General features: G+C 64.2%; 40 protein-coding genes. 14 read left to right on the top strand and 26 right to left on the bottom strand.

Going from position 1 to position 41,457, the window contains the following annotated elements; all coding sequences use genetic code 11:
* Nucleotides 1–243 precede the first annotated feature (243 nt).
* Together F6X59_RS21945 and F6X59_RS21950 are read left to right on the top strand one after the other, a co-directional pair.
* Nucleotides 244–642: a YbaY family lipoprotein gene (locus F6X59_RS21945; RefSeq protein ID WP_152958098.1), complete on the top strand. Its 399-nt coding sequence runs from the start codon at nucleotides 244–246 to the stop codon at nucleotides 640–642.
* Nucleotides 643–674: 32 nt separating this feature from the next.
* On the top strand, nucleotides 675–1,361 hold the full coding sequence (locus tag F6X59_RS21950) for a DUF4197 domain-containing protein (protein WP_152958099.1): 687 nt from the start codon (nucleotides 675–677) through the stop codon (nucleotides 1,359–1,361).
* Between the two features lie 35 nt (nucleotides 1,362–1,396).
* Here the strand turns inward: F6X59_RS21950 and F6X59_RS21955 are convergent, their stop codons facing one another.
* A complete protein-coding gene (locus F6X59_RS21955; protein ID WP_152958100.1) occupies nucleotides 1,397–4,462 on the bottom strand; it encodes an efflux RND transporter permease subunit in 3,066 nt (1,021 codons plus the stop codon).
* Between the two features lie 6 nt (nucleotides 4,463–4,468).
* Entirely contained in the window at nucleotides 4,469–5,569 is a 1,101-nt protein-coding gene (locus tag F6X59_RS21960) for an efflux RND transporter periplasmic adaptor subunit (RefSeq protein ID WP_152958101.1), read from the bottom strand.
* A 168-nt stretch (nucleotides 5,570–5,737) separates the two neighbouring features.
* On the opposite strand from F6X59_RS21960, the gene F6X59_RS21965 reads away from it, so the two are divergent.
* A complete protein-coding gene (locus tag F6X59_RS21965) occupies nucleotides 5,738–6,379 on the top strand; it encodes a TetR/AcrR family transcriptional regulator (protein WP_152958102.1) in 642 nt (213 codons plus the stop codon).
* A 118-nt stretch (nucleotides 6,380–6,497) separates the two neighbouring features.
* Here F6X59_RS21965 and F6X59_RS21970 read toward each other — a convergent pair whose 3' ends face one another.
* A complete protein-coding gene (locus tag F6X59_RS21970; RefSeq protein ID WP_152958135.1) occupies nucleotides 6,498–7,274 on the bottom strand; it encodes a class I SAM-dependent methyltransferase in 777 nt (258 codons plus the stop codon).
* A 103-nt stretch (nucleotides 7,275–7,377) separates the two neighbouring features.
* On the opposite strand from F6X59_RS21970, the gene F6X59_RS21975 reads away from it, so the two are divergent.
* On the top strand, nucleotides 7,378–7,998 hold the full coding sequence (locus F6X59_RS21975) for an energy transducer TonB (protein WP_152958103.1): 621 nt from the start codon (nucleotides 7,378–7,380) through the stop codon (nucleotides 7,996–7,998).
* Between the two features lie 2 nt (nucleotides 7,999–8,000).
* Here the strand turns inward: F6X59_RS21975 and F6X59_RS21980 are convergent, their stop codons facing one another.
* The 7 genes from F6X59_RS21980 to ppc all read right to left on the bottom strand — a co-directional run bounded on the left by F6X59_RS21980 (nucleotide 8,001) and on the right by ppc (nucleotide 15,146).
* On the bottom strand, nucleotides 8,001–8,690 hold the full coding sequence (locus F6X59_RS21980) for an extensin family protein (RefSeq protein WP_152958104.1): 690 nt from the start codon (nucleotides 8,688–8,690) through the stop codon (nucleotides 8,001–8,003).
* 6 nt (nucleotides 8,691–8,696) lie between these two features.
* Complete coding sequence (locus tag F6X59_RS21985) at nucleotides 8,697–9,527, bottom strand: oxaloacetate decarboxylase (RefSeq protein ID WP_152958105.1); 831 nt, start codon at nucleotides 9,525–9,527, stop codon at nucleotides 8,697–8,699.
* 28 nt (nucleotides 9,528–9,555) lie between these two features.
* Nucleotides 9,556–10,425: a DUF72 domain-containing protein gene (locus F6X59_RS21990; RefSeq protein ID WP_152958106.1), complete on the bottom strand. Its 870-nt coding sequence runs from the start codon at nucleotides 10,423–10,425 to the stop codon at nucleotides 9,556–9,558.
* Nucleotides 10,426–10,428: 3 nt separating this feature from the next.
* The gene (locus F6X59_RS21995) at nucleotides 10,429–10,716 is read right to left on the bottom strand and encodes a hypothetical protein (RefSeq protein WP_152958107.1); all 288 of its coding nucleotides are present in this window, start codon (nucleotides 10,714–10,716) and stop codon (nucleotides 10,429–10,431) included.
* Between the two features lie 131 nt (nucleotides 10,717–10,847).
* The gene (gene tsaB, locus F6X59_RS22000; RefSeq protein ID WP_152958108.1) at nucleotides 10,848–11,522 is read right to left on the bottom strand and encodes a tRNA (adenosine(37)-N6)-threonylcarbamoyltransferase complex dimerization subunit type 1 TsaB; all 675 of its coding nucleotides are present in this window, start codon (nucleotides 11,520–11,522) and stop codon (nucleotides 10,848–10,850) included.
* An 88-nt stretch (nucleotides 11,523–11,610) separates the two neighbouring features.
* The gene (adk, locus tag F6X59_RS22005) at nucleotides 11,611–12,261 is read right to left on the bottom strand and encodes an adenylate kinase (RefSeq protein ID WP_152958109.1); all 651 of its coding nucleotides are present in this window, start codon (nucleotides 12,259–12,261) and stop codon (nucleotides 11,611–11,613) included.
* Between the two features lie 257 nt (nucleotides 12,262–12,518).
* Nucleotides 12,519–15,146 carry a phosphoenolpyruvate carboxylase gene (ppc, locus tag F6X59_RS22010; RefSeq protein WP_152958110.1) on the bottom strand — a complete coding sequence of 876 codons (2,628 nt, stop codon included), beginning with the start codon at nucleotides 15,144–15,146 and terminating at the stop codon, nucleotides 12,519–12,521.
* Between the two features lie 169 nt (nucleotides 15,147–15,315).
* Between ppc and F6X59_RS22015 the strand changes: the two genes are divergently transcribed.
* From F6X59_RS22015 to F6X59_RS22025, 3 genes are all read left to right on the top strand, one after another.
* Nucleotides 15,316–15,660, top strand: coding sequence for a pilin assembly protein (locus F6X59_RS22015; RefSeq protein WP_152958111.1), 345 nt, complete (start codon nucleotides 15,316–15,318; stop codon nucleotides 15,658–15,660).
* A 272-nt stretch (nucleotides 15,661–15,932) separates the two neighbouring features.
* The gene (locus tag F6X59_RS22020) at nucleotides 15,933–16,346 is read left to right on the top strand and encodes a DUF4398 domain-containing protein (protein ID WP_152958112.1); all 414 of its coding nucleotides are present in this window, start codon (nucleotides 15,933–15,935) and stop codon (nucleotides 16,344–16,346) included.
* A gap of 50 nt (nucleotides 16,347–16,396) precedes the next feature.
* The gene (locus F6X59_RS22025) at nucleotides 16,397–17,188 is read left to right on the top strand and encodes an OmpA family protein (RefSeq protein WP_152958113.1); all 792 of its coding nucleotides are present in this window, start codon (nucleotides 16,397–16,399) and stop codon (nucleotides 17,186–17,188) included.
* A gap of 180 nt (nucleotides 17,189–17,368) precedes the next feature.
* Here F6X59_RS22025 and F6X59_RS22030 read toward each other — a convergent pair whose 3' ends face one another.
* The 15 genes from F6X59_RS22030 to F6X59_RS22100 all read right to left on the bottom strand — a co-directional run bounded on the left by F6X59_RS22030 (nucleotide 17,369) and on the right by F6X59_RS22100 (nucleotide 33,269).
* The gene (locus tag F6X59_RS22030; protein WP_152958114.1) at nucleotides 17,369–17,695 is read right to left on the bottom strand and encodes a hypothetical protein; all 327 of its coding nucleotides are present in this window, start codon (nucleotides 17,693–17,695) and stop codon (nucleotides 17,369–17,371) included.
* Entirely contained in the window at nucleotides 17,692–18,615 is a 924-nt protein-coding gene (locus F6X59_RS22035) for an alpha/beta hydrolase (RefSeq protein ID WP_152958115.1), read from the bottom strand. The genes F6X59_RS22030 and F6X59_RS22035 overlap by 4 nt, the downstream gene beginning before the upstream one ends.
* Nucleotides 18,587–19,864 (bottom strand): flavohemoglobin expression-modulating QEGLA motif protein, encoded by a 1,278-nt coding sequence (locus F6X59_RS22040; protein ID WP_346653933.1) that lies wholly within the window; start codon nucleotides 19,862–19,864, stop codon nucleotides 18,587–18,589. The genes F6X59_RS22035 and F6X59_RS22040 overlap by 29 nt, the downstream gene beginning before the upstream one ends.
* A gap of 25 nt (nucleotides 19,865–19,889) precedes the next feature.
* Nucleotides 19,890–20,438 carry a hypothetical protein gene (locus F6X59_RS22045; RefSeq protein WP_152958116.1) on the bottom strand — a complete coding sequence of 183 codons (549 nt, stop codon included), beginning with the start codon at nucleotides 20,436–20,438 and terminating at the stop codon, nucleotides 19,890–19,892.
* Between the two features lie 29 nt (nucleotides 20,439–20,467).
* Nucleotides 20,468–21,172: a TetR/AcrR family transcriptional regulator gene (locus F6X59_RS22050; protein ID WP_152958117.1), complete on the bottom strand. Its 705-nt coding sequence runs from the start codon at nucleotides 21,170–21,172 to the stop codon at nucleotides 20,468–20,470.
* Nucleotides 21,173–21,278: 106 nt separating this feature from the next.
* The gene (gene lysS, locus F6X59_RS22055; protein WP_152958118.1) at nucleotides 21,279–22,781 is read right to left on the bottom strand and encodes a lysine--tRNA ligase; all 1,503 of its coding nucleotides are present in this window, start codon (nucleotides 22,779–22,781) and stop codon (nucleotides 21,279–21,281) included.
* Between the two features lie 93 nt (nucleotides 22,782–22,874).
* Nucleotides 22,875–23,970 (bottom strand): peptide chain release factor 2 gene (gene prfB / locus F6X59_RS22060; protein WP_152958119.1). Its coding sequence is split into 2 segments (ribosomal slippage): nucleotides 22,875–23,897 and nucleotides 23,899–23,970, totalling 1,095 coding nucleotides; the frame shifts between segments, so codons are not numbered across the junction.
* Between the two features lie 92 nt (nucleotides 23,971–24,062).
* A complete protein-coding gene (gene wspR, locus F6X59_RS22065; RefSeq protein WP_152958120.1) occupies nucleotides 24,063–25,067 on the bottom strand; it encodes a Wsp signal transduction system regulator diguanylate cyclase WspR in 1,005 nt (334 codons plus the stop codon).
* A gap of 51 nt (nucleotides 25,068–25,118) precedes the next feature.
* Nucleotides 25,119–26,132 (bottom strand): chemotaxis response regulator protein-glutamate methylesterase, encoded by a 1,014-nt coding sequence (locus F6X59_RS22070; RefSeq protein ID WP_152958121.1) that lies wholly within the window; start codon nucleotides 26,130–26,132, stop codon nucleotides 25,119–25,121.
* Nucleotides 26,129–28,411 carry a hybrid sensor histidine kinase/response regulator gene (locus tag F6X59_RS22075; RefSeq protein ID WP_152958122.1) on the bottom strand — a complete coding sequence of 761 codons (2,283 nt, stop codon included), beginning with the start codon at nucleotides 28,409–28,411 and terminating at the stop codon, nucleotides 26,129–26,131. The genes F6X59_RS22070 and F6X59_RS22075 overlap by 4 nt, the downstream gene beginning before the upstream one ends.
* Nucleotides 28,408–29,073 (bottom strand): chemotaxis protein CheW, encoded by a 666-nt coding sequence (locus F6X59_RS22080; protein WP_152958123.1) that lies wholly within the window; start codon nucleotides 29,071–29,073, stop codon nucleotides 28,408–28,410. Before F6X59_RS22080 ends, F6X59_RS22075 begins: the two co-directional genes overlap by 4 nt.
* On the bottom strand, nucleotides 29,070–30,323 hold the full coding sequence (locus tag F6X59_RS22085; RefSeq protein WP_152958124.1) for a protein-glutamate O-methyltransferase CheR: 1,254 nt from the start codon (nucleotides 30,321–30,323) through the stop codon (nucleotides 29,070–29,072). The genes F6X59_RS22080 and F6X59_RS22085 overlap by 4 nt, the downstream gene beginning before the upstream one ends.
* The gene (locus F6X59_RS22090; protein WP_152958125.1) at nucleotides 30,320–30,826 is read right to left on the bottom strand and encodes a chemotaxis protein CheW; all 507 of its coding nucleotides are present in this window, start codon (nucleotides 30,824–30,826) and stop codon (nucleotides 30,320–30,322) included. The genes F6X59_RS22085 and F6X59_RS22090 overlap by 4 nt, the downstream gene beginning before the upstream one ends.
* Nucleotides 30,827–30,831: 5 nt before the next feature.
* Nucleotides 30,832–32,454 (bottom strand): methyl-accepting chemotaxis protein, encoded by a 1,623-nt coding sequence (locus F6X59_RS22095; RefSeq protein ID WP_346653937.1) that lies wholly within the window; start codon nucleotides 32,452–32,454, stop codon nucleotides 30,832–30,834.
* 128 nt (nucleotides 32,455–32,582) lie between these two features.
* Nucleotides 32,583–33,269: a tellurite resistance TerB family protein gene (locus F6X59_RS22100; protein WP_152958126.1), complete on the bottom strand. Its 687-nt coding sequence runs from the start codon at nucleotides 33,267–33,269 to the stop codon at nucleotides 32,583–32,585.
* A 216-nt stretch (nucleotides 33,270–33,485) separates the two neighbouring features.
* Here F6X59_RS22100 and ydcS point away from each other — a divergent pair, with 216 nt between their 5' ends.
* The 5 genes from ydcS (at nucleotide 33,486) to F6X59_RS22125 (ending at nucleotide 38,907) form a co-directional block, all read left to right on the top strand.
* Nucleotides 33,486–34,637: a putative ABC transporter substrate-binding protein YdcS gene (ydcS, locus tag F6X59_RS22105; RefSeq protein ID WP_152958127.1), complete on the top strand. Its 1,152-nt coding sequence runs from the start codon at nucleotides 33,486–33,488 to the stop codon at nucleotides 34,635–34,637.
* 87 nt (nucleotides 34,638–34,724) lie between these two features.
* Nucleotides 34,725–35,765: an ABC transporter ATP-binding protein gene (locus F6X59_RS22110; RefSeq protein ID WP_152958128.1), complete on the top strand. Its 1,041-nt coding sequence runs from the start codon at nucleotides 34,725–34,727 to the stop codon at nucleotides 35,763–35,765.
* Between the two features lies 1 nt (nucleotide 35,766).
* Complete coding sequence (locus tag F6X59_RS22115) at nucleotides 35,767–36,669, top strand: ABC transporter permease (RefSeq protein ID WP_152958129.1); 903 nt, start codon at nucleotides 35,767–35,769, stop codon at nucleotides 36,667–36,669.
* Nucleotides 36,659–37,465, top strand: a complete 807-nt coding sequence (locus F6X59_RS22120) for an ABC transporter permease (RefSeq protein ID WP_152958130.1) — start codon at nucleotides 36,659–36,661, stop codon at nucleotides 37,463–37,465. The genes F6X59_RS22115 and F6X59_RS22120 overlap by 11 nt, the downstream gene beginning before the upstream one ends.
* A 17-nt stretch (nucleotides 37,466–37,482) precedes the next feature.
* On the top strand, nucleotides 37,483–38,907 hold the full coding sequence (locus tag F6X59_RS22125) for a gamma-aminobutyraldehyde dehydrogenase (RefSeq protein ID WP_152958131.1): 1,425 nt from the start codon (nucleotides 37,483–37,485) through the stop codon (nucleotides 38,905–38,907).
* 450 nt (nucleotides 38,908–39,357) lie between these two features.
* Here F6X59_RS22125 and F6X59_RS22130 read toward each other — a convergent pair whose 3' ends face one another.
* A complete protein-coding gene (locus tag F6X59_RS22130) occupies nucleotides 39,358–40,464 on the bottom strand; it encodes an NADH:flavin oxidoreductase/NADH oxidase (RefSeq protein WP_152958132.1) in 1,107 nt (368 codons plus the stop codon).
* A gap of 452 nt (nucleotides 40,465–40,916) precedes the next feature.
* Between F6X59_RS22130 and F6X59_RS22135 the strand changes: the two genes are divergently transcribed.
* Both F6X59_RS22135 and F6X59_RS22140 read left to right on the top strand, forming a co-directional pair.
* Entirely contained in the window at nucleotides 40,917–41,198 is a 282-nt protein-coding gene (locus F6X59_RS22135; RefSeq protein WP_152958133.1) for a hypothetical protein, read from the top strand.
* An 81-nt stretch (nucleotides 41,199–41,279) separates the two neighbouring features.
* A partial coding sequence (locus F6X59_RS22140; RefSeq protein WP_152958134.1) for a DUF3077 domain-containing protein occupies nucleotides 41,280–41,457 on the top strand: 178 nt, incomplete at its 3' end.

A 41,457-nucleotide genomic window follows, 5' to 3' on the forward strand; every position in this document is an offset into this window, starting at 1 on the left:
CAACCTGCCGGAAGCCGTCACCCAAGGCATCCACGGCGGCAACCTGCCGGAAGCCGTCACCCAAGGCATCCACGGCGGCAACTTGCCGGAACCCATCACCGAGGGTATCCACGGAGGCAATCTCACTCCGGCATCCACTGAGGGGATTCACGGCGACAACAGCAAGGGTTGACCACTGCGCCGGGAAATCCGCTAAAGTCCTGGGGTTGGCCACAAGCCAGCTCCAAGGACACCGGAGATTCCATGAAAAAACTCTTTATGCTGTGTTGCGCATCCCTGCTCGCAGCCTGTTCCAGCCACACCCCGTCCACCCAGGCCAGCCTGGATGGCGAAGTCTTCTACCTGCAGCGCATCGCCCTGCCGCCTGCCGCCACCTTGAGCGTCGAGTTGCAGGATGTCTCGCTGATGGACGCCCCCGCCGTGACCCTGGCGCGCCAGGCCGGCCCGGTCAAAGGCAACGTGCCACTGCCGTTCCACCTCATTTACGACCCGGCCCAGGTCAAGCCCGGCCACCGCTACGCGGTCAGCGCGCGGATCGAGCTGGACGGCAAGCTGCTGTTCATCAACACCGAACACCACGGCGTCGCACTCGACGGCAGCGACCCGCAGCCGGTACGGGTCAAAGTCGACCCGGTGCGCTGAGCCCGCCCCATTTCATCGATAAGGAAATACCCATGATTCGCGCCTCCCTGCGCTTCACTACCCTGTGCGCCGGCCTGCTGCTGTCGGCCAGCGCCCTGGCGCTGTCGCTTGGCGACCTGAGCCAGTCCGACGCCACCGGCGGCCTGAAGGATGCCCTCACCCAGGGCGCGCAGATTGCCGTCAAGCAGTTGAGCACGCCAGGCGGCTTCAGCAACAACCCTGACGTGCGCATCGAGCTGCCGGGCAACCTCGGTAAAGCTGCCAAGGCCATGAAGATGTTCGGCAAGGGCGACCAGGTCGATGCCCTGGAAGCCAGCATGAACAAGGCCGCCGAAGCTGCCGTGCCACAGGCCCAGGCGATTCTGGTGGATGCCGTGAAGAAGATGACCGTGACCGATGCCAAGGGCATCCTCAGCGGCGGTGACGACTCGGCCACCCAGTACCTTAACAAGAGCAGCCGCGAGCAGATCCGCGCCAAGTTCCTGCCGATCGTCAAGCAGGCCACCGACAAGGTCGGCGTCGCCCAGCAGTACAATGCCTTTGCCGGTCAGGCCAAGGGCCTGGGGCTGATCAAGGATGACGCCAACATCGAGAACTACGTGACCGAGAAGGCGCTGGATGGCCTGTTCGAGATGATTGCCAAACAGGAACAGAGCATTCGCCAGAACCCGGCGCAGGCCGCTACCAGCCTGGCCAAGAAAGTCTTCGGCGCCCTTTGACGCCCTGGGGGGGCGCCTTGCGCCCCCTTCGATTTTCAGCCCTTCCTGACCCTGAACCACGCCGCATACAACGCCGGCAAGAACAGCAAGGTCAACGCCGTGGCCACGATCAACCCACCCATGATCGCCACCGCCATCGGCCCGTAGAACACACTCCGCGACAACGGAATCATCGCCAGCACCGCCGCCAGCGCGGTCAGCACGATCGGCCGGAAGCGCCGCACCGTGGCCTCGATGATCGCCTGCCAACGGTCCATTCCGCCAGCGATATCCTGCTCGATCTGGTCCACCAGGATCACCGAGTTGCGCATGATCATCCCCGCCAGGGCGATGGTGCCGAGCATGGCGACGAAGCCGAACGGCTGGCGGAACACCAGCAGGAACAAGGTCACGCCAATCAGCCCCAACGGCGCGGTGAGGAACACCATCACCGTGCGCGAGAAGCTGCGCAGCTGGATCATCAGCAAGCTCAGCACCACCACGATGAACAGCGGCATGCCGGCGTTCACCGATTTCTGCCCGCGCTCGGAGTCTTCCACTGTGCCGCCCACTTCCAGCAGGTAGCCATCCGGCAGCTTGGCCTTGATCTCCTGCAAGGTCGGCAGGATCTGCTTCACCAGCGTCGCCGGCTGCTCCTTGTCATAGATGTCGGCACGCACGGTCACCGTCGGCAGGCGGTTGCGGTGCCAGATGATGCCTTCCTCGAAGCCATACTCCAGCGTCGCCACCTGCGACAGCGCCACGCTCTGGCCGTTGTTGGTGGGCAGCGCCAGGCTGCCGAGGTTAGCCAGTTCGCCACGCTCCTGCTGGGTGCCGCGCAAGAGAATCTCGATCAGCTCGTTGTCCTCGCGGTACTGGCTGACCGTGGTGCCGGTCAGCGAACTCTGCAGGAAGCTCGACAGTTGCGCGGTACTCACGCCCAGGGCACGGGCGCGGTCTTGATCGATTTCCAGGAACACCGCCTTGCTCGGTTCTTCCCAGTCCAGGTGCACATTGACCACATGCGGGTTCTCGCGCACCTTGTCCGCCACTTCCCGGGCCAGGGCACGGGCCTTCTCGATATGCTCGCCAGTGACCCGGAACTGCACCGGGTAGCCCACGGGCGGGCCGTTCTCCAGGCGCGTGATGCGGGCGCGCAGGTCGGGGAACTGCTGGTCGACGGTGCTGATCAGCCAGCCGCGCAGGCGCTCGCGGTCTTCCATCGACTTGGCCAGCACCACGAACTGGGCAAAGCTGGCAGCGGGCAGCTGCTGGTCCAGCGGCAGGTAGAAGCGCGGCGAACCGGTGCCCACATAGGCCACGTAGTTGTCGATGCCGTCCTGCTGCTTGAGCAGCGCTTCCAGTTGCTTGACCCGCTCGGCGGTATTGGCCAGCGAGGCACCTTCGGCAAGCTTCAGGTCAACCATCAGCTCCGGGCGCCCCGAGGCCGGGAAGAACTGCTGGGGCACAAAGCGGAACAGCAGGATGCTGCCGACAAAGGCGGCAATGGTCAGCAGGATCACCGTCTTGCGCCGCCGCACGCACCACTCCACCACACGCCGTACGCGCTGGTAGAACGGCGTGCCGTACGGGTCCGGCGCGTGCCCGTCCTTGCCATGGCGAGCGGCATGCAGCTTGGCCAGGTCTGGCAGCAGCCGCTCGCCCAGGTAAGGCACGAAGACCACCGCAGCGACCCACGAGGTCAACAGCGCGATGGTCACCACCTGGAAGATCGAGCGGGTGTATTCGCCAGTGCTCGACGCCGCCGTGGCAATCGGCAGAAAGCCCGCAGCCGTGATCAACGTACCGGTGAGCATCGGGAACGCCGTGCTGGTCCAGGCGTAACTGGCGGCCTTGAGGCGGTCATAACCCTGCTCCATCTTGATCGCCATCATCTCCACGGCAATGATCGCGTCGTCCACCAGCAGGCCCAGCGCCAGCACCAACGCGCCGAGCGAGATCTTGTGCAGGCCGATGCCGAAGTAATGCATTGTGGCGAAGGTCATGGCCAGCACCAACGGGATGGCCAAAGCCACCACCAGGCCGGTGCGCAGGCCGAGGGAGAAGAAACTCACCAACAGCACGATCACCAGCGCCTCGACCAGCACCTGGACGAACTCGCCGACCCCGGCCTTGACCGCCGCCGGCTGGTCGGAGACCTTGCGCAACTCCATGCCGGCGGGCAGGTTGCGCGCCAGGCGCTCGAACTCATCTTCCAGTGCCTTGCCCAGCACCAGGATGTCGCCGCCGTCCTTCATCGACACCGCCAGGCCGATGGCGTCCTCGCCCATGAAGCGCATGCGCGGGGCGGGCGGGTCGTTGAAGCCTCGGTGCACATCGGCCACATCGCCAATGCGGAAGGTGCGGTCGCCCACCCGGATGGGGAACTGGCGGATCTCATCAACGCTGTCGAAGCGCCCGCTCACCCGCAGTTGCAGGCGCTCACTAGGGGTTTCGAAGAAACCGGCGGTGCTGACCGCGTTCTGCTCACGCAACGCCTGCTGCACCGCCTCCAGCGGCACCCCGAGGGTAGCCAGCTTGAGGTTGGACAGCTCGATCCAGATTTTCTCGTCCTGCAGGCCGATCAGCTCGACCTTGCCCACGTCCTTGACCCGCTGCAGCTGGATCTGGATACGGTCGGCGTAGTCCTTGAGCACCGCATAGTCGAACCCGGCGCCGGACAGCGCGTAGATATTGCCGAAGGTGGTGCCGAACTCGTCGTTGAAGAACGGCCCCTGGATCTCTGGCGGCAAGGTGTGGCGGATGTCCGCGACCTTCTTGCGAATCTGGTACCAGAGCTCGGGAATGTCCCTGGAGTGCAACGAGTCGCGGGCCATGAAAGTGACCTGCGACTCACCCGGACGCGAGAACGAGACGATCCTCTCGTACTCACCGGTCTCCATCAGCTTCTTCTCGATGCGCTCGGTAACCTGACGTGACACTTCCTCGGCCGTGGCCCCTGGCCACAGGGTACGAATGACCATGGCCTTGAAGGTGAACGGAGGGTCTTCACTCTGCCCCAACTTGGTGTAGGACATGGCGCCAATGGCAGCCAGCAGAATCATCAGGAACAGCACAATCTGGCGGTTACGCAGCGCCCACGCGGAAAGGTTGAAACCCATCGGGACTTACTCCTTGGCCGCCAGGTTCACCACGCGGTTGGTGCGATCTACCGGCCGCACTTCCTGCCCCTCGCGCAGCACATGGCCACCGGCAGCGACCACCCAGTCGCCCGGTGCCAGGCCTTCGAGCACCGGCACGGTTTCACTGCCATACGCGCCCAGACGCACCACGGCACGCTCCAGGCGGCTGTCCTTGTTGACCCGCCAGACATAGGCCTGACCGTTTTCCGCAGTGACGGCCGACAGTGGCACTGCCAGCGGAATCACTCCGTCATGGGCAATGAACACCCGCGCACTCTGACCGAGTTCGGCAGGCACCTTGGCCGAGGTGAAGGCAATTCTTGCGGCGAATGTCCGTGAGCGCGGGTCGGCGGCAGGTGCCAACTCGCGAATGCGCCCTTGGAAGCGTTGGTTGGGGTGCGACCACAATTCGATGCTGACAGCCTCGCCCACGGCAAAACGGGCGAACTGCTGTTCCGGCAGGCCGATGGCCACTTCACGCTCACCGTCGGCAGCGAGTGTGAACACGGTCTGCCCGGCCGCGACCACCTGGCCGACTTCAACCTGGCGCTTGGCGATGACACCCGCCTGCGGCGCACGCAACACGGCGTAATCAGCCTGGTTGCCGGCCACGTCGAATTCGGCCTTGGCCTGTTTCAGGCGGGCGAGGCCTGCACGGTAGAGGTTCTCCGCGTTGTCATACTGGGAGTGGCTGACCATCTGCCGGTCGAGCAGCTTCTGGTAGCGGTCGCGCTCGGCGCGCACCAGCGACAGGTTGGCCTCGGCCGCTGCCAGCTGGGCGCGGTTGGCCTCCAGCTGCAGGCGCACGTCCTGTGGGTCAAGCTCGGCCAGCGGCTGCTCGGCCTTGACCCGCTGCCCCTCCTCCACCAGGCGCTTGCTGACCTTGCCGCCGATGCGGAAGGCCAGCTCCGGCTCGAAGCGCGCGCGCACTTCACCGGGGTAACTGTCGGCAGCGGCTTCGGCCGGCTGCGGCTGCACCACCAGGGCCGGGCGCGGCGCGGCAGGCGGGGCTGCTTCCTGGCCGCAGGCTGCCAGCAACAGCGCGGCAGCAGCGGGCAGAGCGAGGGACAAGGCATGGCGCAACATGATGAATCCTTTCGCGAAGTGCACATTGAATATTTATACTGGCGAGTATATTAAATCAGGGAACCGAGGCCGGGAAGCCAGCGTCGGAAAGAAAATCAACATTAACGAAGGTCGCGACCTGCAGCCGGATGCCGTTGCACCCGGTAAGATGGGCGCCCCTTCAACCAGATGCGGATTCCAATGTCCAACGACGCACCCAACGGCCCGGGCCGGCCCAAGGACCTGGCAAAGCGCGAGGCCATCCTCGAAGCCGCCAAGGCCCTGTTCCTTAGCCTCGGTTATGCCAACACCAGCATGGATGCGGTCGCTGCGGCGGCAGGTGTTTCAAAACTCACGGTCTACAGCCATTTCACCGACAAGCAGACGCTGTTCGGCTCTGCCGTCATGGCGACCTGCCAGAACCAGTTGCCGGACTTGATGTTCGAGTACCCGGAGGGAGCGGCGGTGGAGGAGGTGTTGCTGACTATCGGCCATAGCTTCCAGGCGCTGATCAGCAGTGACGAGGCGGTCAAGCTGAGCCGCCTGATCATGGCCCAGAGCAGCCAGGACCCGGGGTTTGGCGCGTACTTCTACGAAGCCGGGCCGAAGCGGCTACTGGTGGGGATGGAAGCACTGTTGCGCAGGATCGATGGGTGCGGGCTACTGCGGATTGCCAATCCGCTGCAGGCGGCCGAGCACTTCTTCAGCCTGGTCAAGGGCGCGCCTGATTATCGCCTGTTGCTGGGGTGTGCCGGGCCGCTGGAGGGAGATGAGGCCGAGGCCCATGTGCGTGAGGTGGTGGCGTTGTTTATTCGGGCATTCAAGGCCTGAGTCAGCCTCAACCGGCCTCTTCGCAGGCACGCCCGCTGCCCCAGGTTCCGCACGGCTTGCAGGACCTGGGATACCCCTGAAGGAGCGGTTTTAACCGCAAAGAAGCCGACGCAGGCGATCAAGCCTTCAGGGCTTTCTTCGGATAGATGTCATAGCGGCTCGACTTGCCTTCCAGGCTGTGGCTCGGCTTCGGCCCATCAATGATCGGTGCCTTGCGCGGCCGCTTCACCACCACCCGGTGACTGGCCAATGCCAGTGCCGCCTCCAGCAATGCAGGCGCATCCAGGTCATCGCCCACCAGCGGCCGGAACACGCGCATCTCCTTCTTCACCAGCGCGCTCTTGTCACGGTGCGGGAACATCGGGTCGAGGTAGATCACCTGCGGCGGCTCGCCTTCCCAACTGCGCATGCGCTCGATGGCATTGCCAGTCAGCAGGCGCATGCGCCCGACAATCGGCCCTACTTCTTCATCCAACCGACCGCGAGCCAAGCCATCCTCCAGCAACGCGGCAATCAGCGGCTGGCGCTCGATCAGGGTCATCTGGCAGCCCAGGCTGGCCAGCACGAACGCGTCCTTGCCAAGCCCCGCCGTGGCATCCAGCACCTGCGGCCGCACGCCTTGGGCGATGCCCACGGCCTTGGCAATCATCTGCCCGTTGCCGCCTCCAAACTGGCGCCGGTGCGCGGCCTGGCCTTCGACGAAGTCCACCCGCACCGGCCCCGGCGCCTGCGGGCCCAGCTGCTGGATCTGCAAGCCGTCGGCGCCCACCTGCACGGCAAACCCGGCAGCGTCGTCCTGCAGCGGCAGCACCAGGCGCTCGGCCCATGCGGCAGCTTGCGCCTCGAATTCAGCCGACAGCGCCTCGACCCGGATACCTGTGCCCTGCTCTTCCATCATTCACACCTAGAAATTGACCCCTGCCCCTCATGTATCGGCCGCCATGGCCGATACAGGCAATATCCCGCTATTCTGCCAGAGCACAGCGCGCACGACTGCCATGACAGACACTCTTCCCATCGGTTTGACCTACTTGTCGCCTGTCGGCAACTATGGTCGGCAGAATACCCAGGCACTCGGGGGCGTCAGCCACCTGTGGCAGGATTTCTTTGCCCGCGCGATGGAAGAGCAGCAAGCGCAAGAGCCCGACAGCGTCAGCCAGGCCATGGTGCAGTATGACCAGGCCAGCGGCGAGCCGATCGGTGGGGCCAAGGCCCTGGCGCTGATCGAAACCCAGCGCGCCTGCCCGGTACACGACACCATCGTCGCACCGCCCGAGCCCCTGTTCCTGCCCAAGGCGGAACTTGAGGCCAACCTGCTGGAACCGGCGCCGGAGCCGTTCAGCGTCGCCGAGATGATTCAGCAACAGCGCCAGCTCGACATCAGCAACAACTGGCTGCGCCCGGTGGTGATGAGCCAGGGTCACCCGCTCCCCGAACCAGGCCCGGCCCCCTCCCCGCGCCCGCTGCACCTGCCGATCGCCGAATTCGAGATGAACCTGCTCGACCCCGCGCCAGAGCCGTTTGATGAGGCGACCATGGCCAGGCAGCAGAACGATCTGGAGTTCGACATGCACTGGGCGCGCCCGGTAGTGCTGAACAACGTTCGCGTCAACGCCTGAGATCAGCGACAGACCTGCCAACGCCCCATGTCCAGATGAAAGTGATTGTGGTGGGCCGCGTTGTAGTTCGGCCCCAGCACCGTGCTGAAACTGTCGCACGCCACTTGCCGCACCTGCCTTAGAAATTCACCCTTCTGCCCGCCCGCCTGCCAGTCCCGCGCCAGCACGATGCGCTGACCGTCCTGCAGGCGAAAGCCGCTGATATCCAGCGCGTTCGCCGTAGCGTGCTGGCTCAGGCGCCCCTGCTTGCGGTTGTAGACATTGCGGCAGGCAAAGCTGCCCAGGTGATCCACCTGAGCAACGGGCTGGCCAAACACCCGCTGTGCAACCGCTTGCAGCCCATGCTGTTCGAACAGCGCATAAGCCACTGCCAAAGGGCAGCTGGCGAGGAAACTGCTGCTTAGCCGGGCTTGCCCCTGCTCGATGCGCCATACGTTCCGCAGAGGGCAGCTGGCCGATGATGGGCTGTCGGCTTGCGCGCGGTAGCGCAGGCCGGAAGTCTCCAGCACCTGGCGGCACAAGCTTGGGTCATTGCGCAGTCGCGACAGCTTGTAACTCGTCAGCCAGTTCGGCGGTTGGCGCACATCCAGCGCCGCCCACGGGTTCCAGGCGTCCGGAAGGCGCCAGCCCAATTGCCAGGCCAGGCCTGCCATCATCAACAGCAGGCCGCACAGCATCATCACCGCGCGCATGGCGCCTCAGCGGCGGAACAGGTCGTTGAGCTGGGCGAATGGCAAGGCCTGTTCACCGTAGCTGAATGTGCCTTGATCTCGAATCTCCAGGGCCGCACGCTGGAACGCACCCAGCGCTGCCCGGGCCAACGATGAACCGACACTGATCCGACGCACACCCAGGTCCTGTAACTGGTTGACGCTCAATGGCACACCCGCCAGGCCCATCAGCACATTGACCGGCTTCGGCGCCACGGCCTGCACCACCGCTCGTACCTCATCCACACTGCGCAACCCCGGCGCGTAGAGCACGTCGGCACCGGCCTCGGCAAAGGCCTGCAGGCGCAGGATGGTGTCGTCCAGGTCCATGCGCCCGTGCAGCAGGTTTTCCGCACGGGCACACAGGGTGAACGGGAATGGCAGGCTGCGGGCGGCCTGCACCGCAGCTCGTACCCTCGCCACGGCCAGTTCGAAGTCGTAGATCGGCGCCTCGGCGCGGCCGCTGGCATCTTCGATCGAGCCGCCGACCAGCCCTGCTTCGGCGGCACGCAGGATGGTCTGGGCGCAGTCCTCCGGCAGGTCACCGAAGCCGTTTTCCAGGTCGGCAGCCACCGGCAAGGGCGTGGCATCGACGATCGTTCCGGCGTTGTCCAAGGTTTCATCCAGGCTCAAGGCGCCTTCGGCATCAGGTCGGCCGAGGCTGAAGGCCAGGCCTGCGCTGGTAGTGGCCAAGGCTTCGAAGCCGAGGCTGGCCAGCAGCTTGGCGGAACCAGCGTCCCAAGGGTTGGGTATGACGAATGCGCCATCACGTTCGTGCAGTGCCTTGAAGGCTTCGGCTCGCAGGGTCTGTACATCCATGATCACAACCTCCGGGGTCAGGGAATGGTCAGAGTAGCCCCAGTTGTTCGACCTCGGGGGCACGCGGCAATTCCGGCAATGCTGCCAGGCCTGGCAGACGCGCCATCAACCGCTGGTGAAAACGCTGGGCCAGCGCGGCAGCCAGGCGGTTGTCAGACGTGTGCAGGAACACATAAGGGTTGCGCCCCTCCTCGATCCAGGCGGCGACCTTGTCCACCCAGGGCGTGAGGAAGGTCTCGTTGGCCTCAAGCTGCGGATGGCCGATAAAGCGCACCTGCGGGTGCTGGCTGAAGGCGGCGGGGCGCGGTGGCACCTTGGGCTTTTTCGACTGCGCATGCAGCACGGCGGGGTCGCGTGAAGTGCAGCTGAACAGGGCGCGGGGGTCGAGGCAAATGCGCTCCACGCCGCGCTCGTGCAGCAGACGGTTGAGCAGCCGCTCTTCCTCGCCCTTGGCGAAGAACGCCTGGTTGCGCACTTCCACGGCCACCGGCACACCGATTTCGTCGAGAAAGTGGCACAGTTCGCCCAGCCGTGCGGGGCTGAACTGGGCCGGCAACTGCAGCCAGTATGGCGATACGCGCTGGCCCAGCGGGGCCATCAGGCGGGTGAAGTCGAAGGCCGCTTCCAGCTGATCGCGCAGGTCACCTTCGTGGCTGATATCCCTGGGAAACTTGGCGGTGAAACGGAAGTGTGCGGGCATGACCTGCGCCCAGCGGGCGATGGTGCCGGGGGCGGGGCGCGCATAGAACGTGGTGTTGCCCTCGACGGCGTTGAATACCTGGCTGTAGTAGCCAAGCATTTCATGGGTGCTGGCGTCGGCGGGATACAGGTAGTCGCGCCAGGCGTTCTCGCTCCAGGACGGGCAACCTACGAAATATGGGAGGGGTAATGGATCCATCCATCAAATGTACAGGTCGAGCCCCAGTACTTCCATGTCCCAGTCGGTAAAACCGGCCGTGCTGAGGTAGCTGGCCAACGCAGTGGCGGTGCGCCGGTCACGGGCGCGAGGGAATACCATGTCCTGCTGGCGAGCCGGCAGGCCCGCCGGGCGACGACGCGCAGAAGCCTCTTGGGTGACTTCGCTCTCCTCCACCAGCTCGGCATCGTCCACGTTCTCGTCGCGCACCGCTGCTTTGCGCGGGGTGCGCTTGATCGGGTAGGACTGCGATGAGAAACCGTCGATACGCATGGCATGAGCACTCAGGACCAATGATGGCAATTTAGCAGCATCAGGGTTCCGTCGCTAATGCTCGAGTGATAACTGGACCACAGTTTGCGCCGAAGGTTTTATCGTTAACCGCGATAACCGACGAACAGCACTCAGCGCGCCTTGGGTGTGGCTACATTATCGCGCAAGTAAACCGGTTGCGCCTGTTCGGCGGCGATTGCCTCGCCACGGGCCCAGGCGAAGCTGGCCAGGCTGAGGATGTCCAGAGCATTTGGCAAAGCGGCCGGGTTGCTGGCGCTGGCCTGCACCGCCAAACGCTCGGCATAGCCCCAGCCGGTACCGGCACCGAACCAGTCACCGCTGCTGCCTTCAGGCAGGGCCACGCGCTCAGGCGGCAGCACGGCTTCCAGGCCCTGCAGGCGCATTTCACCGGCTTCGGCCTTGTAGCAACCCCAATACACTTCGTCCATGCGCGCATCGATGGCAGCGGCCACCTGCTGCACACCCTGCTCGCGCAGCGCGCCCTGGGCCAGCGCAGCCAGGTTGGACACTGGCAGCACCGGGCGCTCCAGCGCAAACGCCAGGCCCTGCACCACGCCAATGGCGATACGCACCCCGGTGAACGCGCCCGGGCCACGGCCGAAGGCGATGGCATCCAGTGCATTGAGCGCCACGCCGGAATCTGCCAGCAGCTGCTTGATCATCGGCAGCAGCTTCTGCGCATGCATGCGCGGGATCACCTCGTAATGGCTGGTTACCTTGCCGTCATGCAGCAGTGCGACGGAACAGGCTTCGGTGGCGGTATCCAGGGCCAGCAGGGTGGTCATCGAACGGGTATCCAGGTGCTAGGGGAAAAGAGCGGCAGTATAAACGACAACGGCCCGCAAGCGGGCCGTTGTGACACATGGCGTTGGATCAGCGCAGGGCGTCCAGCACCTTGGCGGTGATCGACTCGACCGAGCCGACGCCTTCGATGTGGCTGTACTTCGGCTTGCCATCATTCGCTTTAGACAGCTTCTGGTAGAAGTCCACCAGCGGCTTGGTCTGGCTGTGGTAGACCGACAGGCGGTGACGCACGGTTTCTTCCTTGTCGTCGTCGCGCTGGATCAGGTCTTCGCCGGTAACGTCGTCCTTGCCTGCCACTTTCGGCGGGTTGTACTGAATGTGGTAGGTACGGCCCGAGGCCAGGTGCACACGGCGGCCAGCCATACGGCCGACGATTTCTTCGTCGTCGACGGCGATTTCGACCACGGCGTCGATGTCTACGCCAGCGGCAACCATGGCTTCAGCCTGCGGAATGGTGCGCGGGAAGCCGTCGAACAGGCAGCCATTGGCGCAATCCGGCTGGGCGATACGCTCCTTGACCAGGCCGATGATCAGCTCGTCGGAAACCAGCTGGCCGGCATCCATGACTTCCTTCAGTTGCAGGCCCAGTGGGGTACCGGCCTTGACGGCGGCACGCAGCATGTCACCGGTGGAGATCTGTGGAATACCGAACTTCTCGGTGATGAACTTTGCCTGAGTACCTTTACCGGCCCCGGGAGCTCCCAGCAGAATTACGCGCATCTCGTGCTCCTCAAATTTTTTTATGAAATTCAATGGATTCGGCAATCGAGGCCAAGTCCGGAAAATCGGGTATGACCATAAATCGGTCAGAAGGCTGCTCAAGATACACAGCGCCCGGCAGCCAGACAAGCGTCCCAAAGTTGCAGCATTGCGTCATTTGTAACTGAAACCGAAGGGGGTTGCGCCCGGCGCAACCACCCTCCTCGCCCTGTTCTGGCCGACACCCTGTTAATTGGCATGGGCCGCAACAGCTGGCGTCAACCGGTGTTGCGCAGGCCCGCGGCAATCCCTGCCACGGTCACCAGCAAGGCCTGCTCCAACGGGCTGTCCAGAGCGGCTTCGCGGCTGCGCGAACGGGCCAGCAACTCGGCCTGCAGGCGGTGCAGCGGGTCCAGGTAGGTGTTGCGCAGGCTGATGAATTCCAGGGTCTCGGGGCTATGCGCCAGTAGCACCGGTTGCCCGGTCAGGCCCAGCACCACCTGGCACGACTGCGACAATAGGTCGCGCAGGTGCGCACCTAAAGGAAGCAAGCCTGGTTGCACTAGACGTTGGTCGTAGGCCTCGGCGATTTGCGCATCGGCCTTGGCCAGGACCATTTCCAGCATGTCGATGCGAGTGCGGAAGAACGGCCACTGCTCGCGCATCTGCGCCAGCAGTTCGCCCTGGCCCCGCGCCAAGGCATTGCTCAGGGCGGTTTCCCAGCCCAGCCAGGCCGGCAGCATCAGGCGTGTCTGGGTCCAGCCGAAGATCCACGGGATCGCCCGCAAGCTTTCGATGCCACCGGCACGGCGCTTGGCCGGGCGGCTGCCCAGCGGCAGGCGGCCCAGTTCCTGCTCAGGAGTGGACTGGCGGAAGTATTCGACGAAGTCGGGGTTTTCCCGCACCACGCCGCGGTAGGCCTTCACACCGTCGGCCGCCAGCTGGTCCATCAGTGCGCGCCAGGCGGGCTCTGGTGGTGGTGGTGGAAGCAAGGTGGCTTCGAGCACGGCGGCCAGGTATAGGTTGAGATTCTGCTCGGCGATGCCCGGCAAGCCGAACTTGAAGCGGATCATTTCGCCCTGTTCGGTAGTGCGGAACCGCCCTGCCACCGAGCCCGGGGGCTGCGACAGGATCGCCGCATGGGCCGGGCCGCCGCCACGGCCGACCGTACCACCACGGCCATGGAACAGCAGCAGCTCGACCTGATGCTCGCGGCAGATGCGCACCAGGTTTTCCTGGGCACGGTACTGAGCCCAGGCAGCCGCCGTGGTGCCCGCGTCCTTGGCCGAGTCGGAATAACCGATCATCACTTCCTGCGGCCCGCGCAGGCTGGCGCGATAGCCCGGCAGACCGAGCAGGCGCTGCATCACCGGCCCGGCGTTGTCCAGGTCGGCCAGGGTTTCGAACAACGGCACCACGCGCATCGGCCGGGTCAGGCCGGCTTCCTTGAGCAGCAGTTGCACAGCCAATACATCAGAGGCCGCGCCCGCCATCGAAATCACGTACGAGCCCAGCGATGCGCCCGGTGCAGCGGCGATCTCACGGCAGGTGGCCAGCACTTCTGCGGTCTCCGCCTGGGGTTTGAAGTGCGCCGGCAGCAACGGCCGGCGATTCTTCAATTCGGCCTGGAGGAATGCGATGCGCTGTTCTTCGTCCCAGTCGGCATAGCTGCCCAGGCCCAGGTAATCGGTAATCTCCGCCAGCGCATCACGGTGCCGGGCTGCGTCCTGGCGCACATCCAGGCGACCGAGGAACAGGCCGAAGGTCACCGCCCGGCGCAGGCTGTCGAGCAATGGGCCGTCGGCGATCACGCCCATGCCGCACTCATGCAACGACTGATAGCACAGCTCCAGCGGGGCGATCAGGTCGCGGTTGTCCACCAGCACCTCGGCGCTGGCCGGCGGGTTGCTGGTCAACGCGAGCTGGGCCCAGGCGCGGGTCGCGCGCAGGCGGTCGCGCAGTTGCTTGAGCAATGCCCGGTACGGCTCGGCACTGTCGCCCACACGTTCACGCAAGGCACTACTGGCTTGCTGCATGGACAGCTCGGCCGCCAGCGCATCGACATCGCGCAGGAACAGGTCGGCGGCCATCCAGCGGGCCAGCAGCAGCACCTCACGGGTCACGGCGGCGGTGACATTGGGGTTGCCGTCACGATCACCGCCCATCCACGAGGCGAAGCGAATGGGCGCAGCTTCCAGCGGCAGGTGCAGGCCGGTGGCGTCGAACAGCGCCTTGTCGACCTTGCGCAAGTGGTTGGGAATGGCCTGCCACAGCGAATGCTCGATCACCGCGAAGCCCCATTTGGCCTCGTCCACCGGGGTTGGCCGGGTGCGGCGGATTTCTTCGGTGTGCCAGGCCTCGGCGATCAGCCGGCGCAGGCGCTCACGCACCTGCTCGCGCTCGGCGGGGGTCAGGTCACGGTGGTCCTGCACGGCCAGCTGGCCGGCGATGGCATCGTATTTCTGGATCAACGTGCGCCGCGCCACTTCGGTCGGGTGCGCGGTCAGCACCAGCTGGATATCGAGCTTGGCCAGTTGCCGGGCCAAGGCGTCATCCTTGTGCCCGGCCTGCTTCAGGCGAGCCAGCAGTTCGGGCAAGACCCGCGCCTCGAACGGCTCTGGCTGGCCGGCATCGCGACGGCGAATCAGCTGATACTGCTCGGCCATGTTGGCCAGGTTGAGGAACTGGTTGAAAGCTCGCGCCACCGGCAGCAGGTCTTCTTCGGCAAGGTCGGCCAGGGTCGAGCTCAACTGCTCGCCAGCGCCGCGGCGGTCGGCCTTGGCGCTGTGGCGAATGTCCTCTATCTTCTGCAGGAACGCATCACCGTGCTGCTGGCGAATGGTCTCGCCGAGCAACTCCCCCAACACATGGACATCTTCACGCAGGCGCACATCGATATCAGTCATTGGCCCTCTCTTCGGCGCGGCTCGCCACGCTCTGCTCAGGAAACAGCACTGGCCCAAGAGTGCCCACTGCCGGGGCGCGATGGCAAGCCGCGATCGCGCAAAGCAAACTAAAGTTAAGGCAGCGCAGTCCGATGCACTGCAGCCTTTACTGGCGTTGACAGAGGTCATCATGAAAATCCGCGAACTCGCCCAGCACTGGGAACAGAATGCCGCCGGCACCCTGAGCCCCACCGGCCATGCCTTGCACCTGGACCTGGAGTCCGAGGCACGCCTGGCCGCCCTGATCGACATGTACCCCAAACGCACCGCCGAGGAACTGCTCGGCGAACTGGTCGCCGCCGCGCTGGAGGAGATAGAAGCCAGCTTCCCCTACGTGCAGGGCCAGAAGGTCATCGCCACTGACGAGGAGGGTGACCCGCTGTACGAAGACATCGGCCCGACCCCGCGCTTTCTGGCGCTGTCACGGCGCCACCTGCACGACCTCAGCAACACCGACGGCGACAGCGGCAACTAAATTCCTCCTGACTTTCCGGGCCTGCAACGGGCCCGGATGCCCGTTCCAGACAGCGAAGTTCCAGGTACAACCGCTGACCGACCAGTCAGAAAAAGTTAGGCAGCCCAGGCAACTTTTTCTGAACCTTTCAAAAAACGGTCAAGTCCCAGCCAATAGCCATCACGCTAAAACCCTGCACACCTGCCGTGGTGCATCGTTCAGCGCAAGCGCAGGCAATGTCAGGGATTGAGCGATGGACTGCTATGGACATCGTCGTAATCAGGAGTGATCCAATGGAACTGACCACCATCAACACCCGCAACCCGAAAGCTACGTCCGGCCACGTTCGCGGGTTGAAGCTGGCCGCGCTGGCCCTGGGCAGTAGCCTGGTCCTGGCCGGCTGTGCAGGCAACCCGCCTACCGAGCAGTACGCCGTCACCCAGTCCGCCGTGAACTCCGCCGTCAGTGCCGGTGGTACCGAGTTCGCTGCCGTGGAAATGAAAGCGGCCCAGGACAAGTTCAAGCAGGCCGAAATCGCCATGCACGACAAGCAGTATGACGAGGCCAAGCGCCTGGCCGAGCAGGCCGAATGGGACGCCCGCGTCGCCGAGCGCAAGGCCCAGGCAGCCAAGGCCCAGAAGGCCGTGCAGGATGCCCGCCAGGGCGTTCAGGACGTGCGTCAGGAAGGCCTGCGCAGCGCTGAATGAGCGCCGCCATGCCAACCCTAGCCTTCGCAACTGATCAAAGGATGAACACTATGCGCAACTACGTCATGATTCCCGCCCTGCTGGCCGTGAGCATCGGCCTCGCCGCCTGCTCCCACGACCCGAACCCCAACCTGGAGTCGGCCCGCAGCAACTTCTCGGCGTTGCAGAGCGACCCGCAGTCGAGCAAGGTGGCCGCGCTCGAGACCAAGGATGCCCAGGACTGGCTGAACAAGTCCGACAAGGCCTTCATGGACCGTGAAGACAGCAAGAAGGTCGACCAGCTCGCCTACCTGACCAACCAGCGTATCGAGGTGGCCAAGGAAACCATCGCCCTGCGCACCGCCGAAAACGAGTTGAAGAACGCCTCGGCCCAGCGTGCCCAGGCCAAGCTCGATGCCCGCGACGCGCAGATCGCCAAGCTGCAGGACAGCCTCAACGCCAAGCAGACCGACCGCGGTACCCTGGTGACCTTTGGTGACGTGCTGTTCGACTTCAACAAGGCCACCCTCAAGAGCAACGCCTACCCGAACATCACCAAGCTGGCCCAGTTCCTTCAGGAGAACCCGGAGCGCAAGGTGATTGTCGAGGGCTACACCGACAGCGTTGGCTCGGCCAACTATAACCAGGGCCTGTCCGAACGCCGCGCCGCCAGCGTGCGCGCGGCGCTGGTACGTGCAGGCGTGGACCCGGCGCGTGTCGTCGCCCAGGGTTATGGCAAGGAATACCCGGTGGCGGACAACGGCAGCAACTCGGGCCGTGCGCAGAACCGTCGGGTGGAGGTGACCATCTCCAACGACAACCAGCCGGTGGCACCGCGTTCGGTGAGCCAGATTCAGCAGTAAGGCTGGTCAGCTGAAATGAGAAAGCCCCGCGATCGATGCGGGGCTTTTCTTTTGCCTGTTCCGGCCTCTTCGCGGGCAAGCCCGCTCCCACAAGGTCAGCACAACACTTAAGGGTTGCGCAGTACCTGTGGGAGTGGCTTTAGCCGCGAAAGGGCCGGGACAGCCGCTAGAAATTCTGGATCACTGCACCTGCTGCGGCGTCTCCTGCCCCAAGCAGCGCACCGCGCGCTTGCGGTTGTCCACCAGCACACCCGTCAGGCCCTTCTGCTCGGTATCGAATAGCACCAGCACGCCATCCACGCACTGGGCCACCTGTGGCGCCGCATCCAGGGAGACCTTGTAGTCCTCGCCAGGAATCGTCTTGAGCATGGTGAAGTCCTGCAGCAGCAGCGCATCCTCAGGTTTGGCGAAATGCAGGTAGCCGTAGTACCAGAGGGCCCCCACCGTCACGATGATGCTGCCGACACCGGTCAGGATCAGCGGGATGGCGTTGCGTTCTTCACTCATTGCTTGTTCTTCTCGTCAGGGTAGTTGGGCACTTCGGCAAGCCGCCGCAGGCCGTTGAAATGGCTCGGGTCATCAAGGAAGCGCAGCATCACCTGGCGCCACACCGGGTCGGCGAAGGTCTGCACGTGGCCGCCTCGGGTCAGTTGCAGCACCCGCGGGGCCGGTGCCTGCTGGTACAGGCGGATGCCGTTGGCCATCGGCACCAAGGTGTCGTCGATGCTGTGGAAGAACAGCTTCGGCGGGCTGCTCAGCTGCCCGATCGAACGGATTGCACTGTCGCCGTCTGGCACCAGCCAGGACAGCGGCACCTGCAGCGGCCAGGTCATCCACGAGGTGCTCAAGGCATAGCGCCCTACCCCACGGTAACTGGCTGGCACACCGTCGAACACCAAGGCACTGAAGCGCTGGCGCTGCTCGGGGTGCTGCGCCAGGTAGTGGATCGCCATCGCCCCGCCGAGGCTCTGGCCGAGCAACACCAGGGGCTTGCCCTTGACCTCGGGCGCCTGGTCCAGCCACGCCATCGCCGCGTCGATGTCCTGATAGACCTCAGGCAAGCTAGGCGTGCCCTCGGACAGGCCATAGCCACGGTAATCGACCATCAGCACCTGGTAACCCTGCTCCGGCAGCCAATAGCTGCCGCCCAGGTGGCCCGGCAGGTTGCCGCCATTGCCGTGCAGATGCAGCACCGTCCCCTTGACTGCTACCCCCGCCTTGGCCGGCAGCCACCAACCGTGCAGGCGCAAGCCATCGGCGGTGGTGAGGCTGATATCGCGGTATTCCAGCTTGGCCCGCTCCGGGGTGAACGGCTCGCCGGGTTCCGGGTAGAACAGCAGGCTGCTGCAACCGCCCAGCCCGAGCAGGAGCATGCTCAGGACCAGCAGGCGGCAGCGCTCAGAGAATGTTCGCGTAGTCGGCTTCAATGCGATCCAGGCTCAAGTGGTTGAGGAAGTTGGAGAAGCACATCCAGGCCGACAGCGCGTTGAGGTCGCGGAACTGCTCCGGCAGGTACTTGGGCGGCTCCACCAGCCCTTCCTCGACCAGCTGACGCAGGGTGCGCATGTCTTCCAGAGTGGTCTTGCCGCAGAACAGCAGCGGAATCTGTTCGAGCTTGCCCTTCTTCACGGCCAACTGAATGTAGTTGTAAACCATGATGAAGCCCTTGAGGTAGGACAAGTCCTTGGTGAATGGCAGGCCATTGGGCACCGAGCCGCGGAACACCCGGCTGGCGTTGCTGTAGCTCTGCGCCATCTCGAAGCCCTGCTCGCGGAAGAAGTCGAACACTTGCAGGAAGTCGGCGCCCTCCTCGACCATGTGGATGGCGCGGGTGCGGTTGGTCAGCTTGCGCAGGCGGCTGGGATAGGAAGCGAAGGCGATCACCTCCATGAGGATGGCCAGGCCTTCCTGGGTCACCGTCGACGAGGGCGGGCCCTTGGCCAGGAAGGTGCAGATCGGCTGGTTCAGGCCGTTGAGGGTGGTGCCCACATGCACCAGGCCTTCATGCACCTCCAGCGCACGCACGTCCCGGTTGTTGAACATGGCATCGGCGCGCACCTTGATGTAGTCGGCACCGGCTGCGGCATCGGCGACGATACCGTCCGACTCGAACACGCGGATGGTTTCCTCGGCCTCGCCAAACACCTTGTTCAGGCGGCGCTGGAGGATGTCCACGGCCTCCTTGGCGGTCAGGTTCTTCGGCTCGTCCTTGAGGTCGCCGCGCCCGTCGATGTTGTTCAGGTAGTCCGAGAGCATCAGCCCCAGGTCGGCCAGGGTCGGGTCACCGGCGTGGAAGGCGTCGGAGGCCGCGCCGTACAGTTCCTGGGAGATCAGCCCGAAGTCTTCGGTACCGCGGGCTTCGAGCATGCGCACAACCATGCGGTATTCGCGGCACATGCGCTTCATGATCTGCCCGACCGGGTTGAACTGGCCGAGCTGGCGAATGATGTCACGCTCGATGGCCTGGAACTCGGCCTTCACCGCGCTGGAGTCGAACGCCAACGGGCGGGCCAGGTAGTAATCGCGGTCAACGGCGGGCGGCTCCTTGCCCTTGGCCTTGAGAAAGCCCTGGCGGATGTTGTCGTCCCATTTCACCGCGTCGAGGACCCGGATCGGGGTCTGTGCCGCGACGATGCGGTCGGACAGGGCGCGGATGGTTTGCTGGTACTCGTCCACGGAGGACTCCTTGGTCTGGTCCTGACTACTTGCCGCTGCGCTGGAAGCGCGCCACTTCGACGAACAGGTCGGAGTTGGCCGGGTCATCCAGGTAGGCCAGCACACGTGGCGACGGGCTGTCGATCAGCACGCCCTGTTCGCTTTCTTCCGGAATCTGCGTGCTGCGCCCGCTCAGTTCCTTTTTCTCGACTGCCTGCTGCACTTGCTCGACATCAAGGTTGTAGACCACCAGTTCCTTGCCATCGACGATGTCGAAACCGCCAATCAGGAAGTTGCCGCCCAGGCGCTTGGGCACGCCAGCCGACAGGTACCAGCGGTTGCCATGGCGCGACACGGTGAAGGTGTATTCCTCCGGCGCCTTGCCTTTGGCCGTGGCCACCGCCTTGTAGGCATCGCCGCCGCTGCGGCTGATGGTCAGCTTCAGCGGTTCGCCCCAGGCATCCTTGCTGCTCCACTTGCCGAGCAAGGCCTTGGGCGCCGCCTGGTTGCTCGGCAGCGGCTCATGAAAGGTCACCAGACAACCGCCCAGCAGGAGGAATGACAACGTCAACAACACCACACGCCAGGCTTTCATCAGGTTCTCCTTGAAAGTTCGGTCACAGCTCAGGCCGATGCCAACACCAGGTGCAGGTAACGGGTAAGCATAGCGAGCATCTGCCCATCGGCTTGCGCATCGGCATCCTTGAGCAGGCCCTGATATTCCATCTGCTCGATAATCGCCGTCAACATTTGGGCGTCCTGTTCCGGTTGCTGCGAGCCGACCACCTGCAGCAGCTGGCGGGCGCCGTGCAGCAGAATCTGCTCGTGCGCACGCACCAGCTCGGCCAGGCGCGGGCACAGCAAGGCCTCCTGGCGGAAGGCCTGCTCGGCCATCATGAAGTCGCGGCGGTTGAGCAACTGGCGCTGCACATAGTCGGCGGTCATGCGGGCGATTTCGTCCGCCAGCCGCGCCCGCGACTGCACACTGCCATCACCCTGGGCGAGCAGCTGGCGCAGCACCACCTCGGTGTTGGCCCAGAGCTTGGCCATGTAGTCGGCGCTGCGCTCGACGTACTGAGCGAACGTGTCGGTGAGCAGGTCTTCGATGTCCTTGAAGTAGTAAGTGGTGGCCGACAGCGGCACACCCGCCTCGGCGGCCACCGCACGGTGGCGCACGCCACGCACGCCATCGCGCACGACGATGCGCATGGCAGCGTCGAGGATCAGCTGGCGGCGCTGTTCGCTGCCTTGACGGGCGGTCTTGCGACCCTGGTACTGCACGCTCTCGGCGACGGCGGTGGCGATGCCGGCGGCGCCTTGTTGGGCCATTGCGGGTGTCACGGTGGTTACCTCATGGACAGGGGTTGGCCGGTACAGCCAATACAAGTGTACAGGCAAGAAAAAGCCGCCCCGAAAGGCGGCTTGTTCAGTTCACTCAGGCCTGTGGGCGCATGTGCGGGAACAGGATCACGTCGCGAATCGACGGCGAGTTGGTCAGCAGCATCACCAGGCGGTCGATACCGATACCTTCACCGGCAGTCGGCGGCATGCCGTACTCCAGGGCGCGAACGAAGTCGGCGTCGTAGTGCATGGCTTCGTCGTCACCGGCGTCCTTCTCGGCCACCTGGGCCAGGAAGCGCTCGGCCTGGTCTTCGGCATCGTTGAGCTCGGAGTAGGCGTTGGCGATCTCGCGGCCACCGATGAACAGCTCGAAGCGGTCGGTCACGGCCGGGTTGTCGTCGTTGCGACGGGCCAGCGGCGACACCTCGAAGGGGTACTCGGTGATGAAGTGCGGCTGCTCCAGCTTGTGCTCGACCAGCTCTTCGAAAATCATCACCTGCAGCTTGCCCAGGCCTTCGTGGCCCAGCACCTTGGCACCGGCCTTCTTGGCGATGTCGCGGGCACGGTCGACGTCCTGCAGGTCGGCAGCGGTCAGCTCGGGGTTGTACTTGAGGATCGAGTCGAATACCGACAGGCGGGCGAACGGCTCGCCGAAGTGGAACACCTTGTCGCCGTACGGTACGTCGGTGGTGCCCAGTACCAGCAGCGCCAGCTCGCGGAACAGTTCCTCGGTGAGGTCCATGTTGTCGCGGTAGTCGGCGTAGGCCTGGTAGAACTCGAGCATGGTGAATTCAGGGTTGTGACGAGTCGAAACGCCTTCGTTGCGGAAGTTGCGGTTGATCTCGAACACCTTTTCAAAGCCGCCGACCACCAGGCGCTTGAGGTACAGCTCCGGCGCGATCCGCAGGAACATGGCCATGTCCAGGGCGTTGTGGTGGGTTTCGAACGGCTTGGCCGCTGCACCGCCGGGAATGGTCTGCAGCATCGGCGTTTCGACTTCAAGGAAGTCACGCTCGATGAGGAACTTGCGGATGTGCGAGATCACCTGCGAACGCACACGGAAGGTGTGGCGGGTTTCTTCGTTGACCATCAGGTCGACGTAGCGCTGGCGGTAGCGCTGCTCGGTGTCGGTCAGGCCGTGGTGCTTGTCCGGCAACGGGCGCAGCGACTTGGTCAGCAGGCGCACGTTGGTCATCTCGACGTACAGGTCGCCCTTGCCGGAACGGGCCAGGGTGCCTTCGGCGCTGATGATGTCGCCCAGGTCCCAGGTCTTGACCGCGGCCAGGGTTTCTTCCGACAGGGTCTTGCGGTTGACGTAGACCTGGATACGGCCGGTCATGTCCTGGATGACCATGAACGAGCCACGGTTGAGCATGATGCGGCCGGCAACCTTGACCGGGATCGCGGCTGCTTCCAGCTCTTCCTTGGTCTTGTCCGCGTACTGTTTCTGCAGGTCGTTGCAGTAGCTGTCGCGACGGAAGTCGTTGGGGAAGGCATTGCCCTTGGCACGCTCTGCGGCAAGTTTTTCCTTGCGCAGGGCGATCAGGGCGTTTTCTTCCTGTTGCAGGTCTTGCGATTCGGTCTTGAGGTCGCTCATGTCGTCATTCTTTCCATCAGGTATTCGTTGCCCTTTTCGGGCAGGGCACGCGCTACCGGCGGGTGGCCAGGTAGCGCGGCAGTGATGTGCGGCTTACAGCCCCTGCTTGAGGCTCGCTTCCAGGTACTGGTCGAGGTCGCCGTCCAGGACCTTCTGGCAGTCGCTGCGCTCGACGCCGGTACGCAGGTCCTTGATGCGCGAGTCATCCAGCACGTAGGAACGGATCTGGTGGCCCCAGCCGATGTCCGACTTGCTGTCTTCCAGCGCCTGCGAGGCGGCATTGCGCTTCTGCATTTCCAGCTCGTACAACTTGGCCCGCAGCATTTTCATGGCGGTGTCCTTGTTGGCGTGCTGGGAGCGTTCGTTCTGGCAGGCCACCACGGTGTTGGTCGGCACGTGGGTGATACGTACCGCAGAGTCGGTGGTGTTCACGTGCTGACCACCGGCACCGGAGGAGCGGTAGGTGTCGATGCGCAGGTCGGACGGGTTGATCTCGATCTCGACCTTGTCGTCGATCTCGGGGGACACGAATACCGCCGAGAACGAGGTGTGGCGACGCGCACCGGAGTCGAACGGGCTCTTGCGCACCAGGCGGTGCACACCGATTTCGGTACGCAGCCAGCCGAAGGCGTACTCGCCCTTGATGTGCACGGTGGCGCCCTTGATGCCGGCGACTTCACCTTCGGACAGCTCGATGATGGTGGCGTCGAAGCCACGCTTGTCGGCCCAGCGCAGGTACATGCGCAGCAGGATGTTGGCCCAGTCCTGCGCCTCGGTGCCGCCGGAGCCGGCCTGGATGTCCAGGTAGGCGTTGTTCATGTCCATCTCGCCGCTGAACATGCGACGGAACTCAAGCTGGGCCAGGGATTCTTCCAGGGCCTGCAGCTCGGTCTCGACATCGCTCACAGCGCCTTCGTCACCTTCCTCGACAGCCATGTCGAGCAGGTCCTTGCAGTCGGCAAGGCCGTTGGCCATCTTGTCCAGGGTCTCGACGACCTGCGCCAGCATGGCACGCTCGCGGCCCAGGGCCTGGGCGTACTCGGGCTTGTTCCAGACGGCTGCGTCTTCCAGCTCGCGGTTTACTTCGACCAGACGATCATGTTTGTGATCGTAGTCAAAGATACCCCCGAATGGACTGCGAACGCTCGGTGAGGTCCTTGATGGTGTTCAGAATCGGTTGGATTTCCATGGGCGGGCAGCTCTCGTGCGAATTCGGTGAAAAGCCCGCGAGTATAACCCATCCAAAGAGCGGCGGCAGCCCGTTGGGCAGCCGCATCGGCCTCAGGCAATGCCGACCTGGTTGCGCCCGCTGTTCTTGGCCAGATACAGGCCCTTGTCCGCCGCCGAAATCAGCTGCCGGCAATGGCTGCCGATGGCCGGGGTCAGGGTTGCCAGGCCGATACTCACGGTCAGCCGCGAGTCCGCCGTCGGCGCACTGTGCGCAATGTTCAGGCCGAGCACGGTCTGGCGCAGCTTTTCTGCGATCAGGCGTGCACCGCCGGGCGAGGTGTTGGGCAACACCAGGGCAAACTCTTCGCCACCATAACGCGCCGGCAGGTCGGTCGGCCGCGAGCAGGAGCCGCGAATGGCCTCGGCGACCTGGCGCAGCGCCTCGTCACCGGCCAGGTGACCGAAGCTGTCGTTGAACACCTTGAAGTAATCGACATCGATCATCAGCAACGACAACTGCTGCTGCTCGCGCATGGCGCGGCGCCACTCCAGCTCCAGGTATTCGTCGAAGTGGCGGCGGTTGGACAGGCCGGTGAGGCCGTCGGAGTTCATCAGCCGCTGCAGCATCAGGTTGGTGTCGAGCAACTGCTGCTGGCTGACACGCAAGGCGCGGTAGGCCTCGTCGCGCTGCAGCAGGGTCAGGTAGGAGCGCGAGTGGTAGCGGATGCGCGCCACCAGTTCGATGTTGTCTGGCAACTTGACCAGATAATCGTTGGCACCGGCGGCGAAGGCTGCGCTCTTGACCAGCGGGTCTTCCTTGGTCGACAGGACGATGATCGGGATGTCCCGGGTGGCCGAATTGTTGCGGTACTCGCGCACCAGGGTCAGGCCGTCCAGGCCGGGCATGATCAGGTCCTGAAGGATCACCGTGGGCTTGATGCGCATGGCCTGGGCCACCGCCTGGTGCGGGTCGGCGCAGAAGTGGAAGTCGATGTTCTCTTCGTGGGCCAGGCCACGACGGACCGCTTCGCCGATCATCGCCTGATCATCGACCAGCAGGACCATCGCCATGTTTTCATTGGGGGTCGCGAACCCTTCGATCGGTAGATCAGTCATTCGAATTCACCTGACCACGGCCGCCCAGGCGGCGCGATTCAATACAAGTCGTCATTTTGCGAAGAGTTCCATCAAGCGCCCGGCAATGCGTTCCAGCGGGCGGATCTCCACTGCAGCATCGATAGCCGCAGCGGCCTTGGGCATGCCGTAGACCGCACTGCTGGACTGGTCCTGGGCAATCGTCAGAAAGCCCCGCTGGCGCATCAGCTTCAGGCCCTGGGCGCCATCACGGCCCATGCCGGTGAGCAGCACGCCCACCGCATCGCCGTTCCAGTAGCGCGCCACACTCTCGAAGAACACGTCGATCGAGGGCCGGTAGATTTCATTGACAGGTTCGGCAGTGTAGGCCAGCTGGCCTCCCTGAAGCAGGCGGATGTGGTGGTTGGTGCCGGCCAGCAGCACCTGCCCGGGCTGAGGCGGTTCGCCCTCGCGGGCCAGGCGCACCGGCAAGCCGCTGGCGCTGGCGAGCCATTCGGCCATGCCAGCGGCGAACACCTGGTCAACATGCTGGACCAGCACGATCGAGGCGCCAAAGCCTCGCGGCAGGCCTTTGAGCAGCACTTCGAGCGCTGCCGGGCCGCCTGCGGACGAGCCAATGGCCACCAAGCCACTGCGCTGGGAGGCCTCGCGCAGGGGAGCGGCGACCGACTTGCTGGCGCCGGGCCGCTGCTGGCCGATCAACCAGCCAATATTGAGGATCTTGCGCAGCAGCGGCGCCGCTGCCTCACGTGCGTCACCCGCCCCCACTGCGGGGGTGTCGACCACATCCAGCGCGCCATGGCCCATGGCCTCGAATACCCGGTGCACGTTCTGCTTGCGGTCGACCGTGACAATGACGATGGCACAAGGCGTTTCGGCCATGATCCGCCGGGTCGCCTCGACGCCATCCATCACCGGCATGATCAGGTCCATGAGAATCAGGTCGGGGGTGTCCTCGGCACACTTGCTCACGGCTTCGGCGCCGTTGCTGGCCACCCAGATCACCTGGTGCGCCGGCTCGAAGGCCAGGGCCCGGCGCAACGCCTCTACCGCCATGGGCATATCGTTGACGATGGCGACCTTCATCCCTGAGCACCTCCGATCAGCTCCACCACGGCATCCAGCAACGCATCATCGTGGAAGCTGGCCTTTGCCAAATAGTAGTCGGCCCCCGCGTCAAGGCCACGCCGGCGATCTTCTTCACGGTCCTTGTACGACACCACCATCACCGGCAGCGACTGCAACCGCTGGTCGCGGCGCACCAGAGTGACCAGTTCGATGCCATCCATGCGCGGCATGTCGATGTCGGTGATCAGCAGGTCGAACGTTTCGCTGCGCAGGGCATTCCAGCCGTCCATGCCGTCCACCGCCACCGCTACGTCATAACCACGGTTGCTCAGCAACTTGCGTTGCAGTTCGCGCACGGTGAGCGAGTCGTCGACTACCAGGACGCGCTTGCGGCTGGCGCCTCGTGCCCCTTGCGCGCCGCGCTCGATACGTTCCAGGCGGCCCGTGCTGAGCAGTTTTTCGACCGAGCGCAGCAAGTCTTCGACATCGATGATCAACACCACCGAGCCATCGTCCAGCAAGGCACCCGCGGAGATGTCCTGGACCTTGCCCAGGCGCGGGTCGAGCGGCATCACCACCAGCACCCGCTCGCCAACCAGGCGCTCCACGGCCACCCCGTAAAGCTGCTCGCGCTCACGGATCACCACCACCCGCAGGCTGCTGGCCTCCCCCTGCCCTGCCGACCGATTGAGCAACTGGCTGGCAGCCACCAGGCCGATATGCCGGCCCTCGTGCCAGAAGTGCTGGCGGCCCTCGATCTGCACGATGTCATCAGCCGCCACCTCAAGGGTGCGCTCGATATGCGCCAGCGGGAACGCATAAGCCTCGCCACCCACTTCCACCACCAGGCTGCGCACCACCGACAGGGTCAGCGGCACCTCCAGGTGGAAACGACAGCCCTGGCCGGGCAGCTGGATCAGCTCGATCGAACCGCGCAGGTCGCGGACCATGTGCTGCACCGCATCCAGGCCGACACCACGGCCGGACACTTCGGTGACCTTGTCGCGCAGGCTGAAGCCCGGCAGGAACAGGAAGGTCAGCAGCTCGGCCTCGCTCATCTGCGCCACGGTATCGGCCGGCGACAGGCCGCGCTCGACGATGTTGCGCTTGAGCCGTTCAAGGTCGATGCCAGCACCGTCATCGCTCAACTCGAGGATCAACAACCCGGCCTGATGCGAGGCGCGCAGGCGGATCGTGCCTGCCTCCGGCTTACCCGCCAGCAGGCGCCGCTCAGGCAGCTCGATGCCGTGGTCGACAGCATTGCGCAGCAAATGGATCAAGGGCGCTTCGAGCTTTTCCAGCACGTCGCGATCAACCTGGGTCTTCTCGCCTTCGATCTGCAATTGCACGTGCTTGCCAAGCGAACGCCCCAGGTCGCGAACCATCCGGCTCTGGCCAGTGAGCACATCGGCAAACGGGCGCATGCGACAGGCCAATGCCGTGTCGTACAGCAATTGAGCTCGCTGACTGGCCTGCCAGCCAAACTCGTCGAGGTCGGCGGCCTGCTGCTGCAGGATCTGCTGGGTTTCCAGCAACAGGCGCTGGGTCTGGGCCAGTGCATCCAGCACTTCGGAGCTTTGGCCACTGTCTTCAAGCTGCGTTTTCAGGCCGTCGAGGGCCCGCATGCCTTGGCCATGCATGCGCTTGAGGCGCTGCAAGGTGGCCAGGTAAGGTTTGAGGCGCTGGGTCTCGACCAATGACTTGCTCGACAGGTCGAGCAGGCTGTTCAGGCGGTCGGCGGTCACCCGCAAAACCCGCTCGCTGCCCTCGCCTGTGCGCTTGCCGGCCTTGCGCGGTGCAGCGGGCTCGGCCTCGACGACAGGCGCCATCGGCTCAGGATCAGCCTGGGATGGTGGGGCCACGGGCAGCGCCGGCTCAAGTGCAACCGCTGCCGCTACCGACGCGCCAGCAGGGTCGAGCAGGCCGGCCATCTGCACCAGGAACGCCGGCACCAATGCCTCGCCATTCGGATCGCCGGGCATGGCGATGTGCATCAGCAAGTCGGTGCCGCGCAGCAGTGCATCGATGTGCTCTGCGCGCAACAGCAGCCGGCCTTCCTGGGCCGCCACCAGGCAGTCTTCCATGACATGGGCGACGCTGACACCGGCATCGATGCCGACGATGCGCGCCGCACCTTTCAACGAATGGGCCGCACGCATGCAGGCTTCCAGCTGGTCAGCCTGGGTCGGGTTGCGTTCCAGTGCCATCAGCCCGGCACTGAGCACCTGGGTCTGCGCCTCGGCCTCCAGGCTGAACAGTTCGAGCAGCGATGCGTCGCGCATTTGCTCTGGGGTCATGACAGGCTCCGCTGCACGGCAGACAGTAAATGTTGATCGTCCAGCACCCGCACACTGCGCCCCCGCCACTGCAGGACCGCAGCGGTGAACGGTGCGGCATCCTCGGTCGCACCCTGCAAAGTGGTATCGAGGCGGTGAATGCCGTCGATCTCGTCCACCGCCATGACCACCGGCCCACCCGACGCTGCCAGGATCAACATGCGCGGCATCGCCCGACCGCTGCGCGCCTGCTCGGACAAACGCTCCACGCCCAGCAGGTCGCCCAATGACAGGCACGGCACCAGCGCGCCGCGCACATTGGCGACCCCTTGCAGGGCCCGGGAGCGTTGATGCGGCAACGAATGCACCGGTTGCAGGGGGGCGATCTCGGCCAGGCAGGCAGTGGCCAGGGCCAGCCACTCCTCGCCCAGGCGGAACAGCAGCAGCGAACGCCCGGCCGAGGTTTCGGCGGGCGCGGTTTCATGCGCCAGGTCCGTTTCGATCAGCGCATAGCGGTCAAGCAGGCGCGTGGCCGCCGCGGCGTAGACTTCGCAGTTGCGACAATGGATATGCCGCTCCAGCAATGGGCAGTCCTTGTTGCCGTGTACACCAATACGGTTCCAGCAGTCGTCGATGCGCTCATCGTCATTGGCCAGCAGCTCGATCGCGTGTTCGGCTTTCATCGTTCAGACTCCCGGCCAGCACGTGCCGCACGTTCCTGCAGGCGGCGGGCACCGGCTTCGTCACCCTGGGCAGCCAGCAACGTGGCCAGGTGCAACAATGCCTCAGGATGCTGCGGCTCCAGGTACAGTGCCTTGCGATAAAGGCTTAACGCCTGCTGTGCATCACCTTGCGTATCGCTCAGCAGCCCCAGCCAGTAATAGACCTGGGCCTTGGGTGGGAACTGGCGCAGGTAGCGCTCGCAGCTGGCGCGGGCCTGGGCGCTGTCACCGGCATTGGCCTGGCGCGCGATGTTGGCCAGCAACTCGCTTTCGCTCTCCTGCGGTTCGGCTGCCAAGGCAGCAGGTGGCACCACACGCAGGGGCCGCGCAGGTGGCACCGATGCGGGCCGCGGGCGGCTTGAAACCACCGCAGCGGGCAGCTGCCGTAGAGGCTGGGCGGGTACAGCCGGCACATCGGCAGGCTGACGAACGTAGGCAAACGACTGGGCAATGCCCAGCGGCCGCATGCCCAACCGCGCCAGCAAGCTGCCTTCGGCAGGGCCAATGAACAACACGCCCTGCGGTTGCGCCAGGCGCTTGAGCACTTCGAACACCCGCTGCTGGGTCGGTACATCGAAATAGATCAGCAAGTTGCGGCAGAACACGAAATCGTACTGGCCATTGCGGCCGGCCAACGCCGGGTCGAGCACGTTGCCCACTTCCAGATTCACCTGCTGGCGTACCCGCTCATCCAGCTTGTGGCCGTCTTCATGTTCACGGAAATGCCGCTCGCGAAAGCCAAGGTCGGTGCCGCGGAACGAGTTGCGCCCATAGACGCCCTGTATGCCTCTGGCTACCGAGCTAGGGCTGATATCGATACCGTCGATACGAAAATCGGCCGGGTTCATACCCGCATCGAGCAAGGCCATGGCCAGCGAATAAGGTTCCTCGCCGGTGGAGCACGGCAGGCTCAGCAGGCGCAATGGCCGCTCACCGGCCAGTTCGGCCAGCCGTTTCTGGGCCAGGCCGACCAGCGCAGTGAACGACTCCGGGTAGCGGAAGAACCAGGTTTCCGGGACGATCACCGCCTCGATCAGGGCCAGTTGCTCATCCGGCGATTGCTGCAGGCGCACCCAGTAGTCATCCAGATCAGCGGCATGCAACGCGACGCAGCGCTGGCGCAGGGCCCGCTCCACCATCGGCACGCCAACCGACTCGACATCCAGGCCGATACGCTCCTGCAGGAAGCGGAAGAAACGTTGCTCGCTCATGGCGCCACCTGTTCTGGCGCTTGCGGGAACAGCAGTTCGCGCACGCGCTCTGTCAGCAGGTCATCCACGTCTATCCGTTGCAGCAGGCCCTGGGCGTCCTGGCGGACCGGGCCCAAATAGCGCGCTTCGCCGTTGTCCAGGCCATAGGGCTGGAACTCATCCGCCATGCAGCGCAAGGTTTCGGTCGCTTGCTCAAGGATCAGGCCCAGCACCTGTTCGTGACGGTAACGCACCAGCACCAGACGCGTGCTGGTGCGCTCGGCAGCCGGCTGGGCAAAGCTCAGCGCGCTGAGGTCGACCACTGGCACCAGGACACCACGATGCGCCAGGATGCCAGCCACCCAGGCCGGCGCCTGGGCAATCGGCTTGAGCGGCCGGCGTGGCAGCACCTCGATCACTTCGCGCACATCCAGGGCAAAGCGCTGCTGGTTGAGGCGAAACTGCAGGTACAGCGTGCCCTTGGCGCTGGCCACCGCTGCCGGGGAAGAATGCAGGTCGGTCATGGTGGTCAGACTTTGAAGCGCGATACACCACCGCGCAGGCCGGCGGCCACCTGGCTCAACTCATCGATGGCGAAGCTGGCCTGGCGCAGCGACTCCACCGTCTGGGTGCTGGCATCGCTGAGCTGAGCCAACGCCTGGTTGATCTGCTCGGCACCAGTGGCCTGGGCCTGCATGCCCTCGTTGACCATCAGCACCCGCGGCGCCAGGGCCTGGACCTGGTGAATGATCTGGCTCAGTTGTTCACCCACCTGCTGCACCTCGAACATGCCCCGGCGCACTTCTTCGGAGAACTTGTCCATGCCCATCACCCCGGCCGACACCGCCGACTGGATCTCGCGCACCATCTGTTCGATGTCGTAGGTGGCCACGGCAGTCTGGTCGGCCAGGCGCCGCACCTCGGTGGCGACCACGGCAAAGCCACGACCATATTCGCCGGCCTTTTCCGCCTCGATGGCGGCATTGAGCGAGAGCAGGTTGGTCTGGTCGGCCACCTTGACGATGGTCACCACCATCTGCGTGATGTTGCTGGCCTTTTCGTTGAGGATGCCCAGCTTGGCGTTGACCAGATCGGCGGCGCCCATCACCTGGTGCATGGTTTCTTCCATGCGCGCCAGGCCCTGCTGGCCAGAACCGGCCAGGCTCGAGGCCTGGTCAGCGGCGGAGGTAACCTCGGTCATGGTGCGCACCAGGTCACGCGAGGTGGCGGCGATTTCACGCGAGGTGGCGCCGATCTCGGTGGTGGTGGCGGCGGTTTCGGTGGCGGTGGCCTGCTGCTGCTTGGAGGTGGCGGCAATCTCGGTGACCGACGTGGTCACCTGCACCGACGAGCGCTGCGCCTGGGCCACCAGGTTGGCCAAGGCTTCGGCCATTTCGTTGAAGCCGCTTTCGATGGCGCCGAATTCATCCTTGCGGTCCAGGCTCATGCGCATGCTCAGGTCGCCCGAACGCAGTTTGTCGAGGGCATGCACCACGCGTTGTACCGGTGCGGTGATGGCGCGCATCAGCAGCAAGCCGCATATGCCGGCAGCCACGATCGCCAGCAGCAGCGAGACCATCATGCTGCCCTTGGCAGTGCTCACGGCACTGACAATTTCATGGGTCGCCGCGTCTGCCGACTGACGGTTGTGCTCGATCACCGTGTTGAGGTGCTTGCGCCCTTCCACCCAGGCCGGGGTGAGCGTTTCGACAATCAGCCGTTCGGCTTCGGCGTAGTTGTGCTGCCGATAAGCTTCAAGCACCTGGCCGACGATCTTCAGGTAGTTTTCCTCAAGTTTGACGAAGGTGTCGAAGCGCTCCTGGTCGTCGGTATCCTGGATGGTGCCCTGGTAGCTGGCCATGTACTGCTTGAGGCGATCCTCGAAGCTCTTGAACAGCTCCATGTCGGCCGGGGTGATTTCACGGCGGTTGGACAGGCCCACCAGCTGCTGGCTGGTGACGTAGCTGTCAACCCAGGCGCTGCGGATCATCGAGCTGTAGTAGACACCTGGAATGCTGTCTGTCCCCACGGCCTCCTCGGCACTTTCGATCGTCACCAGCCGCGAGTAGGCGGCTACGATCATCAGCAGCATGATGGCGATGATCACGGCGAAACTTGCCAGGATCCGTTGGCGCAAGGTCCAGTTCTTCACATTCAGCCCTCAGGAATTCACAACGAGCGGGAAAAATCGCCGAAGTATAGCCCAGGCTTCCTACGCTTTTGCGGCTGAAATGCGAGGTATTCAGGCCTCTATCCCTGACGGACAGGCCATTTGCCCGTTCATTGGCCTGCGGCAAGCCGCACCTGGCTCTCCAGTTCCTGACGCAGGGCCGGGTCAAGGCGCAACTGACGGGCCAGTTCGTCGAGGTAGGCGCGCTCCATGAAGTTTTCCTGATCGACCATCATCACGCTGGCCAGGTACATCTCGGCCGCCATCTCCGGCGTTTGCGCGGCGCGGGCGACTTCGGCCGGGTCCAGCGGCTTGTTCAGCTCATCGTGCAGCCAGTGCTGCAGGTCGCGGTCGCTGTCCAGGCGGGTGAACTCGCCTTCGATCAGGGCACGCTCGCGGTCGTCGATATGGCCATCGGACTTGGCCGCCGCCACCAGTGCACGGAGCACCGCCTGGCTGTGCTGCTCGGCCTGGGCCGGCGGCAGGCGGTCGAGGGTTTGCGGCTCGGCGCCCTGGCCTGCGCCCTGGCGTGCCTGCCAATTGCCATAGGCCTTGTAGGCCAGCACACCCAGCGCGGCCAGGCCACCGTAGGTGAGCACCTTGCCGCCATATTTGCGGGCCTTCTTGCTGCCCAGCAACAGGCCCAGCGCCCCCGCCCCCAAGGCACCTCCTCCGGCCCCGGATAGCAGGTTGCCCAACCCACCCGCGCCAGCCGACGGTTTGCCCGCAGCAGATTGCTTGCTGAGCAGCTCCTGGCCGGATTTGAGCAACTGGTCGAGCAGGCCCCGGGTGTTCATGCGCATGTCTCCACGGTACGGAAAGGAACGCCCAGAGTAAGGCTTGCCACCCGGCACGCCACCCAAGGATTTGCTTCCGGATGTTGCGTTAGCTGGCAAAAAGCCAACTAGACTCGTCATCGCCAGGCACTTGCACAGGCGACTACGCTTATAACCATTGCTTCACTGCTTTCTTGACGACTGCCCCGACCAAGATCTCCAAGAAGAGGGAACACCATGTCAGTGCACAAGACCGCATTGCTCGGCGCCGCAACCGGCGCGCTGCTGGCCAGCGCCGGCCTGCAGGCTGCCGAGATGCCCAAGGCCCTGGGCGCCGGCGAAGGCCGGCTGGATATCGTCGCCTGGCCCGGCTACATCGAGCGCGGTGAAAGCGACAAGGCCTATGACTGGGTCACCGGTTTCGAAAAGGAAACCGGCTGCAAGGTCAGCGTCAAGACTGCGGCCACTTCCGATGAAATGGTCAGCCTGATGACCAAGGGCGGCTACGACCTGGTCACCGCTTCCGGCGACGCCTCGCTGCGCCTGATCGTCGGCAAGCGCGTACAGCCCATCAACACGGCGCTGATCCCCAACTGGAAAAACATCGACCCGCGCCTGCAGAACGGTGACTGGTACGTGGTCGACAAACAGGTGTATGGCACGCCGTACCAGTGGGGCCCGAACGTGCTGCTGTACAACACCAATACCTTCAAGCAGCCACCGACCAGCTGGAACGTGGTGTTCGAGCCGCAGGACCTGCCCGATGGCAAGCCGAACAAAGGCCGCGTGCAGGCGTATGACGGGCCGATCTACATCGCCGACGCGGCGCTGTACCTGAAGACGGCCAAACCCGAACTGGGCATCAAGGACCCGTACGAACTCAATGAGGCGCAGTACAAGGCCGTGCTCGAACTGCTGCGCCAGCAGCAACCGCTGATTCACCGTTACTGGCACGACGCCACCGTGCAGATGAGCGACGTGAAGAACGAAGGCGTGGTCGCCTCCAGTTCGTGGGGCTACATGGTCAATGGCCTGAAGGCCGAGAACCAGCCAGTGGCCTCGACCATCCCGAAGGAAGGCGCTACCGGCTGGGCCGATACCACCATGCTGCACAGCGAGGCCAAGCACCCCAATTGCGCCTACAAGTGGATGGACTGGTCGCTGCAACCCAAGGTGCAGGGCGATGTCGCCGCCTGGTTCGGCTCGTTGCCGGCAGTGCCGGCAGCCTGTACCGGCAGTGAACTGCTGGGGGCTGAAGGGTGCAAGACCAACGGTTTCGACAACTTCGACAAGATCGCCTTCTGGAAAACCCCGCAGGCCCAGGGCGGCAAGTTCGTGCCGTATAGCCGCTGGACCCAGGATTACATTGCGATCATGGGCGGGCGCTGACGCCGGTTGATAGCCGGTACCGGCCTCTTCACGGGTTTACCCGCGAAGAGGCCGGTACCGGAGACAGACATTGTTCGGAGCCCATGCATGCCCCTAGCCGTCCAGTTCACCCAGGTTTCCCGCACCTTCGGCGAGGTCAAGGCCGTCGACCAGGTCAGCATCGACATCGATGACGGCGAATTCTTCTCCATGCTCGGCCCCTCCGGCTCGGGCAAGACCACCTGCCTGCGCCTGATCGCCGGCTTCGAGCAACCGAACAGCGGCTCGATCCGCATCCATGGCGTCGAAGCCGCTGGCGTGCCGCCCTACCAGCGCGACGTCAACACCGTGTTTCAGGACTACGCCCTGTTCCCGCACATGAACGTGCGCGACAACATCGCCTATGGCCTCAAGGTCAAGGGCGTGGCCAAGGCCGAACGCCATGCCCGCGCCGAAGAAGCGCTGGCCATGGTCGCCCTGGCCGGCTACGGCGAACGCAAACCGGCGCAGCTTTCCGGCGGCCAGCGCCAGCGCGTGGCCCTGGCCCGCGCCCTGGTCAACCGGCCACGGGTGCTGCTGCTCGACGAGCCGCTGGGGGCGCTCGACCTGAAGCTGCGCGAACAGATGCAGGGCGAATTGAAGAAGTTGCAGCGCCAGCTGGGCATCACCTTCATCTTCGTCACCCACGACCAGACCGAAGCGCTGTCGATGTCGGACCGGGTGGCGGTGTTCAACCGCGGGCGCATCGAGCAGGTCGACACGCCGCGCAACCTGTACATGAAGCCCGCGACCACCTTCGTCGCCGAATTCGTCGGCACCTCCAACGTCATCCGCGGTGACCTCGCCGAACAGCTCAGTGGCAGTCGCTCACCGTTTTCCATTCGCCCCGAGCATATCCGCCTGGTGGACATGCCCGGCCAGGCGCAAGACGTGCAAGTCAGCGGCCTGCTGCGCGACATCCAGTACCAGGGCAGTGCCACCCGCTATGAGGTGCAGCTGGACAGCGGCCAGCTGCTGGCCGTAAGCCACGCCAATGACCGCTGGCAGGCGCAACCACAGCCCTGGCAGGCCGGCCAGCACGTGCAGCTGCGCTGGCCACGCGAAGCAATGACCGCGCTGCAGGAAACCGTCCTGGCCGAGGCCCGCTGACATGCGCCGCGTATCCGACCTGCTGTACCGGCGCCCCAACCTCTACCTGGCATTGCTGTTGATCCCGCCGCTGACCTGGTTCGGCGCCATCTACCTGGGCTCGCTGCTCAGCTTGCTGTGGCAAGGCTTCTACACCTTCGACGACTTCACCATGGCGGTAACCCCGGAGCTGACCCTGGGCAACTTCGCCGCGCTGTTCAACCCGTCCAACTTCGACATCATCCTGCGCACCCTGGCCATGGCCGTGGCGGTATCGTTGGCCAGTGCGGTGCTGGCCTTCCCGATTGCCTACTACATGGCGCGCTACACCAACGGCAAGACCAAGGCGTTCTTCTACATCGCGGTGATGATGCCGATGTGGGCCAGCTACATCGTCAAGACCTACGCCTGGACCCTGCTGCTGGCCAAGGGTGGCGTGGCCCAGTGGTTCGTCCAGCAGCTGCACCTGGATGCCCTGCTGCAGGCGGTGCTGGCCGTGCCCGGCGTTGGCGGCAGCACGTTGTCGACCTCGCACCTGGGGCGTTTCATGGTGTTCGTGTACATCTGGCTGCCGTTCATGATCCTGCCGATCCAGGCCTCGCTGGAGCGCCTGCCGCCGTCATTGCTGCAGGCTTCGGCAGACCTGGGGGCCAGGCCTGGGCAAACGTTCTGGCAGGTGATCCTGCCGCTGTCGATCCCCGGCATTGCCGCCGGCTCGATCTTTACCTTCTCGCTGACCCTGGGTGACTTCATCGTGCCACAGCTGGTCGGCCCGCCGGGCTACTTCATCGGCAGCATGGTCTATGCCCAGCAAGGGGCGATCGGCAACATGCCGATGGCAGCGGCGTTCACGCTGGTGCCGATCGTGCTGATCGCGGTGTACCTGTCCATCGTCAAGCGCCTGGGAGCCTTCGATGCACTCTGAAAAAGCGTCTGTCGGCCTGCGCCTGGCGGCCTGGGGCGGGTTGCTGTTCCTGCATTTCCCGATCCTGATCATCTTCCTGTACGCCTTCAACACCGAAGACGCGGCATTCAGCTTCCCGCCCAAGGGTTTTACCTTCAACTGGTTTGCCGTGGCCTTCGCCCGCCCCGACGTGCTCGAAGCCATCAAGCTGTCGCTGCAGGTGGCCTGCCTGGCCACGCTGATCGCGCTGGTGCTCGGCACCCTCGCCTCGGCGGCGCTGTACCGGCGCAGCTTCTTCGGCAAGGAAAGCATCTCGCTGATGCTGATCCTGCCGATCGCCCTGCCCGGCATCATCACCGGCATCGCCCTGCTCTCGGCCTTCAAGCGCCTGGGGATAGAGCCCGGCGTGTTCACCATCGTGATAGGCCATGCCACGTTCTGCGTGGTGATCGTCTACAACAACGTCATCGCCCGCCTGCGGCGCACCTCGCAGAGCCTGATCGAGGCGTCCATGGACCTCGGTGCCGACGGCTGGCAGACCTTTCGCTACATCATCCTGCCCAACCTCGGCTCGGCCCTGCTGGCCGGCGGCATGCTGGCGTTCGCCCTGTCATTCGACGAGATCATCGTCACCACCTTCACCGCCGGCCACGAGCGCACCCTGCCGATCTGGCTGCTCAACCAGCTCAGCCGCCCGCGCGACGTGCCGGTGACCAACGTGGTCGCCATGCTGGTGATGCTGGTGACCATGTTGCCGATCCTCGGCGCCTATTACCTGACCCGTGGCGGCGAAAGCGTTGCGGGCAGCGGCAAATGACCCCCAAGGAGTCCTCCATGCAAAGCAAAATGCTGATCAACGGCACGCTGGTCGCGGGCGATGGCCCGACCTGGACCGTGCTCAACCCCGCCGAGGGCAGCGCCCTGGCGCAGATCAACGAAGCTACCGAGGCTCAGGTCGATAGCGCCGTGCGCGCCGCCGACCAGGCTTTCGACAGCTGGTCACAAACCAGCCCCAAGGAGCGCTCCCTGGCGCTACTGGCCCTGGCCGATACCATCGAAGCCCATGGCGATGAATTGGCCCGGCTGGAGTCGCAGAACTGCGGCAAGCCGTTCGCTGCCGCCCTGAACGACGAAATCCCGGCCATCGCCGACGTGTTCCGTTACTTCGCCGGGGCCGCCCGCTGCCTTGGCGGCTCGGCGGCAGGCGAATACCTGCCGGGCCATACCTCGATGATCCGCCGCGACCCGCTGGGCGTGGTGGCCTCGATCGCGCCGTGGAACTACCCGCTGATGATGCTGGCGTGGAAGATCGCCCCCGCCTTGGCGGCCGGCAATACCGTGGTCATCAAACCCTCCGAATTGACCCCGTTGACCGCCTTGCGCCTGGGCGAGCTGGCGAAGGGCCTGTTGCCACCTGGCGTGCTCAACATCCTGTTCGGCCGCGGGCAGACGGTCGGCAACCCACTGGTTACCCACCCCAAGGTGCGCATGGTCTCGCTGACCGGTTCCATTCCCACTGGCGCGCACATCATTGGCGCCACCGCCAGCAGTGTGAAACGCATGCACATGGAGCTGGGCGGCAAAGCGCCGGTGCTGGTGTTCGACGACGCCGATATCGATGCAGCGATCGACGGCATCCGCACGTTCAGTTTCTACAACGCCGGCCAGGACTGCACCGCAGCCTGTCGCCTGTATGTGCAGGCGGGGATCTACGAGCGCTTCGTCGAGCGCCTGGGCAAGGCCGTTTCCAGCCTCAAGGCAGGCGTGCAGGATGCCGAAGATACAGAACTCGGCCCACTGATCAGCGCCCAGCACCGCGACAAGGTGGCTGGCCTGGTCCAGCGCGCCATCGCCCAGCCGCATATCCGCCTGGTGACGGGCGGCAAGGTGATTGCGGGGGATGGCTTCTTCTTCGAACCGACCGTGCTGGCCGACGCCTTGCAGGATGACGAGATCGTTCGCAACGAGGTGTTCGGCCCGGTGGTCTCGGTGACCCGCTTCAGCACCGAGGAGCAGGCGCTGGAATGGGCCAACGATTCCGAATACGGCCTGGCCTCATCGGTGTGGACCCGCGACACCGGCCGCGCCCACCGCCTGGCGGCGCGGTTGCAGTATGGCTGCACCTGGGTCAATACCCACTTCATGCTGGTCAGCGAAATGCCCCATGGCGGGCAGAAGCACTCGGGGTATGGCAAGGACATGTCGATGTATGGGCTGGAGGATTACACCTGTGTGCGGCATGTGATGATCAAGCATTGAAGGCAATGCCTGGATTGAGGCTTGGACCTCAAACCAGGCGCTTTCCTACATTGCCTTCAGCCCATTCCTGATCTTGCTTCCATTACTTTGTGATCATCGAAAACACACGATCAGGAAGCCAGAAGGCATGGAATATCGGGGACACCGAGCAATAGTGAAATACAGCAAAGAGGATCGCTTATGGGTGGGGCATCTTTGCACCACCCGCGATATCGTCGGGTTTCATACCCGATCACGTCGAACGCTTTCTGCAGCCTTCAAAGAAGCGGTGGATGACTATCTGGAAGTCAAACACCAAGTCCGGATGTAACGCAACCCTTGTGGGAGCCGCGCTTGCCGGCGATGGGCCGCGAAGCGGCCCCACGATCTCAAGGTTGTTGCATAAATTGCCGGGGCCGCTTTGCGGCCCATCGCCGGCAAGCGCGGCTCCCACAGGGTCTACGGCCCTTATCAATCGCGCAAATCCGACTCGTGAATCGGGTTGGCGCGGCTGGTCGCCCGTTGATACTGCGCAGGCCAAGTGGCCTTGTTACCGCCCAGATCATCATCGGCATGCAGCGGCCAGTAAGGATCGCGTAGCAGCTCCCGCGCCAGGAAGATCACGTCGGCCTGCCCGGTGCGCAGAATATGCTCGGCCTGGGCCGGTTCAGTGATCATGCCGACGGTACCGGTGGCGATTTCCGCCTCCTTGCGCACGCGCTCGGCGAAGCGAGTTTGGTAACCAGGGCCGGTGGGGATTTCGGCGTTGACCGAAGTACCACCGGAAGACACATCGATCAGGTCGACACCCAGCACCCGCAGCCGACGGGCCAGTTCCACGGTTTCATCCGGGTTCCAGCCATCCTCAACCCAGTCGGTCGCCGATACCCTGACAAACAGCGGCAATTCAGCCGGCCAGACGCTGCGCACCGCTTCGACCACTTGCAGGGTCAGGCGGATACGGTTCTCGAAGCAGCTGCCATATTCATCGCGGCGCTGGTTGCTCAGCGGTGAAAGGAACTGGTGCAGCAGATAACCATGGGCGGCGTGGATTTCGACTACCTTGAAGCCGGCCTTGAGCGCCCGCTCGGTCGAGGCGACGAAGGCGTTGATCACGTCCTGAATCTCGTCCTTGCTCAACTCGCGTGGTGGTGTGTGTTGCGGATCGAAGGCAATCTTCGACGGCCCCACGGGCTGCCAGCCGCCGTCTTCGAGCTTCACACTGCCCTGCTTGCCCAGCCACGGCCGATAGGTACTGGCCTTGCGCCCGGCGTGGGCCAGCTGGATACCGGGGACGGCGCCTTGAGCGGTGATGAAACGGGTAATGCGCTGCAACGGGGCAATCTGGTCGTCGTTCCACAGGCCGAGGTCTTCGGCAGTGATGCGACCATCGGCAGTCACCGCGACGGCTTCGCTGATGACCAGGCCAGCGCCACCCACGGCGCGGCTGCCCAAGTGAACAAGATGCCAATCGTTGGCCAGGCCATCGACGGCGGAATACTGGCACATCGGCGAGACCGCGATGCGGTTGGGCAGCGTCAGCTGACGCAGGGTGTAAGGCTCGAGCAGCAGGCTCATGAGGGCACCTCCCAAGGACTCCAATGGTGATCCGGCCCGGACACTCAAGTGCACATCCCTGGCCCGATGCCGGTCATTAATCAGACTAGACCAGATTGGTGGGGGGGAAGGTTCAGTGGGATTGCTGACTGGTCCGACGCATGTATCAGACGTTTCCTACGCATATGAACTGGCGGTGCCTGGCTGAGGAAAATATCCTACAAGCCCTGTCGACTCGCGTCTGATTGTCCCTGGAAACACCGCCCTTTAGGCTTTTCGTGTCGCTGAAAACATCAGCGATGCGGGTGTGGAAACCCGGACAATCTTCAAGTGCCTGTCGTAATGGCAGCTGTACACGGGAGGCCGTATGGCCTACCGGGGTTCCTTGAAGACCGGTTTTCCACCCCGTGTACAGTTGCCGCCCTTCGTGTGGAAACGGCGGTGGCAACTCCTTTAATCTTCAAGGAATTGCTATGAAAAAGATCGTCCCCGATCCACCCCATCATTTCGACCTTCCCTCCGACAAGACCCTCACCAACGCCGTCAGCGAGGGCATCGTGCCCATCGACCACGTGGTGATGAACGTCACCCATTACCTGATGCTTGCCTACAACCATTGCCACCGAACCCTCGATGCCATCGAAGATGACCGCACCCGGGAATCGCTGGTGAATGGGCTGCGTGCCATGCAGATTGCATGGGGCCAGGCGGATGCGCTGTCACTGGCCTTGGAGCGGAGTACCAACCTTCATTGAGGTTGGAGTTGCGGGCCTCTTCGCGGGTAAACCCGCGAAGAGGCCAGAACAGGCCATCAAAAAATTTCAGGAGAGGAATCGATGACCACAGACGACACCCAATTCACCGTCGGCAAAACCACGTTTTTCCAAGGCGAACACCAGACCCATCCGCTGTTCCGCATCGAACCCGGCATCCCCTGCCGGGATGCCCGCGAGCAGGCCTCGGAGTTGATGGGCTATGTAAGAGAGCTGACCATCATCGGCCTGATGGATGAAA

Source organism: Pseudomonas sp. MN1F (assembly GCF_009391885.1).
Classification (GTDB): domain Bacteria; phylum Pseudomonadota; class Gammaproteobacteria; order Pseudomonadales; family Pseudomonadaceae; genus Aquipseudomonas.

What these genes read in the sequence shown, in the direction of transcription:
- F6X59_RS22120 (WP_152958130.1), top strand. Translation starts at nt 36,659, where the DNA reads ATGCACTCTGAAAAAGCGTCTGTCGGCCTGCGCCTGGCGGCCTGGGGC.
- F6X59_RS21995 (WP_152958107.1), bottom strand. Translation starts at nt 10,716, where the DNA reads ATGCGTATCGACGGTTTCTCATCGCAGTCCTACCCGATCAAGCGCACC.
- F6X59_RS22130 (WP_152958132.1), bottom strand. Translation starts at nt 40,464, where the DNA reads ATGAGCCTGCTGCTCGAGCCTTACACCCTGCGTCAGCTGACGCTGCCC.
- F6X59_RS22075 (WP_152958122.1), bottom strand. Translation starts at nt 28,411, where the DNA reads ATGACCCCAGAGCAAATGCGCGACGCATCGCTGCTCGAACTGTTCAGC.
- F6X59_RS22030 (WP_152958114.1), bottom strand. Translation starts at nt 17,695, where the DNA reads ATGAGTGAAGAACGCAACGCCATCCCGCTGATCCTGACCGGTGTCGGC.
- F6X59_RS21960 (WP_152958101.1), bottom strand. Translation starts at nt 5,569, where the DNA reads ATGTTGCGCCATGCCTTGTCCCTCGCTCTGCCCGCTGCTGCCGCGCTG.
- F6X59_RS22025 (WP_152958113.1), top strand. Translation starts at nt 16,397, where the DNA reads ATGCGCAACTACGTCATGATTCCCGCCCTGCTGGCCGTGAGCATCGGC.
- F6X59_RS21985 (WP_152958105.1), bottom strand. Translation starts at nt 9,527, where the DNA reads ATGGATGTACAGACCCTGCGAGCCGAAGCCTTCAAGGCACTGCACGAA.
- F6X59_RS21945 (WP_152958098.1), top strand. Translation starts at nt 244, where the DNA reads ATGAAAAAACTCTTTATGCTGTGTTGCGCATCCCTGCTCGCAGCCTGT.
- F6X59_RS22100 (WP_152958126.1), bottom strand. Translation starts at nt 33,269, where the DNA reads ATGAACACCCGGGGCCTGCTCGACCAGTTGCTCAAATCCGGCCAGGAG.
- F6X59_RS21990 (WP_152958106.1), bottom strand. Translation starts at nt 10,425, where the DNA reads ATGGATCCATTACCCCTCCCATATTTCGTAGGTTGCCCGTCCTGGAGC.
- lysS (WP_152958118.1), bottom strand. Translation starts at nt 22,781, where the DNA reads ATGAGCGACCTCAAGACCGAATCGCAAGACCTGCAACAGGAAGAAAAC.
- wspR (WP_152958120.1), bottom strand. Translation starts at nt 25,067, where the DNA reads ATGACTGATCTACCGATCGAAGGGTTCGCGACCCCCAATGAAAACATG.
- F6X59_RS21970 (WP_152958135.1), bottom strand. Translation starts at nt 7,274, where the DNA reads ATGGAAGAGCAGGGCACAGGTATCCGGGTCGAGGCGCTGTCGGCTGAA.
- F6X59_RS22070 (WP_152958121.1), bottom strand. Translation starts at nt 26,132, where the DNA reads ATGAAGGTCGCCATCGTCAACGATATGCCCATGGCGGTAGAGGCGTTG.
- F6X59_RS21950 (WP_152958099.1), top strand. Translation starts at nt 675, where the DNA reads ATGATTCGCGCCTCCCTGCGCTTCACTACCCTGTGCGCCGGCCTGCTG.
- F6X59_RS22020 (WP_152958112.1), top strand. Translation starts at nt 15,933, where the DNA reads ATGGAACTGACCACCATCAACACCCGCAACCCGAAAGCTACGTCCGGC.
- F6X59_RS21980 (WP_152958104.1), bottom strand. Translation starts at nt 8,690, where the DNA reads ATGCGCGCGGTGATGATGCTGTGCGGCCTGCTGTTGATGATGGCAGGC.
- F6X59_RS22135 (WP_152958133.1), top strand. Translation starts at nt 40,917, where the DNA reads ATGAAAAAGATCGTCCCCGATCCACCCCATCATTTCGACCTTCCCTCC.
- ydcS (WP_152958127.1), top strand. Translation starts at nt 33,486, where the DNA reads ATGTCAGTGCACAAGACCGCATTGCTCGGCGCCGCAACCGGCGCGCTG.
- F6X59_RS22050 (WP_152958117.1), bottom strand. Translation starts at nt 21,172, where the DNA reads ATGGCCCAACAAGGCGCCGCCGGCATCGCCACCGCCGTCGCCGAGAGC.
- F6X59_RS21955 (WP_152958100.1), bottom strand. Translation starts at nt 4,462, where the DNA reads ATGGGTTTCAACCTTTCCGCGTGGGCGCTGCGTAACCGCCAGATTGTG.
- ppc (WP_152958110.1), bottom strand. Translation starts at nt 15,146, where the DNA reads ATGACTGATATCGATGTGCGCCTGCGTGAAGATGTCCATGTGTTGGGG.
- F6X59_RS22115 (WP_152958129.1), top strand. Translation starts at nt 35,767, where the DNA reads ATGCGCCGCGTATCCGACCTGCTGTACCGGCGCCCCAACCTCTACCTG.
- F6X59_RS22015 (WP_152958111.1), top strand. Translation starts at nt 15,316, where the DNA reads ATGAAAATCCGCGAACTCGCCCAGCACTGGGAACAGAATGCCGCCGGC.
- F6X59_RS22045 (WP_152958116.1), bottom strand. Translation starts at nt 20,438, where the DNA reads ATGAAAGCCTGGCGTGTGGTGTTGTTGACGTTGTCATTCCTCCTGCTG.
- tsaB (WP_152958108.1), bottom strand. Translation starts at nt 11,522, where the DNA reads ATGACCACCCTGCTGGCCCTGGATACCGCCACCGAAGCCTGTTCCGTC.
- F6X59_RS22085 (WP_152958124.1), bottom strand. Translation starts at nt 30,323, where the DNA reads ATGAGCGAGCAACGTTTCTTCCGCTTCCTGCAGGAGCGTATCGGCCTG.
- F6X59_RS22125 (WP_152958131.1), top strand. Translation starts at nt 37,483, where the DNA reads ATGCAAAGCAAAATGCTGATCAACGGCACGCTGGTCGCGGGCGATGGC.
- F6X59_RS22090 (WP_152958125.1), bottom strand. Translation starts at nt 30,826, where the DNA reads ATGACCGACCTGCATTCTTCCCCGGCAGCGGTGGCCAGCGCCAAGGGC.
- F6X59_RS21965 (WP_152958102.1), top strand. Translation starts at nt 5,738, where the DNA reads ATGCGGATTCCAATGTCCAACGACGCACCCAACGGCCCGGGCCGGCCC.
- adk (WP_152958109.1), bottom strand. Translation starts at nt 12,261, where the DNA reads ATGCGCGTAATTCTGCTGGGAGCTCCCGGGGCCGGTAAAGGTACTCAG.
- F6X59_RS22110 (WP_152958128.1), top strand. Translation starts at nt 34,725, where the DNA reads ATGCCCCTAGCCGTCCAGTTCACCCAGGTTTCCCGCACCTTCGGCGAG.
- F6X59_RS22080 (WP_152958123.1), bottom strand. Translation starts at nt 29,073, where the DNA reads ATGAAAGCCGAACACGCGATCGAGCTGCTGGCCAATGACGATGAGCGC.
- F6X59_RS21975 (WP_152958103.1), top strand. Translation starts at nt 7,378, where the DNA reads ATGACAGACACTCTTCCCATCGGTTTGACCTACTTGTCGCCTGTCGGC.